51 protein-coding genes (1 of these 51 running past the window's edge) are annotated in these 57,470 nt (G+C 59.8%); 27 read left to right on the plus strand and 24 right to left on the minus strand.

Annotated features, from left to right (window positions below; genetic code table 11):
- Positions 1 to 20: 20 nt before the first annotated feature.
- Entirely contained in the window at positions 21 to 899 is an 879-nt protein-coding gene (locus NL64_RS03155) for an acyl-CoA dehydrogenase family protein (RefSeq protein WP_034146714.1), read from the minus strand.
- Positions 900 to 1,053: 154 nt separating this feature from the next.
- On the opposite strand from NL64_RS03155, the gene olsB reads away from it, so the two are divergent.
- Together olsB and NL64_RS03165 are read left to right on the plus strand one after the other, a co-directional pair.
- On the plus strand, positions 1,054 to 1,809 hold the full coding sequence (gene olsB, locus NL64_RS03160; RefSeq protein WP_034146715.1) for an L-ornithine N(alpha)-acyltransferase: 756 nt from the start codon (positions 1,054 to 1,056) through the stop codon (positions 1,807 to 1,809).
- Positions 1,809 to 2,600 (plus strand): lysophospholipid acyltransferase family protein, encoded by a 792-nt coding sequence (locus NL64_RS03165; protein WP_034146716.1) that lies wholly within the window; start codon positions 1,809 to 1,811, stop codon positions 2,598 to 2,600. The genes olsB and NL64_RS03165 overlap by 1 nt, the downstream gene beginning before the upstream one ends.
- 107 nt (positions 2,601 to 2,707) lie before the next feature.
- Here NL64_RS03165 and NL64_RS03170 read toward each other — a convergent pair whose 3' ends face one another.
- Complete coding sequence (locus NL64_RS03170) at positions 2,708 to 3,286, minus strand: ACP phosphodiesterase (RefSeq protein WP_034146717.1); 579 nt, start codon at positions 3,284 to 3,286, stop codon at positions 2,708 to 2,710.
- 155 nt (positions 3,287 to 3,441) lie between these two features.
- Between NL64_RS03170 and NL64_RS03175 the strand changes: the two genes are divergently transcribed.
- From NL64_RS03175 to NL64_RS03190, 4 genes are all read left to right on the plus strand, one after another.
- Positions 3,442 to 3,744 (plus strand): ArsR/SmtB family transcription factor, encoded by a 303-nt coding sequence (locus NL64_RS03175; RefSeq protein WP_034146718.1) that lies wholly within the window; start codon positions 3,442 to 3,444, stop codon positions 3,742 to 3,744.
- A 33-nt stretch (positions 3,745 to 3,777) separates the two neighbouring features.
- A complete protein-coding gene (locus NL64_RS03180) occupies positions 3,778 to 4,944 on the plus strand; it encodes an MFS transporter (RefSeq protein WP_034146719.1) in 1,167 nt (388 codons plus the stop codon).
- Between the two features lie 21 nt (positions 4,945 to 4,965).
- Positions 4,966 to 6,015: an alkene reductase gene (locus NL64_RS03185; protein WP_034146720.1), complete on the plus strand. Its 1,050-nt coding sequence runs from the start codon at positions 4,966 to 4,968 to the stop codon at positions 6,013 to 6,015.
- Positions 6,016 to 6,425: 410 nt separating this feature from the next.
- Positions 6,426 to 6,734, plus strand: coding sequence for a DUF3077 domain-containing protein (locus NL64_RS03190; RefSeq protein WP_034146721.1), 309 nt, complete (start codon positions 6,426 to 6,428; stop codon positions 6,732 to 6,734).
- Positions 6,735 to 7,014: 280 nt separating this feature from the next.
- Here NL64_RS03190 and emhR read toward each other — a convergent pair whose 3' ends face one another.
- Positions 7,015 to 7,662, minus strand: coding sequence for an efflux system transcriptional repressor EmhR (gene emhR / locus NL64_RS03195; protein ID WP_034146722.1), 648 nt, complete (start codon positions 7,660 to 7,662; stop codon positions 7,015 to 7,017).
- 267 nt (positions 7,663 to 7,929) lie between these two features.
- Here emhR and emhA point away from each other — a divergent pair, with 267 nt between their 5' ends.
- The 4 genes from emhA to NL64_RS03215 all read left to right on the plus strand — a co-directional run bounded on the left by emhA (position 7,930) and on the right by NL64_RS03215 (position 15,401).
- Positions 7,930 to 9,087, plus strand: a complete 1,158-nt coding sequence (gene emhA / locus NL64_RS03200; protein ID WP_034146723.1) for an efflux RND transporter periplasmic adaptor subunit EmhA — start codon at positions 7,930 to 7,932, stop codon at positions 9,085 to 9,087.
- Positions 9,088 to 9,090: 3 nt separating this feature from the next.
- Positions 9,091 to 12,252, plus strand: a complete 3,162-nt coding sequence (gene emhB / locus NL64_RS03205) for an efflux RND transporter permease subunit EmhB (RefSeq protein ID WP_034146724.1) — start codon at positions 9,091 to 9,093, stop codon at positions 12,250 to 12,252.
- On the plus strand, positions 12,252 to 13,712 hold the full coding sequence (gene emhC, locus NL64_RS03210) for an efflux RND transporter outer membrane subunit EmhC (RefSeq protein WP_034146725.1): 1,461 nt from the start codon (positions 12,252 to 12,254) through the stop codon (positions 13,710 to 13,712). Before emhB ends, emhC begins: the two co-directional genes overlap by 1 nt.
- 429 nt (positions 13,713 to 14,141) lie before the next feature.
- On the plus strand, positions 14,142 to 15,401 hold the full coding sequence (locus NL64_RS03215) for an OprD family porin (RefSeq protein ID WP_034146726.1): 1,260 nt from the start codon (positions 14,142 to 14,144) through the stop codon (positions 15,399 to 15,401).
- 209 nt (positions 15,402 to 15,610) lie between these two features.
- On the opposite strand, the gene pcaC is transcribed toward NL64_RS03215, so the two are convergent.
- The 9 genes from pcaC to pcaR form a co-directional block, all read right to left on the minus strand.
- Positions 15,611 to 16,003 carry a 4-carboxymuconolactone decarboxylase gene (gene pcaC, locus NL64_RS03220; RefSeq protein ID WP_034146727.1) on the minus strand — a complete coding sequence of 131 codons (393 nt, stop codon included), beginning with the start codon at positions 16,001 to 16,003 and terminating at the stop codon, positions 15,611 to 15,613.
- 10 nt (positions 16,004 to 16,013) lie between these two features.
- Positions 16,014 to 16,820, minus strand: coding sequence for a 3-oxoadipate enol-lactonase (gene pcaD / locus NL64_RS03225; RefSeq protein WP_034146728.1), 807 nt, complete (start codon positions 16,818 to 16,820; stop codon positions 16,014 to 16,016).
- 11 nt (positions 16,821 to 16,831) lie between these two features.
- On the minus strand, positions 16,832 to 18,196 hold the full coding sequence (locus tag NL64_RS03230) for a 3-carboxy-cis,cis-muconate cycloisomerase (protein ID WP_034146729.1): 1,365 nt from the start codon (positions 18,194 to 18,196) through the stop codon (positions 16,832 to 16,834).
- A 45-nt stretch (positions 18,197 to 18,241) separates the two neighbouring features.
- A complete protein-coding gene (locus tag NL64_RS03235) occupies positions 18,242 to 19,546 on the minus strand; it encodes an MFS family transporter (protein WP_034146730.1) in 1,305 nt (434 codons plus the stop codon).
- A gap of 178 nt (positions 19,547 to 19,724) precedes the next feature.
- The gene (pcaG, locus tag NL64_RS03240) at positions 19,725 to 20,291 is read right to left on the minus strand and encodes a protocatechuate 3,4-dioxygenase subunit alpha (protein WP_034146731.1); all 567 of its coding nucleotides are present in this window, start codon (positions 20,289 to 20,291) and stop codon (positions 19,725 to 19,727) included.
- 1 nt (position 20,292) lies between these two features.
- Complete coding sequence (pcaH, locus tag NL64_RS03245) at positions 20,293 to 20,997, minus strand: protocatechuate 3,4-dioxygenase subunit beta (protein WP_034146732.1); 705 nt, start codon at positions 20,995 to 20,997, stop codon at positions 20,293 to 20,295.
- Between the two features lie 38 nt (positions 20,998 to 21,035).
- Entirely contained in the window at positions 21,036 to 22,241 is a 1,206-nt protein-coding gene (gene pcaF, locus NL64_RS03250; RefSeq protein WP_172668638.1) for a 3-oxoadipyl-CoA thiolase, read from the minus strand.
- Positions 22,242 to 22,511: 270 nt separating this feature from the next.
- The gene (locus NL64_RS03255) at positions 22,512 to 23,858 is read right to left on the minus strand and encodes an MFS transporter (protein WP_034146734.1); all 1,347 of its coding nucleotides are present in this window, start codon (positions 23,856 to 23,858) and stop codon (positions 22,512 to 22,514) included.
- A 285-nt stretch (positions 23,859 to 24,143) separates the two neighbouring features.
- On the minus strand, positions 24,144 to 24,986 hold the full coding sequence (pcaR, locus tag NL64_RS03260; RefSeq protein WP_034146735.1) for a pca regulon transcriptional regulator PcaR: 843 nt from the start codon (positions 24,984 to 24,986) through the stop codon (positions 24,144 to 24,146).
- Between the two features lie 686 nt (positions 24,987 to 25,672).
- On the opposite strand from pcaR, the gene NL64_RS03265 reads away from it, so the two are divergent.
- Complete coding sequence (locus tag NL64_RS03265; protein WP_034146736.1) at positions 25,673 to 25,873, plus strand: hypothetical protein; 201 nt, start codon at positions 25,673 to 25,675, stop codon at positions 25,871 to 25,873.
- A 376-nt stretch (positions 25,874 to 26,249) separates the two neighbouring features.
- A complete protein-coding gene (locus tag NL64_RS03270; RefSeq protein ID WP_034146737.1) occupies positions 26,250 to 27,725 on the plus strand; it encodes an inorganic phosphate transporter in 1,476 nt (491 codons plus the stop codon).
- Between the two features lie 268 nt (positions 27,726 to 27,993).
- Here the strand turns inward: NL64_RS03270 and ccoM are convergent, their stop codons facing one another.
- The 3 genes from ccoM to NL64_RS03285 form a co-directional block, all read right to left on the minus strand.
- On the minus strand, positions 27,994 to 28,104 hold the full coding sequence (gene ccoM / locus NL64_RS30880; protein ID WP_034146738.1) for a cytochrome c oxidase subunit CcoM: 111 nt from the start codon (positions 28,102 to 28,104) through the stop codon (positions 27,994 to 27,996).
- Between the two features lie 143 nt (positions 28,105 to 28,247).
- A complete protein-coding gene (locus NL64_RS30325; protein WP_008016476.1) occupies positions 28,248 to 28,409 on the minus strand; it encodes a hypothetical protein in 162 nt (53 codons plus the stop codon).
- 100 nt (positions 28,410 to 28,509) lie between these two features.
- On the minus strand, positions 28,510 to 28,851 hold the full coding sequence (locus NL64_RS03285; protein WP_034146740.1) for a hypothetical protein: 342 nt from the start codon (positions 28,849 to 28,851) through the stop codon (positions 28,510 to 28,512).
- A gap of 230 nt (positions 28,852 to 29,081) precedes the next feature.
- Here NL64_RS03285 and rapA point away from each other — a divergent pair, with 230 nt between their 5' ends.
- Complete coding sequence (rapA, locus tag NL64_RS03290) at positions 29,082 to 31,928, plus strand: RNA polymerase-associated protein RapA (protein ID WP_034146741.1); 2,847 nt, start codon at positions 29,082 to 29,084, stop codon at positions 31,926 to 31,928.
- Between the two features lie 183 nt (positions 31,929 to 32,111).
- Here rapA and NL64_RS03295 read toward each other — a convergent pair whose 3' ends face one another.
- Positions 32,112 to 33,464 (minus strand): spinster family MFS transporter, encoded by a 1,353-nt coding sequence (locus tag NL64_RS03295; RefSeq protein WP_034146742.1) that lies wholly within the window; start codon positions 33,462 to 33,464, stop codon positions 32,112 to 32,114.
- 509 nt (positions 33,465 to 33,973) lie between these two features.
- Between NL64_RS03295 and NL64_RS03300 the strand changes: the two genes are divergently transcribed.
- Positions 33,974 to 35,962: a putative bifunctional diguanylate cyclase/phosphodiesterase gene (locus NL64_RS03300; protein ID WP_437176908.1), complete on the plus strand. Its 1,989-nt coding sequence runs from the start codon at positions 33,974 to 33,976 to the stop codon at positions 35,960 to 35,962.
- Here the strand turns inward: NL64_RS03300 and NL64_RS03305 are convergent.
- Complete coding sequence (locus NL64_RS03305) at positions 35,919 to 36,815, minus strand: NAD(P)-dependent oxidoreductase (RefSeq protein ID WP_034146744.1); 897 nt, start codon at positions 36,813 to 36,815, stop codon at positions 35,919 to 35,921. The genes NL64_RS03300 and NL64_RS03305 overlap by 44 nt on opposite strands.
- 198 nt (positions 36,816 to 37,013) lie before the next feature.
- On the opposite strand from NL64_RS03305, the gene NL64_RS03310 reads away from it, so the two are divergent.
- Positions 37,014 to 39,221, plus strand: a complete 2,208-nt coding sequence (locus NL64_RS03310; protein ID WP_034146745.1) for a hypothetical protein — start codon at positions 37,014 to 37,016, stop codon at positions 39,219 to 39,221.
- Between the two features lie 309 nt (positions 39,222 to 39,530).
- Here NL64_RS03310 and NL64_RS03315 read toward each other — a convergent pair whose 3' ends face one another.
- Positions 39,531 to 39,836: a DUF2288 domain-containing protein gene (locus NL64_RS03315; RefSeq protein ID WP_034146746.1), complete on the minus strand. Its 306-nt coding sequence runs from the start codon at positions 39,834 to 39,836 to the stop codon at positions 39,531 to 39,533.
- A gap of 349 nt (positions 39,837 to 40,185) precedes the next feature.
- Here NL64_RS03315 and NL64_RS03320 point away from each other — a divergent pair, with 349 nt between their 5' ends.
- From NL64_RS03320 to NL64_RS03340, 5 genes are all read left to right on the plus strand, one after another.
- On the plus strand, positions 40,186 to 41,313 hold the full coding sequence (locus NL64_RS03320; RefSeq protein ID WP_034146747.1) for a branched-chain amino acid ABC transporter substrate-binding protein: 1,128 nt from the start codon (positions 40,186 to 40,188) through the stop codon (positions 41,311 to 41,313).
- Between the two features lie 232 nt (positions 41,314 to 41,545).
- Positions 41,546 to 42,469, plus strand: coding sequence for a high-affinity branched-chain amino acid ABC transporter permease LivH (gene livH / locus NL64_RS03325; protein WP_034146748.1), 924 nt, complete (start codon positions 41,546 to 41,548; stop codon positions 42,467 to 42,469).
- Positions 42,466 to 43,722, plus strand: coding sequence for a high-affinity branched-chain amino acid ABC transporter permease LivM (locus NL64_RS03330; RefSeq protein ID WP_034146749.1), 1,257 nt, complete (start codon positions 42,466 to 42,468; stop codon positions 43,720 to 43,722). Before livH ends, NL64_RS03330 begins: the two co-directional genes overlap by 4 nt.
- On the plus strand, positions 43,719 to 44,486 hold the full coding sequence (livG, locus tag NL64_RS03335) for a high-affinity branched-chain amino acid ABC transporter ATP-binding protein LivG (protein ID WP_034146750.1): 768 nt from the start codon (positions 43,719 to 43,721) through the stop codon (positions 44,484 to 44,486). The genes NL64_RS03330 and livG overlap by 4 nt, the downstream gene beginning before the upstream one ends.
- Positions 44,487 to 45,188: an ABC transporter ATP-binding protein gene (locus tag NL64_RS03340; RefSeq protein ID WP_034146751.1), complete on the plus strand. Its 702-nt coding sequence runs from the start codon at positions 44,487 to 44,489 to the stop codon at positions 45,186 to 45,188.
- A gap of 205 nt (positions 45,189 to 45,393) precedes the next feature.
- Here NL64_RS03340 and NL64_RS03345 read toward each other — a convergent pair whose 3' ends face one another.
- Entirely contained in the window at positions 45,394 to 46,302 is a 909-nt protein-coding gene (locus NL64_RS03345; protein WP_034146752.1) for a LysR family transcriptional regulator, read from the minus strand.
- Positions 46,303 to 46,407: 105 nt separating this feature from the next.
- On the opposite strand from NL64_RS03345, the gene NL64_RS03350 reads away from it, so the two are divergent.
- The 3 genes from NL64_RS03350 (at position 46,408) to NL64_RS03360 (ending at position 49,532) form a co-directional block, all read left to right on the plus strand.
- Complete coding sequence (locus tag NL64_RS03350; RefSeq protein ID WP_034146753.1) at positions 46,408 to 47,007, plus strand: short chain dehydrogenase; 600 nt, start codon at positions 46,408 to 46,410, stop codon at positions 47,005 to 47,007.
- Positions 47,008 to 47,166: 159 nt separating this feature from the next.
- Positions 47,167 to 47,823 (plus strand): COG3650 family protein, encoded by a 657-nt coding sequence (locus tag NL64_RS03355; protein WP_034146754.1) that lies wholly within the window; start codon positions 47,167 to 47,169, stop codon positions 47,821 to 47,823.
- 95 nt (positions 47,824 to 47,918) lie between these two features.
- Positions 47,919 to 49,532, plus strand: a complete 1,614-nt coding sequence (locus NL64_RS03360) for an NAD(P)/FAD-dependent oxidoreductase (protein ID WP_034146755.1) — start codon at positions 47,919 to 47,921, stop codon at positions 49,530 to 49,532.
- A gap of 126 nt (positions 49,533 to 49,658) precedes the next feature.
- Here NL64_RS03360 and NL64_RS03365 read toward each other — a convergent pair whose 3' ends face one another.
- Positions 49,659 to 50,753 (minus strand): PLP-dependent cysteine synthase family protein, encoded by a 1,095-nt coding sequence (locus tag NL64_RS03365; RefSeq protein ID WP_034146756.1) that lies wholly within the window; start codon positions 50,751 to 50,753, stop codon positions 49,659 to 49,661.
- Positions 50,754 to 50,991: 238 nt separating this feature from the next.
- Between NL64_RS03365 and nhaA the strand changes: the two genes are divergently transcribed.
- The 3 genes from nhaA to NL64_RS03380 all read left to right on the plus strand — a co-directional run bounded on the left by nhaA (position 50,992) and on the right by NL64_RS03380 (position 53,772).
- Positions 50,992 to 52,179 carry a Na+/H+ antiporter NhaA gene (nhaA, locus tag NL64_RS03370; protein WP_034146757.1) on the plus strand — a complete coding sequence of 396 codons (1,188 nt, stop codon included), beginning with the start codon at positions 50,992 to 50,994 and terminating at the stop codon, positions 52,177 to 52,179.
- A 121-nt stretch (positions 52,180 to 52,300) separates the two neighbouring features.
- Positions 52,301 to 53,500 (plus strand): colicin E3/pyocin S6 family cytotoxin, encoded by a 1,200-nt coding sequence (locus NL64_RS03375; protein ID WP_034146758.1) that lies wholly within the window; start codon positions 52,301 to 52,303, stop codon positions 53,498 to 53,500.
- The gene (locus tag NL64_RS03380; RefSeq protein ID WP_317846742.1) at positions 53,497 to 53,772 is read left to right on the plus strand and encodes a pyocin S6 family toxin immunity protein; all 276 of its coding nucleotides are present in this window, start codon (positions 53,497 to 53,499) and stop codon (positions 53,770 to 53,772) included. Before NL64_RS03375 ends, NL64_RS03380 begins: the two co-directional genes overlap by 4 nt.
- Before the next feature lie 64 nt (positions 53,773 to 53,836).
- Here the strand turns inward: NL64_RS03380 and NL64_RS03385 are convergent, their stop codons facing one another.
- A complete protein-coding gene (locus tag NL64_RS03385) occupies positions 53,837 to 54,301 on the minus strand; it encodes a glycine zipper 2TM domain-containing protein (protein WP_034146759.1) in 465 nt (154 codons plus the stop codon).
- A 166-nt stretch (positions 54,302 to 54,467) separates the two neighbouring features.
- Here NL64_RS03385 and NL64_RS03390 point away from each other — a divergent pair, with 166 nt between their 5' ends.
- Complete coding sequence (locus NL64_RS03390; protein ID WP_034146760.1) at positions 54,468 to 54,704, plus strand: hypothetical protein; 237 nt, start codon at positions 54,468 to 54,470, stop codon at positions 54,702 to 54,704.
- A gap of 5 nt (positions 54,705 to 54,709) precedes the next feature.
- Here the strand turns inward: NL64_RS03390 and pdxH are convergent, their stop codons facing one another.
- The 3 genes from pdxH to NL64_RS03405 all read right to left on the minus strand — a co-directional run.
- Positions 54,710 to 55,357 (minus strand): pyridoxamine 5'-phosphate oxidase, encoded by a 648-nt coding sequence (gene pdxH, locus NL64_RS03395; protein ID WP_034146761.1) that lies wholly within the window; start codon positions 55,355 to 55,357, stop codon positions 54,710 to 54,712.
- Positions 55,358 to 55,382: 25 nt separating this feature from the next.
- Positions 55,383 to 56,474: an OmpA family protein gene (locus tag NL64_RS03400; protein WP_034146762.1), complete on the minus strand. Its 1,092-nt coding sequence runs from the start codon at positions 56,472 to 56,474 to the stop codon at positions 55,383 to 55,385.
- A 114-nt stretch (positions 56,475 to 56,588) separates the two neighbouring features.
- On the minus strand, positions 56,589 to 57,470 hold the 3' portion of the coding sequence (locus NL64_RS03405) for an EstA family serine hydrolase (RefSeq protein ID WP_034146763.1). The gene runs 264 nt beyond the window's last position; only the last 882 of its 1,146 coding nucleotides appear in the window; its start codon lies off the right edge, out of view; the stop codon is at positions 56,589 to 56,591.

A 57,470-nucleotide genomic window follows, 5' to 3' on the forward strand; every position in this document is an offset into this window, starting at 1 on the left:
CTTGCCAGCGATGAGGCCCGTCAGATCGCCGCCAATGCTTTGGCAAGACGTTTAGCTCGCGCCCCCGCCGCCAAATCCATCACCGCCTGATCCCGTTGCCACATCGCCGCCCACTCCAACGGGCCCTCGGCCAGCGCTTCGTTGATCTCACCCTTGAGCCCGTCGAACTGCGCAAACAACCCACCGAGCAACACATGCCCCGCCGGATTGTTCGGCGCCTGTCGGCTGACTTCCGCACAACCGGCCAGCAACGCCAGCAAGCGCAATTGCAGGTTTTGCGGCCAGTCGCTGTCCTGACCGACGCCATACAGCCACGCGGTCATGGCGCTCAACACATAGACATCTTCCAGAGTGCGGAACGGTTTGACGTACGCGTCCCAGCCATCTCCCGCCAGCAATTCGCACAGCGCGTTGTCCAGAAACAAGCGGCCATGGCTGATGTCCGGCATCAACGGGATCGCCGGGAGCTTTTCCACGCGCACACCCGGTTCACCGGGATAAACCACCGCCAGGCTCAGGCGCGGATCGTCGCCGGGAGTTTCACTGCGCGCCGCGATCAACAGCCAGTCAGCGGCATCGCCAGCGGTGACGAAATCCTTGCGCCCGCTCAAGCGCAAATCGTGCAGACGGGTCTGCATGTCCGCCACTCGCAGGCTGCGTTGTTCGGTCGCGCACAACGCGCCGAGGCTCAGCGGCGCGCTCGGCCACAGCATGCGCAACGCGGCCTGATAGCCCACCAGAAACGCCAGGCCCGGCGTCGCCATCATCCGCGCACCGGCCACCGCCAATTCAAACGGCGTGACCGTGCCCAATTGGTGCAACAACGTCGCGAAGCCTTCGCCCAGGTCCGGGTTGGCGGGCAGGCGCTCGCGGCGGTTCAACAGGTTTTGCCAGGGCATAAGAGGCTCCTTGTGGGCTGTCATATAAGCATCACCAAAGGTTCATGGCGATGACACCGGCGCTACATAGCCTGACTTTGCACAACAAGGCTGGATAAAGAAAGTCGATCCGCTGTAACCCAAGACGGGTGAGCAGCCCGCACGGAGAATCGCCATGACTCAGATCGCCCGTATCAGCGACACCGGCAATGAACGCCGCCTGCAAGCCGAACGCCTGGTGGGCGCCGAGGCCTTGCAGGAAGCCCAGGCCTTGCGCTTCAACGTGTTCAGCGGCGAGTTCAATGCCAAGCTGAAAGGCGCGGAACTGGGTCTGGACATGGACGACTATGACGTTCACTGCGCCCACATCGGCGTGCGTGACCTCAACACCGGGCGTCTGGTGGCGACCACGCGACTGCTCGACCACACCGCCGCCAGCAGCCTCGGCAAGTTTTACAGCGAAGAAGAATTCAGCCTGCATGGCCTGGTTCATCTGCAAGGCCCGATCCTGGAAATCGGCCGCACTTGCGTCGACCCGGCCTACCGCAACGGCGGCACCATCGCCGTGCTGTGGGGCGAACTGGCCGAGGTGCTGAACCAGGGCGGCTACAGCTATTTGATGGGTTGCGCGAGCATTCCGATGCAGGACGGCGGCATCCAGGCCCACGCGATCATGCAGCGTCTGCGCGAACGCTACCTGTGCACCGAACACCTGCGAGCCGAGCCGAAAAAGCCGCTGCCGACCCTGGATATCCCATCGAACGTGATCGCCGAAATGCCGCCGCTGCTCAAGGCCTACATGCGCCTGGGTGCGAAGATCTGCGGCGAGCCGTGCTGGGACGAAGATTTCCAGGTCGCCGACGTGTTCATCCTGCTCAAGCGCGATGAGCTTTGCCCGCGCTACGCCAAACACTTCAAGGCGGCGGTGTAATGGGTCGCCTGCGCGTGTACGCGCGAATCGCACGGGTATTGCTGGTGGTCGGGCTCGGCCTGAGCATGGCCACCGTGTTCGGTGTTTTCGAGCGCCTGGGGCTGGCCCATTCGATGGAACGTCGCCAGCGCTGGTCGCGTTTTTTCATGGCACGCTTGAGTAACGCCCTGCCCTTCGACGTGACGGTGCATGGTCAGTTGCCGAAAGCGCCGATGCTGTGGGTCAGCAACCATGTGTCATGGACTGATATTCCGCTGCTGGGAATGCTCACGCCTTTGTCGTTCCTGTCCAAGGCTGAAGTGCGCACCTGGCCGGTCGCGGGCTGGTTGGCGGCCAAGGCCGGCAGCCTGTTTATCCGTCGTGGTTCGGGTGACAGTCAGTTGATCCGCAAGCAAATGACCCGCCATCTGCAACAAGAACATCCCCTGCTGATGTTCCCGGAAGGCACCACCACCGATGGCCGTTCGTTGCGCACTTTTCATGGTCGTTTGCTGTCGGCAGCGATTGATTCCGAAGTGGCGCTGCAACCGGTGGCGATTCGGTATGTGCGCGATGGTCAGCCCGATTCGTTGGCACCGTTCGTTGGTGATGATGACTTGCTCTCGCACCTGATGCGCTTGTTTGCCAATGATCGCGGCGGCGTGGAGATTCACCTGCTCAAGCCGATCGCTTGCGAAGGCCGTGAACGCGCGGCACTGGCGTTCGAGGCGCAGCAGGCGGTGCAGAAGGCGTTGTTTGGGGCTGTGGTTGAACCTCAGCGAGCACCGATGCGCCCCGCTATCGCGGCCTGAACACTGACTCCCTGTGGGAGCTGGCTTGCCAGCGATAGCGGTGGATCAGCCAATGTAGATGTTGGATGATCCGGACTTATCGCTGGCAAGCCAGCTCCCACAGTGATCTATGTTGTTGGATGGTTCTGCGCAAAATCCTGAAGCTGCGGATAGAACAACCGGAAGTCCTCGCTCAACGGCTCATACAACACGCGCAACTCCTGCATCGCTGCCGCCAGTTCCTCAGGCTTGGTCAAGCGCCGCGAAATCCCCCGCAGCACCTGCTCCAGCACTTCGAACTCCCGATACGAACCCAACCAATCGTTAGCAACCATGTGCGGCGCGATCTTCGCCAGGCGCTCGGGCAACTGCCGTTCGCTGGACAACACCCGATACACATCCGATGTGAACAGCTCCAGCGGCCGATCCGCATACAGCGCCCAGTCCCGCGCCAGGCAATGGTCGAAAAACACGTCGAGGACGATCCCGGCGTAGCGCCGGCGCGTCAGGGAAAACCGCGACAGCGAGACATCCACCAACGGATGGCGGTCGGTGAACACGTCGATGCTGCGATGCAACTGGATAGCCGCTTCGATCTCCGGTTCGAACTGCCCTTGCAGCCGTCCCTTGACGAAATCGCCATACAGGCTGCCGAGCAATTGACCGGGGCGCTGGCCACCGAGGTGAAGATGTGCGAGATAGTTCATCCGCGCAGCTTAGCATTGCCGCCAACGTATCGTTATAACCCGATATACCGATTTGCTCAGTCATCAGAGCAAAATCATATTTGTATATCGCGAAATAACGATTTAAATTTCGCTTCATCGCGATATAGCGTTTTACTGATCACGAGCCCCCAATCATGAACCTTGAACTCGACGAAATAATAAAAGCCCTGGCACACCCGGTACGGCGAGAAATCCTGCACTGGCTCAAAAACCCGGACGTCGAATTTCCAGACCAGTCCCACAGCAACGAGCACGGCGTTTGTGCCGGGCAAATCGATCAACGTTGCGGTCTGTCGCAGTCCACGGTGTCCGCGCACCTGGCCACCCTGCAACGCGCCGGCCTGATCAGCAGCCGCAAAGTCGGCCAGTGGCACTTTTTCAAACGCAATGAGGAAACCATCCAGGAGTTCCTCAAAATCTTCAGTAAAGAGCTCTGACCCTTCACGTCAGCCAGCCAAAAGGAATTACCAATGCCCCTCTCGCTACTCATATTGGCCTTGAGCGCCTTCGCCATCGGCACCACCGAATTCGTCATCATGGGCTTGCTGCCCGATGTGGCGGCCGACCTCGGTGTGTCGATCCCCGGCGCTGGCTGGCTGGTGACCGGTTACGCCTTGGGCGTGGCCATCGGCGCGCCATTCATGGCACTGGCCACCGCCAGACTGCCGCGCAAGGCTGCGCTGATCGCGTTGATGGGCATTTTCATTATCGGCAACCTGCTCTGCGCCGTGGCCAGCGACTACAACGTGTTGATGTTTGCCCGCGTGGTCACAGCCCTGTGTCACGGCGCGTTCTTCGGTATCGGTTCAGTCGTAGCCGCCGGCCTGGTGCCGGCCAACAAACGCGCTTCGGCCGTGGCCCTGATGTTCACCGGCCTGACCCTGGCCAACGTCCTCGGCGTGCCACTGGGCACCGCACTTGGTCAACAAGCCGGCTGGCGCTCGACCTTCTGGGCGGTGACCGTGATCGGTGTGATCGCGCTGTTCGGCCTGATCCGCTTCCTGCCAGCCAAGCGTGATGAAGAGAAACTCGACATGCGCGCCGAACTGCGTGCCCTCAAAGGCGCCGGTATCTGGTTGTCCCTGAGCATGACCGCGCTGTTCGCCGCGTCGGTGTTCACCCTCTTTACCTACGTCGCGCCACTGCTGGGCGAAGTGACTGGCATCTCGCCCCGTGGCGTGACCTGGACCCTGATGCTCATCGGCCTGGGCCTGACCGTCGGCAACATCATCGGCGGCAAACTGGCTGACAAAGGCCTGGCCGCCACACTGATCGGCGTCTTCATCGCCATGGCGGTGGTCTCCACCGTGCTGACCTGGACCAGCGTCGCGCTGATCCCGACCGAAATCACCCTGTTCCTCTGGGCCACCGCGTGTTTCGCCGCCGTGCCTGCCCTGCAAGTCAACGTGGTGACCTACGGCAAGGCTGCACCGAACCTGGTCTCGACCCTGAACATCGGCGCGTTCAACGTCGGCAACGCACTCGGCGCTTGGGTCGGTGGCAGCGTGATTGCCCACGGCTTCGGCCTGACCAGCGTGCCCCTCGCGGCTGCCGCACTGGCCGTACTCGCCCTGGTGGTGACCCTGATTACTTTCCGTCAGAACGGCAATCCCGAACTGGCTCCTGCTACTAACTGATCTTCAAAAGAGAGCAATTAAATGACGACTATTTTCGATCCGATCAAACTGGGCGACCTGGAACTGTCCAACCGCATCATCATGGCGCCGCTGACCCGCTGCCGCGCTGACGAAGGCCGTGTGCCGAACGCGCTGATGGCCGAATACTACGTACAGCGCGCCTCCGCCGGCCTGATCCTCAGCGAAGCCACTTCGGTCACGCCGATGGGCGTGGGCTACCCGGACACCCCGGGTATCTGGTCCAACGATCAGGTGCGTGGCTGGTCCAACGTGACCAAGGCGATCCACGGCGCGGGTGGCAAGATCTTCCTGCAACTGTGGCACGTCGGCCGGGTTTCGCACTCGTTGTACTTGAATGGTGAAGCTCCGGTCGCACCGAGCGCCATCCAGCCGAAAGGTCACGTCAGCCTGGTTCGCCCGTTGTCTGACTACCCGACCCCGCGCGCCCTGGAAACCGCTGAAATCGCCGACATCGTCGACGCTTACCGCACCGGTGCCGAAAACGCCAAGGCCGCCGGTTTCGACGGCGTGGAAATCCACGGCGCCAACGGCTACCTGCTCGACCAGTTCCTGCAAAGCAGCACCAACCAGCGCACCGACCACTACGGCGGCTCTCTGGAAAACCGTGCGCGCCTGCTGCTGGAAGTGACCGACGCCGCCATCGAAGTCTGGGGCGCCGGTCGCGTCGGTGTGCACCTGGCACCGCGCGCCGACTCCCACGACATGGGTGACGACAACCTCGCCGAAACCTTCACCTACGTCGCTCGCGAACTGGGCAAGCGTGGCATCGCGTTCATCTGCTCGCGCGAAAAAGAAGGCACCGACAGCCTCGGCCCACAAATCAAGGAAGCCTTCGGCGGCCCGTACATCATCAACGAACGCTTCACCAAGGACAGCGCCAACGCCTGGCTGGCCGCTGGCAAGGCTGACGCGGTAGCCTTCGGCGTACCGTTCATTGCCAACCCGGATCTGCCGGCACGCTTGAAGGCTGATGCGCCGCTGAACGAGGCTCATCCGGAAACCTTCTACGGCAAAGGCCCGGTCGGCTACATCGACTACCCGACGCTGTAAGCGCTGCCTGTAGAAATGCAAAAGCCCCGACTCGAAAGAGCCGGGGCTTTTGCATTTCGTTTAATTGCGAAACCGCAATATCGGATGACGCCGTAGGACCTTGTAGGCAAACTCCGAATCTTGCGTTTGGGCACTTTGATGCCTTGTTGCGCTTTTGTTTGACGGGATAGTCTCCGGACGTCGCTGACCATTCAGCGATCGGGCTTGGAAACCCGTCGAGCAAATTGCAACAACGTGCCCAACATGAGCGCAGTCGTTTTACGGCTGCAATTCTGTGTCATGGCGGCTGTGCGTGGGACGTCTTCGGACGTGCCGGTTTTCCTTTGCTCCCGGTTTTCCAACCTGCGCACAGCTGCCACCCATTCGCTTGGAAACGAACGTGGCGGCTCCTCAAGCTTAGGAGTTACACCATGAGCAAAACCAATCCGCCCTCACCTTCAGAACTCAAAACCATCGGCTTCACCCCTTTCATCTTCTGCTCAGACCAGGCGCTGTTTCACGTCAGCCGCGGCGTGCCTCTCGCCGAAGCGTTAGCCCAAGCCTCCAACCTGCTGTTCCTCGCCAAGGAACTCACTCTCGACGCTGCCTACGCCAAAGACACCGACCGCCACGCCTGGGCCGCGCATTACCTGACGGCGATGAGCAAAGCGGTGATCGATGATGTGGCGAAGGAGCTGGATCGAGGGCCTGATCGTAAAGGCAAGCAAGCCAAGTCGTAGCGATAATTTTCTATCTGAATATCGCGGCTTGACACTGTAGGAGCTGCCGAAGGCTGCGATCTTTTGACTTTGTTTTTTGAAAGCAAGATCAAAAGATCGCAGCCTTCGGCAGCTCCTACAGGGGGCGCGTGATGTTCGGCGAAACACAAAATTCCTACAAATTACTGCGCAAACTCTCTGTCAACCCGGCGAGCGGGCGTATATAAAAGCACCCCTCTGCCGTAGAGCGCGTGAAGAACTGTTCATCCACGGCCACAACGGTTGACACACGCGGAACCGATTAAGCATCTTGTTTCACTTTTCGCAGGCTTGGACTCAAACGCAGCATGTCCAGCGCGATATCGACCCAACGCTCGGCCTCGGTGTGCAGCTGGAAGCTGTCCGGTGCGAGCAACCACTGGTACAGCAGGCCGTCGATCCAGGCATGAATGCTGATGGCGGCACGGGCGGTGTCGAGGTCTTCCGGCAGCTGCCCACGATTGACGGCATTACGCAGGGTCAGGCCGATGCGCGAGTTGCATTCGAGGCTGGCCGCACGACGCTGCTGACGCAGGTCGCACATTTCATCGGTGAATTCGCACTTATGGAACAGAATCTCGTTGATGCGCCGGGTCTTGGGGTCCAGCGCAACTTCATGAAACAAATGAATCAGCAGCCGGCGCATGCAGCCCAGTGGATCGAGCTCGTCTTCGCTCTCCGCGGCTTTGGCCAGTTCATCAAGGGGCTCTTGCAAGCTATCCAGCATGGCCTGCACCAAATCCGCCTTGTTGCTGAAATGCCAATAGATGGCCCCGCGCGTAACGCCGGCCAGGGTCGCGATGTCCGCCAGGGTCGTGCGCGCCACGCCCCTTTCAAAAAAGGCTTTTTCGGCCGCTTCGAGTATCTGGTTGCGGGTTTCTTGAGCTTCCTCTTTGGTGCGACGGACCATGGCAGTACAACCTCAATCAGGATGCCTCAGCGATGTCTGAACATCAGCTGAATAAAAGTGGGGCGAGCGCTCTTGGGTCTCGTCCCCGGGCCTACAATTCCAACCTTTCAACGGCGTCTGTAACGGCGCGGATACAGGGTCAAGGTCTTTACAAACAGCCGTGAATGTAAGTATATTCCTTAGCAAGCTACTTATCCACCCGGCATACATTTTTTAACCTTCCATGTTTTCTTGTGCGTGTTTTGCGCGCCTGACCCGAGGATTTTCATGCAACTCAAGCCAGCTGTTACCGCTCTGGTCGCCGCCGTCGCCCTGGCATCACTGCTCAGCGGATGTAAAAAGGAAGAGGCCGCTCCGGCCGCACCACCGCCTCAGGTCGGCGTCGTTACCCTGCAACCACAATCCTTCACCCTGACGTCCGAGCTGCCGGGGCGTACCAGTGCGTTCCGCATTGCCGAAGTTCGCCCGCAAGTGAACGGCATCATCCTCAAGCGTCTGTTCAAGGAAGGCGGCGATGTCAAAGCCGGCCAGCAGCTGTATCAGATCGACCCGTCGGTCTATGACGCTACGCTGAAAAGCGCCGAAGCCAACCTGCGTTCGACCAAGTCGATCTCCGACCGCTACCAGCAACTGGTCAACGAACAGGCTGTGAGCCGCCAGGAATACGACACCGCCGTGGCCAACCGCTTGCAATCGGAAGCCGCGCTGCAATCGGCCCAGATCAACGTGCGCTACACCAAGGTCTACGCGCCATTGACCGGTCGTATCGGTCGTTCTTCGGTGACCGAAGGGGCGCTGGTCAGCAACGGCCAGACTGAAGCGATGGCGGTGATCCAGCAACTGGACCCGATCTACGTCGACGTCACCCAATCCTCGGTCGAGCTACTGCAGCTGCGCCGCGAACTGGAAAGCGGTCGCCTGCAAAAGGCCGGCGACAACGCTGCGAAAGTCAAACTGACCCTCGAAGACGGCAGCCAGTACAAGCTGGAAGGCAAGCTGGAGTTCTCCGAAGTCTCGGTTGACCAGACCACTGGTTCCGTAACCTTGCGCGCCGTGTTCCCGAACCCTGATCACACTCTGTTGCCAGGCATGTTCGTACACGCCCAGTTGCAGGCCGGCGTGAACAGCGCCGCGATCCTCGCGCCGCAGCAAGGCGTGACCCGCGACCTCAAAGGCACGCCGACCGCACTGGTCGTCGGCCCGGACAACAAGGTCGAACTGCGTCAGCTCAAGGCCAACCGTACCGTCGGCAATCAATGGCTGATCGAAGACGGCCTGAAGGCCGGCGATCGCCTGATCACCGAAGGTCTGCAATTCGTCAAACCTGGCATCGAAGTCAAGCCAAGCGAGGCGACCAACGTAGCCGCAAAGAACCCGGCCCCCGCTCAGGCAGCTGATAAAGCGTCTGGCGGCAAAGGGGAGTAACTCATGTCAAAATTCTTCATCGACCGTCCGATTTTCGCCTGGGTAATTGCCCTGGTGATCATGCTGGTCGGGGCACTATCGATCCTCAAACTGCCGATCAACCAATACCCGAGCATTGCGCCTCCGGCGATCGCCATTTCCGTGACCTACCCGGGCGCTTCTGCGCAAACCGTGCAGGACACCGTGGTTCAGGTGATCGAGCAACAGCTCAACGGTATCGACAATCTGCGTTATGTGTCTTCGGAAAGTAACGCCGACGGCACCATGACCATCACCGCGACCTTTGAGCAAGGCACCAACTCCGATACCGCGCAGGTCCAGGTGCAGAACAAGCTGAACCTGGCCACCCCGCTGCTGCCGCAAGAAGTACAGCAGCAAGGTATCCGCGTGACCAAGGCAGTGAAGAACTTCCTGCTGGTAATCGGTGTGGTATCGCGCGACGGCAGCATGACCAAGGACGACCTGTCCAACTACATCGTGTCGAACATGCAGGACCCGATCTCGCGGACCGCCGGTGTCGGTGACTTCCAGGTGTTCGGTTCGCAGTACGCCATGCGTATCTGGCTCGACCCGGCCAAGTTGAACAACTTCAACCTGACCCCGATCGACGTCAAGACCGCCATCGCCGCACAGAACGTCCAGGTGTCGTCCGGCCAGCTCGGCGGCTTGCCTGCCCTGCCCGGCACGCAGCTGAACGCGACGATCATCGGCAAGACCCGTCTGCAGACCGCTGAGCAGTTCGAGAAGATCCTGCTCAAGGTCAACAAGGACGGCTCGCAAGTTCGCTTGAAAGATGTCGCCAGCGTCGGTCTGGGTGGCGAGAACTACAGCATCAACGCCCAGTTCAACGGTGCCCCGGCATCCGGTCTGGCGGTGAAACTGGCCACCGGCGCCAACGCGCTGGATACCGCCAAGGCGCTGCGTACCACCATCGACAGTCTCAAGCCGTTCTTCCCGCAAGGGATGGAAGTGGTGTTCCCGTACGACACCACGCCGGTGGTGACCGAGTCGATCAAAGGCGTGGTTCACACGCTGGTTGAAGCGGTCGGGCTGGTGTTCCTGGTGATGTTCCTGTTCCTGCAAAACTTCCGCGCCACCATCATCACCACGATGACCGTGCCGGTGGTATTGCTCGGTACGTTCGGGATCCTCGCGGCAGCCGGTTTCAGCATCAACACCCTGACCATGTTCGGTATGGTCCTAGCCATCGGTTTGCTGGTGGACGACGCCATCGTCGTGGTGGAAAACGTCGAACGGGTGATGAGCGAAGAAGGCCTGTCGCCCAAGGAAGCCACCAAGAAATCCATGGGGCAGATCCAGGGTGCATTGGTCGGTATCGCCCTGGTGCTGTCGGCGGTTCTGCTGCCGATGGCGTTCTTCAGCGGCTCCACCGGTGTGATCTACAAGCAGTTCTCGATCACCATCGTTTCGGCCATGGCCCTGTCGGTACTGGTTGCGCTGATCTTCACCCCGGCGCTGTGCGCCACCATGCTCAAGGCGATTCCGAAAGGCGAACACCACACGCCGAAACGCGGCTTCTTCGGCTGGTTCAACCGCACCTTCGACCGTGGCGTGAAAAACTACGAGCGTGGCGTGGGCAGCATGCTTACGCACAAAGCGCCGTATTTGCTGGCGTACCTCATCATTGTGGTCGGCATGATCTGGCTGTTCACCCGCATTCCAACCGCGTTCCTGCCGGAAGAAGACCAGGGCGTACTGTTCGCCCAGGTGCAGACACCAGCCGGCTCGACGTCCCAGCGCACCCAAGTGGTCGTGGACGAAATGCGTGAGTACCTGCTGCGTTCGGGCAAGGACGGCGGTGAAGGCGATGCGGTGAACTCGGTGTTTACCGTGACCGGCTTCAACTTCGCCGGCCGTGGCCAGAGCTCGGGTATGGCGTTCATCATGCTCAAGCCATGGGGCGATCGTAATGCCGACAACAGCGTATTCAAGGTCGCGGCCCGTGCCCAGCAGCACTTCTTCACCTTCCGCGACGCCATGGTGTTTGCCTTTGCGCCACCGGCGGTACTGGAGCTGGGTAACGCCACCGGTTTCGACGTGTTCCTTCAGGATCGCGCCGGTATCGGTCACGAGAAGTTGATGGAAGCGCGTAACCAGTTCCTCGGCATGGCCGCGCAGAGCAAGATTCTGACGCAGGTGCGCCCAAACGGCCTGAACGACGAACCGCAATACCAACTGGAAATCGACGACGAGAAGGCCAGTGCCCTGGGCATTACCATCGCCGACATCAACAACACCCTGTCGATCGCGCTGGGCAGTAGCTACGTCAACGACTTCATCGACCGCGGTCGCGTGAAGAAGGTGTACGTGCAAGGCCAGCCTGGCGCACGCATGAGCCCTGAAGACTTGCAGAAGTGGTACGTGCGCAACAGCGTCGGCACCATGGTTCCGTTCTCGGCCTTCGCCAAGGGTGAGTGGATTTACGGTTCGCCGAAACTGGCCCGATACAACGGCGTAGAAGCGATGGAAATCCTCGGCGCCCCGGCCCCGGGTTACTCCACCGGTGAAGCGATGGCCGAAGTCGAAGCCATTGCCAAGAAACTGCCGGCCGGTGTCGGTATTTCCTGGACCGGTCTGTCGTACGAAGAACGTCTGTCCGGTTCGCAAGCGCCAGCGCTGTACGCCCTGTCGCTGCTGATGGTGTTCCTGTGTCTGGCGGCGCTGTATGAGAGCTGGTCGATTCCGATCGCGGTGATGTTGGTGGTGCCGCTGGGGATCATCGGTGCGCTGATGGCCACCAGCCTGCGCGGCCTGTCCAACGACGTGTACTTCCAGGTGGGCTTGTTGACGACCATCGGTCTGGCGGCGAAAAACGCCATTCTGATCGTCGAGTTCGCCAAGGAACTGCACGAGCAAGGACGCAGCCTGCGCGATGCAGCCATCGAAGCCTGCCGCATGCGACTGCGACCGATCATCATGACCTCGCTCGCCTTCGTCCTCGGCGTGGTACCACTGGCTATCTCCACGGGCGCAGGCTCGGGTAGCCAGCATGCAATCGGTACCGGTGTGATTGGCGGTATGATCACGGCAACCGTTCTGGCGATCTTCTGGGTCCCGCTGTTCTTCGTCACTGTGTCGGCCATGGGTCAGCGTAAAAACGTCGACCAGGAAGACGCTACTGAAACTCCTAAAGAGGCTGGCTAATGAGCAAGTCGCTACTCTCCCTGGCAGTCGCCGCCTTCGTGCTCGGTGGCTGCTCGCTGATCCCTGACTATCAGCAGCCGCAAGCACCGGTGGCGGATCAATACCCGCAGGGCCCGGCGTATTCGCCGGCCCAGGCACCGGCGCAGGCCGCTGCCGAGCAGGGCTGGAAGCAATTTTTCCATGACCCGGCGCTGCAACAGCTGATCCAGATCTCCCTGGAAAACAACCGCGACCTGCGTGTCGCGGCCCTGAACATCGACGCCTTTGCGGCTCAGTACCGCATCCAGCGCGCCGACCTGTACCCGGCCATTTCCGCCAATGGCACCGGTAGCCGTCAGCGCCTGCCGGCCGACGCTTCGCAGACCGGCGAAGCGGGGATCAGCAGTTCCTATTCGGCCACCGTCGGCATCAGCGCCTATGAACTCGACCTGTTCGGTCGCGTTCGCAGCCTGAGCGAAGAAGCCCTGCAGAAATACTTCGCCACTGAAGAAGGTCGCCGCAGCACCCAGATCAGCCTGGTGGCCAGCGTGGCCAATGCCTACCTGACCTGGCAGGCCGACAAGGAACTGCTGAAGCTGACCCAGGACACCCTCGGTGCGTTCGAGGAGAGCTACAAGCTCACCGCCCGCAGCAACGAAGTGGGTGTGGCCTCGGCGCTGGACCTGGCGCAGTCGCGTACCTCGGTGGAAAACGCCCGTGCGCAACTGGCCAAGTACACCCGCCAGGTCGCTCAGGATGAAAACAGCCTGGTGCTGCTGCTCGGCACCGGCATTCCGGCCAACCTGCAAGCGGCCAAACCGCTGGCGGACGATTTGCTGGCCGAAGTGCCGCCCGGCCTGCCGTCTGATTTGCTGCAACGTCGTCCGGATATCCTCCAGGCCGAGTACAACCTCAAGGCTGCCAATGCCAACATCGGCGCGGCGCGTGCGGCGTTCTTCCCGAGCATCAGCCTGACCGCCAATGCCGGGACGCTGAGCCCTGATCTTTCAGGTCTGTTCAAGGGCGGCTCGGGCACCTGGCTGTTCCAGCCGCAGATCAACCTGCCGATCTTCAACGCTGGCAGCCTGCGCGCCAGCCTGGATTACTCGAAAATCCAGAAAGACATCGGCGTGGCGAACTACGAGAAGTCCATTCAAACGGCCTTCCAGGAAGTCGCCGACGGCCTGGCCGCGCGTCAGACCTACGTGCAGCAATTGCAGGCGCAATCTGACTTCGTCAGCGCGAACCAGGACTACTACCGTCTGGCCGAGCGTCGCTACCGTATTGGTGTCGACAGCAACCTGACCTTCCTCGACGCCCAGCGTCAGCTGTTCAGTGCGCAACAAGTGTTGATTACCGACCGTCTGGCGCAACTGGTCAGCCAGGTCAATCTGTACAAGGCACTGGGTGGTGGCTGGAATGAGCAGACGGCGAAGAACGAGCCGTTGAAAGAAGAAGCGCCGAAGATGAAGTATTTCTGATAGCGCTGTGAACACAAGAAGCCCACCGATTGGTGGGCTTTTTGTTGGCAGCGGGAAAAGTTGTGCTGACTTCATCGCTGGCAAGCCAGCTCCCACAGTGTGAGTGTCGTGCACAAATTTTGTGGACCACTGTGACCCTGTGGGAGCTGGCTTGCCAGCGATGAGGCATCCAGAACAGAACAAAAATTACTGCAAATCTTATGTTCGATAATCGCCCAGAACCTTCTTTTAACAATTGAACCATCCAGTACATTCCCCGCACCATCCGACCCACAAAACCAAAAGCAACAGGTTCGATGCCATGCCCCCGCGCCCTGCCCCGCCCGGCTGATCACGTTCGTTTTTTCCAGAAAATCCAATGATTTGTCTGCAATCCCCCGATTGCGGCACGCCCCGTTTCATCCCCAAGAATTAGAGAGACCCGAGCACATGACGCCTTCTCACGCGCAGTATTTCGTTCCCAGCCTGATCGCCGTAGCCCTGGCCACCGCCGCCCTGCCCGCCCACGCCGAGGAATCAGGCTTTGTCGAAGGCGCCAAGGTCAACCTGAACCTGCGCAACTTCTACATCAACCGCAACTTCACCAACCCGACCAAGACCCAGGGCAAGGCTGAAGAGTGGACGCAGAGTTTCATCCTCGATGCCAAGTCCGGTTTCACCCAGGGCGTCGTCGGGTTCGGCATGGATGTGCTGGGGCTGTACTCGGTGAAGCTTGATGGCGGCAAAGGCACCGGCGGTACGGCGCTGCTGCCGCTGGACAGTGATGGCCGCCCGGCAGACAACTTCGGTCGTACCAACGTGGCGTTCAAGGCCAAGCTGTCGCAGACCGAAGCGAAGGTGGGCGAATGGATGCCGGTGCTGCCGATCCTGCGTTCGGATGACGGTCGCTCGCTGCCACAAACCTTCCGTGGTGGTCAGATCACCTCGAAGGAAATCGATGGCCTGACGGTCTACGGCGGCCAGTTCCGCCAGAACAGCCCGCGCGACGACAGCAGCATGGATGACATGTCGATGACCGGCAAAGCGGCGTTCACCTCGGACCGTTTCAATTTCCAGGGCGGCGAGTACCTGTTCAACGAGAAACGCACCCAGATCGGTGTGTGGAATGCCGAACTCAAGGACATCTACAGCCAGCAATTCATCAACCTGACCCACAGCCAACCCATCGGCGCCTGGACCCTCGGCGCCAACCTCGGTTTCTTCTATGGCAAGGATGACGGCAGCGCCCGGGCCGGCGAGCTGGACAACAAAACCATGTATGGCCTGCTCTCAGCCAAGTACGGCGGCAACACCTTCTACGTCGGCCTGCAAAAACTCACCGGCGACAGCCCGTGGATGCGCGTTAACGGCACAAGCGGCGGCACCCTGGCCAACGACAGTTACAACTCCAGCTACGACAACGCTCGGGAAAAATCCTGGCAAGTGCGCCATGACTACAACTTCGTCGCCGTGGGTGTACCGGGTCTGACGCTGATGAACCGCTATATCAGTGGCGATAACGTGCACACCGGCACGATCACCGATGGCAAGGAATGGGGACGTGAAAGTGAACTGGCCTACACCGTACAGAGCGGTGCGCTGAAAGACCTGAACGTGAAATGGCGCAACTCGACCATGCGCCGCGATTACAGCAACAACGAGTTCGATGAGAACCGCTTGATCATCAGCTATCCGATCAGCCTGCTTTAAAAATCAAAAGATCGTCCGAACGCGGCCCGAGCCTGCGGCAGCGCCTACAGAAATCTTCGGTGATCGCACGACCTGCGTTCACACCGATCAAAATGTGGGAGCGAGCCTGCTCGCGATGGCAATCCTCCAGACACATCAATGTTGGATGTACTGACGCCATCGTGGGCAAGCCCGCGATGGCGTCAGTCCAGGCAACAAAAATCGCGGAATCACTCCCGCGATTCAACCCCCAACTCATCCCACACCGACTCGGCCAGGTGGAACGTTGCGTTGGCCGCCGGGATGCCGCAGTAGATCGCGCTCTGCATGATCACTTCCTTGATCTCGCCACGGCTCACGCCGTTATTGGCGGCGGCGCGCAGGTGCAGTTTCAGTTCGCCTTCGCGGTTCATGCCGATCAGCATGGCGATGGTGATCAGGCTGCGGGTGTGGCGCGGCAGGCCCGGGCGGGTCCAGATGTCACCCCAGGCGTGGCGGGTGATCATTTCCTGGAACTCCGAGTTGAACTCGGTCAGGGTGGTCAGGCTGCGATCGACATGAGCATCGCCCAGTACCGCGCGACGAACGTTCATGCCCTCGTCGTAACGTTGTTTCTCGTCCACAACAATCCCCTTAATGAGCCAACAAAAACGCCAGAACGCACTCGCTGAACGCTGCGCCAGCCTGGACGTTGGACAAGTGCGCGGCGTAGAACTCGGCGTACTCGGCGCCAGCTACGTGCTCCTGAATGAAGTGCCCACCGGATGGCGGCGTGACCGCGTCTTCAGTCCCGGCAATCACCAGCAACGGCACTTTGATCGACGACAACTGATCGCGGAAATCGGCATCACGCACCGCCGCGCAGTTGGCCGCGTAACCTTCAGGCGAAGTCGCCGCGAGCATGTCGGTAATCTGCTTGGCAGCCGCCGGGTTGACCTCGGAGAAATCCGGGGTAAACCAGCGCGCAATCGAAGCATCGCGCAATGCGACCATCGCTGCCGCACCATCACGCAGCACGGTTTCGATGCGCGGGTTCCACACCGACGGATCGCCGATTTTCGCTGCCGTGTTGCACACGATCAGTTTGTTCAAGCGCTCGCCGGCATTGATACCCAGCCACTGCCCGATCAAACCGCCCATGGACAAACCGCAGAAATGCGCGCGCTCGATGTGCAGCGCATCCAGCAGCGCCAGCACATCGCGGCCCAGTTGCTCGATGCTGTACGGCCCCGGTGTCACCAGCGACTTGCCGTGACCGCGCGTGTCAAAACGCAGCACGCGAAAATGCTTGGTGAACGCGGCAATTTGCGCGTCCCACATGTGCAGGTCGGTGCCCAGCGAGTTGGACAACACCAGCACCGGCGCATCGACCGGACCGTCGACTTGCGGCCCTTGAATTTGGTAGTGCAGTTCGCCATCGGCGAGTTGTACGAAAGCCACAGCAATCTCCTTCAGGCAGTCAACGCAGAATGTTCAGCCACCGCTCGCTCGACCCAGGTTTTGGCCTGGCCGAGGTAATGGGCGGGGTCCAGCAGATGATCGAGTTCAACCGCCGACAGCTCGGCGGTCACTTGCGGTTCGTCGCCGAGTACCGCGCGCAGATGCCGCTGTTCGGCCACGGCGCGTTTGCAGCATTGCTCCAACAGGTGATGCGCGGTATCGCGCCCGACCCGTTGCGCAAGGACGATGCTCACCGCTTCGGCGAGCACCAGGCCCTGGGTCAGATCGAGGTTGCGCGCCATGCGGTCAGCGTCCACTTCCAGCCCGTCCGTGACCAGCAGCGCTTGCTTGAGGCTGCCGGATACGAGGCAGCAAATCTCCGGCAGGGTTTCCCACTCGGCATGCCACAGACCGAGGCTGCGCTCGTGTTCCTGCGGCATGGCGCTGAACAGCGTCGAGAGCAGACCCGGCACCCGCGTCGCCGCGCCGATCAATACCGCCGCGCCGACTGGATTGCGTTTATGCGGCATGGTCGAAGAACCGCCCTTGCCCGGTGCCGAAGGTTCAAAGACTTCGGCGGCTTCGGTTTGCATCAACAAACTAATGTCGCGCCCGAGTTTGCCCAGGCTGCCGGCGATCAGACCGAGTACCGACCCGAACTCCACCAAGCGATCGCGCTGGGTGTGCCAGGGTTGATCGGGCAACGTCAGTTGCAGCTCTTCGGCCAGCGCCTGGGCAACCGGAATTGCCTGCTCGCCGAGGGCCGCGAGGGTTCCGGAAGCACCGCCGAATTGCAGCACCAGCAGACGCGGCTTGAGTTCTTGCAGGCGCTGGCGACTGCGGGTCACCGCGCCCAGCCAACCGGCGATTTTCATGCCGAGGGTGACCGGCGTCGCGTGCTGCAACCAGGTGCGCCCGGCCAGCGGCGTGGCCACATAACGTTGGGCCTGGTTAGCAAGGGTTTCGCCCAGCTGCGCCAGATCGCTGTCGATCAATTCCAGTGCGCGGCGCAGTTGCAGCACCAGACCGCTGTCCATCACGTCCTGACTGGTAGCGCCCAGATGCACATAGCGTTCGGCTGCTGCATCGCTCGCGGCGATCTGCTTGCCCAACGCCTTGACCAACGGGATCGCCGAATTACCCGCCGTGGCAATCGCTTCGCCGAGCGCGGCAAAGTCGTAATGCCCGGCCTGGCACGCCGCTTCGATGGGCGCCACCGCCGCGTGCGGAATCAGTCCGACCCGCGCTTCGGCCCGGGCCAGCGCCGCTTCAAAATCCAGCATGGCCTGAACCCGGCCCTGATCGCAGAACACTTCACGCATGTCGCGGGCAGTGAAATAGGCATCGAACAATTGATTGCCCGGTCGCTCGTTCATAAACAGTCCCTGGAGGCGCGGGCCACTCGGGCCCGCGGGTGTAGATCAAAGGTCGTGATGCAAATACTTGGCTTGCTTGGGCAGGCGCAGGCTGAACAGGAACGCGATCGCCATCATCACCGTCACGTACCAGTAGAAGGAGTTCTCCATGCCCACGGCTTTGAGGCTCAGGGCCACATATTCCGCCGAACCGCCAAAGATCGCATTCGCTACCGCATAAGCCAGGCCGACGCCCAGTGCGCGCACTTCTGGCGGGAACATTTCGGCTTTTACCAGGCCGCTGATCGAGGTGTAGAAACTGACGATGGCCAGCGCCACAGTAATCAATACAAAGGCCAGGAACGGACTGCTGACGCTTTTCAGGCTCAGCAGAATCGGCACGGTGCACAGCGTACCGAGGGCACCGAACCACAGCATCGAATTACGTCGGCCGATCTTGTCCGCGAGCATGCCGAAGATCGGCTGCATGCACATATAAAGGAACAGCGCGCCGGTCATGATGTAACTGGCGGTCTTGGCGTGCATGCCGGCGGTGTTCACCAGGTATTTCTGCATGTACGTGGTGAAGGTGTAGAAAATCAGCGAGCCACCGGCGGTGTAGCCGAGCACGGTGATGAACGCGGCCTTATGGTCGCGGAACAATGCACGGATGCTGCCGGCGTCCTTGTTTTCGCGCATTTCCTTGCTGGTGGTTTCTTTCAGCGAACGACGCAGGAACAGCGAAATCAACGCCGCCACCGCACCGACCACGAACGGAATCCGCCAGCCGTAAGCGCGCAGTTCATCCTCGCTGAGGAACTGTTGCAGGACCACCACCAGCGACACCGCCAGCAATTGCCCGCCAATCAGGGTCACGTACTGGAACGAGGCGAAGAAACCGCGCTGGCCCTTGAGGGCGACTTCGCTCATGTAGGTCGCGGTGGTGCCGTACTCGCCGCCCACCGACAGGCCCTGGAGCAAGCGGGCGAACAGCAGCATGATCGGCGCCCAGACCCCGATGTCCTTGTAGGTCGGCAGGCAGGCGATGAGCAACGAGCCGAAGCACATCATCAGAATCGAGATCAGCATCGAATTCTTGCGCCCGTGCTTGTCCGCGACACGGCCGAAGATCCAGCCGCCAATCGGTCGCATCAGGAACCCGGCGGCAAACACGCCTGCGGTGTTGACCAGCTGCACCGTGGGGTTGTCAGAGGGGAAAAAGGCCGGCGCAAAATAGATCGCACAGAAGGCGTAGACATAGAAGTCGAACCATTCGACCAGGTTGCCGGACGAAGCGCCGACAATCGCGAAGATCCGCTTGTTGCGCTCTTCGCCGGTGTAGAGAGGTTCTGTAGCTGTAGTTGTTGTCATTGGTTTTCACTCAATAGGGACAGTGAGAGTCTAGACATACTTTGCAACAGTCCCGTTCCGCAGATCCATAAGCCTGTAGGAGCCGGCTTGCTGGCGATAGCGGTGTGTCATTCAACATCGATGACACTGAACCACCGTGATCGCCAGCAAGCCGGCTCCTACAGGTTGCGGTGTTCGATCAATAATCGAAGAACACCGTCTCGGCATCAGTGCCCTGCAGAATCACATTCCACTGATAGACACCGCTCGCATCCTTCTTGGCCAGCAAGGTATCGCGACGCTCGGCCGGAACGCATTCCAGCAACGGGTCCGACACGTTGGCCGGTTCGCCATCGAAGTAAATCCGCGTCAGCAGGTGCTTGACCAAGCCACGGGCAAACACCAGCACCACCAGGTGCGGTGCCTGAGTTGTACCTTTCAGGCCTTCCACAGTACCCGGTTTGATCGTGGTGAAACGGAAACGCCCTTCGGCGTCCACCGGCACCCGGCCAAAACCTTCGAAGTTCGGGTCCAGAGGTTTTTCCTGGTCGTCTTCGGGGTGGTCGTACTTGCCGGCCGCGTTGGCCTGCCAGACTTCCAGCATCGCATCGTTAACAACGTCGCCATTGCCATCCACCACTTGCCCGGTGATCGCCACGCGCTCGCCCAGGGTTTGCTCGACGGTCAGGTCTTCGCGGTTCAGCCAGGTCAGGCCGATGTGGTAGTACGGCCCGACGGTGTGGGACGTGGTCGCAGTCAGCGTCATCTTATTTCTCCATCGGCGTGGCATCGCGGCCGCGCAAAACGATGTCCCAACGATAACCGAGGGCATAGGAAGGGATGGTTTTTTCCAGGTCGAAGCTGGCGATCAAACGCTCTTTGGCGCCGGTATCGGGCACGCAGTTGTAGATCGGGTCATACGCCAGCAGCGGGTCACCGGGGAAATACATCTGCGTGACCAGGCGCGTCAGGATGCTTGGCCCGAACAGCGAGAAATGGATATGCGCCGGGCGCCAGGCGTTGTGGTGGTTACCCCACGGATAGGCGCCAGGCTTGATGGTCTGGAACTGATACCAGCCATCGGCGTCGGTCACGGTGCGGCCAGTGCCGGTGAAGTTCGGGTCCAGCGGCGCGTCGTGCAGGTCGCGGGCATGGTTGTAGCGACCGGCGGCGTTGGCCTGCCAGATCTCCACCAGAATCCCCGGCACCGGCAGACCGTTCTCGTCCAGCACACGGCCGTGAACGATGATGCGTTCGCCCTGCGGTTCGCCTTCGTGCTGGGCGGTCAGGTCGTGGTCCTTCTCATTGATGCGCTCGGCGCCAATGGTCGGACCGGTGATTTCCGACAACGAATGCGGCAAGAACACCAACGGCTTGGACGGCGAGCGCAGGTTGGTGGATTGGTAGGTCGGGTGCAGGTACGGAGGCTGAGTGCCTTCCTGCGGGCGACGGTAACCAGGTTTGTCAGTCATGAAGCGTTCCTCAGTTTCTTATTAGTCGGCAGAGCGCGTCAGACGCGCTCGATCGCCAAGGCCAGACCTTGGCCGACACCGACGCACATGGTCGCCAGACCTTTCTTGCCACCGGTTTTTTCCAGCTGATGCAACGCGGTCAGTACCAGGCGTGCACCGCTCATGCCCAACGGGTGACCCAAGGCAATCGCGCCACCGTTCGGGTTGACCTGGGGGGCGTCGTCGGCAATCCCCAGCTCGCGCAGCACTGCCAAGCCTTGGCTGGCGAAGGCTTCATTGAGTTCGATCACGTCGAAATCGCTGACGGCCAGGCCGAGGCGTTCGGTCAGTTTACGCACCGCTGGCACCGGGCCAATGCCCATGACGCGCGGAGCGACACCGGCACTCGACATGCCCAGCACTTTGGCGCGAGCGGTCAGACCGTGTTTCTTTACGGCTTCAGCCGAAGCCAGGATCAACGCCGCCGCACCGTCGTTAACGCCGGAGGCGTTGCCCGCGGTGACGGTTTTGTCCGGGCCGTTGACCGGTTTCAGTTTGGTCAGGGCTTCGAGGGTGGTGTCGGCGCGAGGATGTTCATCCTGGCTGACGACGGTTTCACCCTTCTTGTGGGCAATGCGCACTTCGACGATTTCTTCGGCGAAAAATCCGGCGGCTTGCGCCACGGCCGTGCGCTGCTGACTGCGCAGTGCGAAAGCGTCCTGATCCTCGCGGGAAACTTCGTAATCGTCAGCCACGTTGTCGGCGGTCTGCGGCATCGCGTCGACGCCGTACTGGGCTTTCATTAACGGGTTGATGAAGCGCCAGCCGATGGTGGTGTCTTCGAGCTTCATGTTGCGCGAGAACGCGGCGTCAGCCTTGCCCATCACGAACGGCGCGCGGGACATCGACTCAACGCCACCGGCAATCGCCAGCTCCATTTCGCCACTGGCGATAGCGCGGAACGCGGTGCCGATGGCGTCCATGCCCGAAGCGCAGAGGCGGTTGAGGGTCACGCCAGGAATGGTTTCCGGCAAACCGGCCAGCAGCAGCGCCATGCGCGCCACGTTACGGTTGTCTTCGCCGGCCTGGTTGGCGCAGCCGAGGAACACCTCGTCCACGGCGTTCCAGTCGACCGACGGGTTACGCTCCATCAGCGCCTTGATCGGCACGGCGGCCAGGTCGTCAGCGCGTACCGTCGACAGGCCACCGCCGAAACGGCCGATGGGGGTACGAATTGCGTCGCAGATATAAACGTCACGCATCATGCTTCTCCGGGCTTCGAGATCACGCAGGGCGGGCTCCCGTTTGTTATTTCGACGTAGTAAAAAAGGCGCCGATGCGCAGCGCCGTAATGGTTAAAGATTAAGCTCCCGGCACAGGTCAAACAATTCGATAATCGACTGAGCGTTCGCTTATCGAACACATTGTTGTCTGGCTATCGTTTTGTCGCCTGCAAAAGATCGCAGCATGGGGCAGCTCCTACAGGTGTACACATTCCTCTGTAGGAGCTGCCGAAGGCTGCGATCTTTTCCTAATCAGGTCGCATCCGCGTGACTGACCAAACCCTTGATCAGCACCGCCGCCGTCGCCAATGCGGCCGGAATCACCAGTGCCGTCAGCACTTGCTCGAAATTCCAGCCCAGGCCCAGCAGAGTCGCGCCCATCCACGCACCGAGGATCGCGCCGAAGCGGCCAATCCCGAGCATCCATGACACACCAGTGGCGCGCCCTTGAGTCGGATAGAACCGTGCCGCCAGCGAAGGCATTGCCGATTGCGCACCGTTGACGCACATACCGGCCACCAGCACCAAAGTCGCCAGAATGGTGATGTTGCCCAAGCTCTGCCCTACCGCGTAGGCAAACACCCCGGCCAACAGGTAAAAAGTGCCGATGACCTTGTGCGGATTAAACCGGTCCATCGCCCAACCCACGCCCACCGCGCTCAATACGCCGCCGAACTGGAACAATGCACCGATAAACGCCGCTTGTTCCATGCTCGCGCCACTGTCACGCATCAGGGTCGGCAGCCAACTGGTCAGCAGGTAAACGATCACCAGGCCCATGAAGTAGGTCAGCCACAACAGCAAGGTGCCGACGCTGTAGGTACCGGAGAAGATCACCGCAAACACGTTGCGCGCCTTCACGGTTTTCTGTTCCGGCACGCTGAAGCTTGATGCCTGGGCCACCACCGTCGGATCGATTGGCGCCAGCGTCTTGCGTACTTTGTCGGTGCCGCGATTACGGACGACAAGGAAACGCGCCGACTCCGGCAGCCAGAACAGCAAAACCACGGTGAGGATCAACGGCAGAATCCCGCCGATCAGCAGCAGACTGTGCCAGCCGAAGGCCGGAATCAGTTTCGCTGAAATGAATCCGCCACCGGCCATGCCCAGGTTGAAGCCGCAGAACATGCTGGTCACCAGCAGGGACTTCTTGCGCTCCGGGGTGTATTCCGACAGCAGCGTCGTGGCGTTCGGCATACCGGCACCCAGCCCAAGTCCGGTCAGAAAGCGCAGGACCAACAACTGGTCGACGTTGGTGCTGTACGCGGAAGCCAGACTGAAGGCGCCGAACAGAAACACCGCCCCCACCAGTACGACTTTTCGCCCAAAGCGGTCAGCCAACGGACCGGAACCCAGTGCACCGAAGACCATGCCAATCAACGCTGCACTCATCACCGGGCCAAGACTGGCGCGATCGATGCCCCAATCCTGGGACAGCGCAGGTGCGATAAAACCCATGGCCGCCGTGTCGAGGCCATCGAGGAACACAATCAGGAAACACAGGATCACCACTCGCCACTGGTAGCGCGAAATGGGTTGGGCGTTGATGAAGGACTGCACGTCGAGGCAGTTTCCTACAGCAGACTGAGGCTGATTCATTTTTTATTCCACGCAAAAACGCAGTCGAACAGATGCCAGCCAGCGATCAGGCTGTCACAAGAAAGGGGATGTCGGGATCAGGCGATCCGGTTCCGGCAGAGATTCCGGGGAGAACAGCGACAGTCGGGGAATGTGCGCATGGGGGTGCCTCGTTTCATTATTATGGGGTCGTCGTCCGGTGCCGGATCGAAATCGACAGCGCCGGAAAACGCTGCCGCGACATTAATGAGCCAAGGGAAAGAGCGTCAATTCAGCAAACGCGACTCTGTGCGATTATCGAACACCTTAGGTAAACAACTGCGTACTGAGATCGCGACTGGCACTCAACAGACCGGGCAGGAAGCGCTGCTCCAGTTCATTGCGGCTGACCCGTCCGGCATGGGTACTGACGTTGAGGGCTGCCACCACCTGACCGGAAGCGTCGTACACCGGAACGGCAATCGAGCGTAGTCCTTGCTCCAGTTCCTGATCGACGATGCACCAGCCTTGTTGCCGTACTTCTTGCAGGCATTCGAGCAAGGCTTCGGGGGTATGAATGGTTCGACTGGTCTTGGCTTGCAGGTCAGCGTGATCGAGATATTCGTGCAATGAAGTGTCATCCAGGGCGGCAAGCAGAATCCTGCCCATCGATGTGCAATAGGCCGGCAGACGCCCGCCCACCGAAAGATCGACCGAAATCAGGCGCTGGGTGGTCGCCGAACGGGCGATGTACAGGATGTCATCCCCTTCCAGGGTGGCCATGTTGCAGGCTTCATGCAGTTGCTCGCTCATGCGGTCCAGATAGGGCTGGGCCGAAACCGCCAGCGGCGTCGAGGACACATAGGCGTGGCCGAGGGTCAGCACTTTGGGCAGCAACGAATACGTGCGGCCGTCCGTGGTGGCGTAACCGAGTTTGATCAGCGTGTGCAGGCAACGTCTTACAGCGGCGCGGGGAATTTCCGTACGATGGCTGATCTGGGCAATGGTCAGGTGCCGTTTGCGCTCCTGAAACGCTTGCACCACGGCCAGTCCACGAGCCAGGGAGGTCATGAAATTCGGATCGCCGGTCAACGCCTGGATCCGCTTGGCAGGTGATGCAACGATCGGCGGTGCGACCGAAGCGAAGGAGTTGCGCAATTGATCGTTCATATAAGGCCCTTTTCCCACACGGATCAGCGACTATTACAAGCGGCTACCGGTCCGGTACACAAGCCCGAGCCAGAGAGATCGGGCGATTATCGAACCATCGACCGATAATCGCAATTGGCGCTTTCTGCGATTCGTCCGATTCCAAGCGGATTGCGCTGCCTGCCTTATATGTATGTGCAGATTCCAATGCCGGAGTTAAAGAGATCGATAGTTATCCAAAGTTGTTCGACTTAAGAGCGTCAGAAAAGCATCGCGGCGATGTGACATCATCCCGCCAATTTAGTTAACGGCGAATAGTTACAGGTAAAAGACATTCACACATCAGGACCCACTTTTAACTCTTTGACGATAGTGTTCTGTCAATCGCTCGCTATAATGCAAATTAGTAGCCACCCGGTTCCTTACTTACCGAATGCGCTACAGGGTAGCGTGATGTTCCATCGTCGCTGCCTCCAGCAAGCGCCTGAGGCTGACTGCATTGGCATGTCACCGCGCTCGCTGAAACAGGATACTGATGCTGCGTCAGCTATTTATCTCTGGTGTCGTGGCCGCCCTGCAACATGGAAGTATCGATCGCGCTGCCGTCAACGAGGCCTTCACCGGTCACGTCCTTTCGACAAGCGTGTTCGATACATTGCATGCAGCGCGTTTCACCAGAATTTATCTCAACTCAATCAGGTAGCACTGTGACGAAAGACGAACTGCGCGTGGAACTTGAGCGCCAGGAACAACGTTACAAGGAAGTTTACGGCGGGGAAGTCACCACCTACGCCGCCCAGCCCGAACCGGAACGCAAACCCTGGCGTAAACGCGCCACTGTTCAGGATCAGGTCTTCAAGCAAGAACTGGAAAAAATGGAAAAGGAACTCAAAGCCGAAGAGCCATGACGGCCTCGGCTTGAATCCTCGAGGGGTCTGCGCTGACACCCGTTAAAAGCGGGATGCACAAATGTTGCCTTTTGCGCCCGCTACGAGCGGGCAGCGGCCGCCTTGCTCATCTGACAGGGTAAAAGGCTCATATCTGACCCTCCTCTCAGAAATTTCATACAAGCTTTCAAACCTCACCTTCAGGTGAGCGAAAGGCTTGCGGCATCGGCCTTTCCAAAGAAATTCAATGACTTGCAACCCCAGGGAAAACAGCGGGGCTGAGGGCATGGCTGCAAGATAATTCGTTGAAGAATGTTACCGATGAGCAGCAAGTGCATCGATTCACTGTCTTTTCTGGCATAATCGCGCCCCCTTATGACCGGGTCAGAAAACCTTCATGATCGATTTATTCAGCGGACTGGATGCTTGGGTGCTTGTGAGCCTCTTGCTCGCCCTGGCTTTTGTCCTCGCCTTCGAGTTCATCAATGGATTTCATGACACCGCTAACGCGGTAGCCACTGTTATCTACACCAAAGCGATGCCGCCTCATCTGGCGGTGTTCTTTTCCGGTGTGTTCAATTTCCTCGGCGTGTTGCTGGGCGGCGTTGGCGTGGCGTATGCCATCGTTCATCTGCTGCCAGTGGAGCTGCTGATCAATGTGAATACTGGCCATGGTCTGGCGATGGTGTTCTCGTTGCTCGCCGCCGCCATCACCTGGAACCTGGGCACCTGGTACTTCGGTATCCCTGCCTCCAGTTCCCATACGCTGATCGGCTCGATCCTCGGTGTGGGCCTGGCCAACGCCCTGATCAACGATATTCCGTTGGCCGATGGCGTGAACTGGCAGAAGGCGATCGATATCGCCATGTCGCTGGTGTTCTCGCCGATGGCAGGCTTCCTGATCGCCGCGCTGATTCTGATCGGTCTGAAATGGTGGCGTCCGCTGTCGAAGATGCACAAGACGCCGGAACAGCGCCGCAAGATCGATGACAAGAAACACCCGCCGTTCTGGAACCGCCTGGTGCTGGTGATCTCGGCCATGGCCGTGAGCTTCGTGCACGGTTCCAACGATGGCCAGAAAGGTATCGGCCTGATCATGCTGGTGCTGATCGGTATCGTGCCGGCACAGTTCGTACTTGATCTGAACAGCACCACCTACCAGATCGAACGTACCCGCGACGCGACCCTGCACCTGAACCAGTTCTACCAGCGCAACGCCGACACCCTCGGTGAGTTCCTGGCCCTGGGCAAAAGCGTGGAAGGCGATCTGCCGGAGAAATTCCGTTGCAACCCGCAACAGACCGAACCGACCATCACCGCCCTGCTCGGCACCCTCAAGGGTGTAGCCGACTACCACTCGCTGCCGTCGGATAGCCGCATCGAAGTCCGTCGCTACCTGCTCTGCCTGGACGACACGGCAAAGAAAGTCAGCAAGCTGCCAACCCTCGGGGCGCGTGAAAAAGCTGACCTGGACAAGCTACGCAAAGACTTGACCACCACGACCGAATACGCGCCGTTCTGGGTGATTCTGGCCGTTGCACTGGCGCTCGGCCTGGGCACCATGGTTGGCTGGAAACGCGTGGTACTGACCATCGGCGAGAAGATCGGCAAGCAAGGCATGACCTATTCCCAGGGCATGTCGGCACAGATCACCACCGCCAGCCTGATCGGCATGGCCAACATCTTCAGCCTGCCGGTATCCACCACCCACGTGCTGTCCTCGGGCGTGGCCGGTACGATGGTCGCCAACAAAAGCGGCCTGCAAGGCGGCACCGTCAAAACCATCCTGCTGGCCTGGGTCCTGACCCTGCCAGCGACGGTGGCACTGTCGGCCGGCCTGTTCTGGCTGGCTTCGAAGGCACTCGGCAGCTGACAGGCAGCCGAACGAAAAAGGCGCGCTCCGCAAGGACCGCGCCTTTTTTATTGCCAAATTTTCGCAACACCACAAATCACTGTGGGAGCGGGCTTGCCCGCGATGAGGCCATACCTTTCAACATCATTGCTGGATGATAGATCGCCATCGCGGGCAAGCCCGCTCCCACAGTGATTGGTGTACAGGGTCCAAATCGCAGGCAAAAAAAAAGGCAACCGAAGTTGCCCAAAATGCCTTGCGTGCTCATTACATCCAGAACGACCTGCGGTTATTTCCGCTTGTGCGAATCCTTCCAGATAAAAAATCCGAATCCTGCAAAAAATACAAACATGAGGCTGACAGTCAGCACTCCGGCGATCACCACGTTGTCGAAAAACATGACGCGTCTCCTGTACTTGCCCTGTTGCGATAGGGCTAAGTTAATCAAACGGGCAGGAGAAAATATTGACCGGGATCAATGTCGCCACAAACTGGGCGAAAGGAAGGGGAAGAACTGACCTGCATCAATAGATGCAGGTGGTTTCAACGTTTCTTGGGTTTGTTTTTCGGCTTTTTCTTGGCCTTGCCCAACGGCATGGCTTGCTCGAATGCCTGACGCACTTCATTCAGGCGCTTGTCATTGAGGTCATGGACACGCTTGGCGCGTTCGGCGTTGAGGTCGATCAGCTTGTCGTCTTGGCTCATGGCAGTCAGTGCATCGCTTGAATTGAGATTTCGCTGCCGCTTCATTCGGCAGGATTGTGCCAATAATGCGGTCTGACGACGGCGCTGACCAGTCGCCAGCTCAAATCTCGATATCGACCCACAAGCCCTGACGGGGCTGATCTTCCATCAGTGGCGCCACCGGAACGGTGTTGTCGGCATTCAGTTCATCACCGGGAATCGCCAGGTGCGCTTCGGGGTCATCATCGGCCTCACGACGGCGCCGCTCGCGCTCCTGCTGCTTGCGCTGTTCCTCGCGCAACAGCAAGGTGGCTTCTTCAGGATCGCGATTTTTCAGGTCGATGGTGCTGTCGCTGGAGCTCTCTTGCATCGGCACCACGGGCGCGATGTCAGGGCGCGGACGAATCGGATCGTGCTGTGACGTGATCGGCACGGCACTCAGTGGCAGCATCGGTGGCAGCATATTTATTGATCTCCTGTCAGCAAGCTGTCGGCTGCGGGGATGGCGACTTGAGCCATCGGTCGCAAACTGTGACCCAATCGGCACTGTGGAGTGCCCTTTCGCAAGAAAAACTGCATCCTGCTTCAACTTGCGGCTTGTAGCTTAAAGCTTGCCGCTGCTCCTATTCTTTTGGCCCTCAAGCCCTCATTCCGTTAAGATAGCCCGCTTTTTCAAGGTGGGAGTCAGGCAGCATGGCGCAGCAGTATCAACCGGGGCAACGCTGGATCAGTGACAGCGAAGCCGAGCTGGGTTTGGGCACCGTTCTGGCACAGGACGGCCGCTTGTTGACCGTGCTCTACCCGGCCACTGGCGAGACTCGCCAGTACGCGCTACGGAATGCGCCCCTGACCCGCGTGCGATTTTCGCCGGGTGACTCCATCACTCACTTCGAAGGCTGGAAACTGACCGTTCGCGAAGTCGACGATGTCGACGGCCTGCTGGTCTACCACGGCCTCAACGCGCAGAACGAAGTGGTCACTCTGCCGGAAACTCAACTGTCGAACTTCATCCAGTTCCGCCTGGCCAGCGACCGATTGTTCGCCGGGCAGATCGACCCGCTCGCCTGGTTCTCCCTGCGCTACAACACCCTCGAACACACCAGCCGCCAATTGCAGTCGTCGCTGTGGGGCCTGGGTGGCGTTCGTGCTCAACCGATCGCACACCAACTGCACATCGCCCGCGAAGTGGCCGACCGTATCGCGCCACGGGTTTTGTTGGCGGACGAAGTGGGTCTGGGTAAAACCATCGAAGCCGGTCTGGTGATCCATCGCCAACTGCTCTCGGGCCGCGCCAATCGCGTACTGATCCTGGTGCCGGAGAACCTGCAGCACCAATGGCTGGTGGAAATGCGCCGCCGTTTCAACCTGCAAGTCGCGCTATTCGACGAAGAACGCTTCATCGAAAGCGATGCCTCCAACCCGTTCGAAGACACTCAGCTCGCGCTGGTGGCACTGGAATGGCTGGTGGAAGACGAAAAAGCCCAGGACGCGCTCTTCGCCGCCGGCTGGGACATGCTGGTGGTCGACGAAGCGCACCACCTGGTGTGGCACGAAGATCAGGCCAGCCCTGAATACTCGCTGGTCGAGCAACTCGCCGAAACCATTCCTGGCGTGCTGCTGTTGACCGCAACGCCAGAGCAATTGGGCCAGGACAGCCACTTCGCTCGTCTGCGCCTGCTCGATCCGAACCGTTTCCATGACCTGCACGCCTTCCGCGCCGAGAGCGAAAACTATCGCCCGGTGGCCGAAGCCGTTCAGGAGTTGCTGGAGAAGGGTCGCCTGTCGCCAGAAGCACACAAGACTATCCATGGTTTCCTCGGCAACGAAGGCGAAGCCTTGCTGACCGCCGTCAACGATGGCGACACCGAAGCCAGCGCCCGTCTCGTGCGTGAGCTGCTGGACCGCCACGGCACCGGCCGCGTGCTGTTCCGCAACACCCGCGCCGCCGTGCAGGGTTTCCCGGAACGCAAACTGCACCCGTACCCGCTGCCGTGCCCCGACGAATACCTCGAACTGCCGCTGGGCGATCACGCTGAGCTGTACCCGGAAGTCAGCTTCCAGGCCCAGCCGGACGCCAACGAAGAAGAACGCTGGTGGAAATTCGACCCGCGTGTCGAGTGGTTGATCGACACCCTGAAGATGCTCAAGCACACCAAAGTGCTGGTGATCTGCGCCCACGCCGAAACCGCCATGGACCTGGAAGACGCCCTGCGCGTGCGTTCCGGCATTCCGGCCACGGTGTTCCACGAAGGCATGAACATCCTTGAGCGTGACCGCGCTGCCGCTTACTTCGCCGACGAAGAGTTTGGCGCGCAAGTGCTAATCTGCTCGGAAATCGGCAGTGAAGGTCGTAACTTCCAGTTCTCCCACCATCTGGTGCTGTTCGACCTGCCGTCCCACCCGGACCTGCTGGAACAACGTATCGGTCGTCTGGACCGGATCGGCCAGAAGCACATCATTGAGCTGCACGTGCCGTACCTTGAAACCAGCCCGCAAGAGCGCCTGTTCCAGTGGTACCACGAAGCGCTGAACGCGTTCCTCAACACTTGCCCGACCGGCAACGCCTTGCAACACCAGTTCGGCCCGCGCCTGCTGCCGTTGCTGGAAGAGGCCGACGATGGCGAGTGGCAAGCCCTGATCGACGAAGCCCGCACCGAGCGTGAGCGTCTGGAAGCCGAGTTGCACACCGGCCGTGACCGCTTGCTGGAACTCAACTCCGGTGGCGCCGGCGAAGGTGATGCGCTGGTCGAGGACATTCTTGAGCAAGACGATCAGTTCACCCTGCCGATTTATATGGAAACCCTGTTCGACGCATTCGGCATCGACAGCGAAGACCATTCGGAAAACGCCCTGATCCTCAAGCCGAGCGAGAAGATGCTCGACGCCAGCTTCCCGCTGGGCGACGACGAAGGCGTGACCATCACCTACGACCGCAACCAGGCGCTGTCTCGCGAAGACATGCAGTTCATTACCTGGGAACACCCGATGGTGCAGGGCGGTATGGACCTGGTGCTGTCCGGTTCCATGGGCAACACCGCCGTGGCGCTGATCAAGAACAAGGCGCTGAAACCCGGCACCGTGTTGCTCGAACTGCTCTACGTCAGCGAAGTGGTTGCTCCGCGCTCGCTGCAATTGGGCCGTTACTTGCCGCCGGCCGCGCTGCGTTGCCTGCTCGATCCAAACGGTAACGATCTGGCGGCCCGAGTGTCGTTCGAGACCTTGAACGATCAACTGGAAAGCGTGCCGCGCGCCAGCGCCAACAAGTTCATCCAGGCCCAGCGCGATCAGCTGACGCCGCGGATCAACGCCGGCGAAGAAAAAATCACCCCGCGTCATGCCGAACGTGTGGCTGAAGCACAACGTCGCCTGGCCGCTGATACCGACGAAGAACTGGCGCGCCTGACCGCGTTGCAAGCGGTCAACCCGACCGTACGCGACAGCGAACTGGTTGCCCTGCGTAAACAACGCGAACAAGGCCTGGCCATGCTCGACAAGGCTGCGCTGCGACTGGAAGCGATTCGGGTGTTGGTAGCGGGTTAAGCCCCCTGCCCTACCGGTAATAAACAAGGCCCGCAGCGATGCGGGCCTTTTTTTGGGGTGGGTCGCGCGCCCCCGTAGGAGCCGGCTTGCTGGCGATGGTCGTTAACGATGACGCGTATGGTCTGGTTAAACGCGCCGCATCCAATCGCCAGCAAGCCGGCTCCTACAGGTTTTGCGTGATTGCTACAAAGCCGCTGCCGTTGCAACCTCAGGCCCAACCACTGCCACCAACCCCTCCTTCATCCGCTTGGCATCCTGCACAAAACACCGCGAAGCCAGCACCAGAAACACCATGGTGAAAAACAGCGCCACCGGGATCAGGTACATCGCATCATGCAGGCCTACGGCCTTGAACGCTTCGGTCATCTGCTCGGCACCGGCCGAAAGCATGGCTGTGTGGGCAAAGTGGTCGGACAACGCACCGACCACCACTGGCCCCAACCCACCGCCCAACAGATACAAGCCAGCAAAGAACAAGGCCATGGCCGTGGCGCGCAAGCGCGGCTCGACCACGTCCTGAATCGCCGTGTAGACGCAGGTGTAAAAGTTATAGGCAAACAACCACCCCAGACTGAACACGGCCACGAATACGCCGATTTCGATGCGTCCCGAATGCAGCGCCCACGCTGTGCACACGGTAGAGATGATGAGGCTGAACGCGGCAAACAATAGACGTCCGTTGGCTACACGCTGGTGGATCTTGTCCGCCACCCAGCCGCCCAGTGTCAGGCCGAACAACCCGGTCACACCGACGATCACCCCGGTCGCCACCGCAGCCTCCTGCAACGGCATCAGGAAATAGCGTTGCAGCATGGGCACCAGAAACGAGTTGCAGGCATAGGTGGCGAAGTTGAAACACAACCCGGCCATCACCAGCCACAGAAACGTCGGCACCGCCAGCACCCGGCGGATCGGCCGGTCAATCTTCTCCTGCGACACCTGCACGCTTTCCGCCGCGCCGCGTTTCGGCTCCTTGATGAAAAACATGAAGATCGCCAGGATCAGCCCCGGCACGGCGGCAATAAAGAACGGCGCCCGCCAGCTGTCGAACGCCTTGACCATCGCACCGATGGTGAAGAATGCCAGCAACAACCCAAGCGGCAAGCCGAGCATGAAAATGCCCATGGCCCGCGCCCGACGGTGAGCCGGAAACAAGTCGCCAATCAGCGAGTTGGCGGCCGGTGCATAACTGGCTTCACCGATGCCCACGCCCATGCGCACGATCAGGAAACTCCAGAAACTACCCACCATCCCGTTGACCGCCGTCAGCCCGCTCCAGACCGCCAGGCCCCAACCCATCAGCTTGCTGCGCGAGCCGGTATCGGCCATGCGCCCCAGCGGCAGGCCGGCGATGGCGTAGACGAGGGTGAACGCCGTGCCGATGATCCCCAGCTGAAAGTCGCTGAGGTGCCATTCCATGCGGATCGGTTCGATGATGATGGCCGGGATGGTGCGGTCGAAAAAGTTGAACAGGTTGGCCAGGAACAGCAGGAACAGAATGCGCCAGGCATTCGCCGCTTGGGTCGAGTTCTGCATGGGTCCGTCTCTTTATTGTTATGGGGGGCTTCACTGCCACCGGGAACTTGCAATCTAGTCAGGCCGGCCTGAGCTGTCTGTAATTATTCGTAAAGCTGATACCGCACCATGGAAGCCGACGCGGCCCGTGTAACTGGTTATTTCCAATCGCTCTAAAGTCCATTCCAAAAAGAGTAGGGATCAATTAGCCATCACGGCTTGCGTTCAGCGCATGGCCTCTATACTCCAAGACATTCGCCAGCGCTCATTGCGCCGGCCAGACATATACGACGGGGCATGCGATGGAGTGGCTTGGTCTGCATTTCATTACCGAGCTGCCAGAGAGTGGGCAGGTCATACTCAATTGCTTACATGACCCTTTTCTGGTGTTACTGGCTTATCTCGTCGCTTGTGTTGGCAGCTTCGCCACACTGGATATGGCGGATCGGCTTGCGCATGCGGAGAAACCCGCTTCTCAGCGGCTCTGGCGGTGGGTCGGTGCCGGATGTCTCGCGGGCGGGATCTGGGCCATGCACTTCATCGGCATGCTGGCGTTCCAGGCGCCGATCACCGTCCACTACCAACTGCCCGTCACCCTTGTCTCTCTGCTGATCGCCTTGGTCACGGCGTGGTGGGCGATGCGCACCCTCAGCCTCCCGGCCCTGAATTTCGGGCACTGCGTCAAGGCTTCGATCTGGATCGGCCTGGGCATTGCCACCATGCATTACGTGGGCATGTCCGCCATGCGCTCGCAAGCGATCATCTATTATCAGCCGGCGTTGTTTGCCCTCTCCGTCGTGATCGCAATGTTTGCCAGCCTTGCGGCGCTGCTGCTGGCGAGCTATTTGCGCAAGGGCGCCGGGATGTTCCATCAATTGCTCAAGTACAGCGCCAGCCTGGTGCTCGGGGCAGGCATCGTCAGCATGCATTTCACCGGCATGGCCGCCTTCAACCTGGTATTGCCCCCCGGCAGCCTCATGACGCAACCGGGGGAAAACAATCACCTGCAACTGGGGCTGACGGTCGCGGTCATGACCCTGCTGATCATCGGCAGCAGCATCAGCGCCGCCCTGGCGGACAAGAAGCTGCAAAACAAGGAACGCGACCTGCAGCGGGTCAATTCGCTGCTGAGTCAACTGGACCAGGCGCGCCTGTCGCTGCAACAGGTTGCGCACTACGACGCCTTGACCAACCTGATCAACCGCCGCGGCTTCAACCAGATCTTCGCCGAGAAGCTCGCCGAGAAATCCCGCGAAGGTGGCATGCTCGCCGTGCTTTTCCTCGACATCGACCATTTCAAACGGATCAACGACAGCCTCGGCCATGACGCTGGCGATGAACTGCTCAAGGTGCTCGCCCACCACATCAAAGCGTCCATACGCAGCGACGAAGACGTGGTGGCGCGCTTCGGTGGCGATGAGTTCTGCCTTCTCATCAACCTGCAAGATCGCGAAGAGGCTCGCCAGCTGGCCCAGCGCATCATGCTGAGAATGAAGGCCCCGATTGAGCTGGCCGGCCGGCGCATGGTGATGACCACCAGCATTGGCATCAGCCTGTTTCCGCACGATGGCAGGACCTGCGAAGAGCTGCTGAAAAACGCCGATCTGGCGCTGTACCAGTCCAAGGGCAACGGCCGCAATGGCCTGAATTTCTTCAGTGCCAATCTCAAGGTACGGGCCACGCTGGAGTTGCAACTGGAAGAGGAACTGCGCCGCGCACTGCACGAAGACACCGGCCTGATGCTCTTTTACCAACCGATTTACGACTTGAAAACCGGCCAGGTCAACAAGCTTGAAGCATTGATTCGCTGGCAACACCCCGTGCATGGGTTCCTGACACCGGACCGCTTCATTGCCATCGCCGAAGCCAACGGCCTGATCGCCGAGCTGGACAACTGGGTGCTGCGAAAGGCCTGCGAAGACCTGGCCGAGTTGTCTCGTCAGGGCTGCGAGGAACTGAAGATTGCGGTGAATTGCTCGCCCCTGAACCTGGCCCGCGAAGAACTGGCCGATGAGATCGAACGGGCGCTGCGCAGCGCCGGCGTGGCCCCCCAGCGGCTGGAGCTGGAGGTGACCGAAAACGCCCTGATGGGCAACATCGCCGATACGTTGGTGCTGCTACGCCAGATTCGTGACCTTGGCGTCTCGCTGTCGATCGACGACTTCGGCACCGGCTATTCATCCCTGGCCTACCTCAAGCGCCTGCCGCTCAACACGCTGAAGATCGACCGCTCATTCATTCAGGAGATCCCCAAGTCCATCCAGGACATGGAAATCGTCCAGGCCATTATCGCCATGGCCCACACCCTGCATTTACAGGTGGTGACCGAGGGCGTCGAAACGTTTGAGCAGTACCAGTTTCTGGAACACCAGGGTTGCGATTTCGTCCAGGGTTACCTGCTCAGTCGGCCGGTGCCGCTGGTTGACTTGCATCCTGTCCTGAACGAAATCAACCAGCGCAAGCAGTCGTACACGGTCATGCCATTGAGTCTGGTTCACGGTACATCTGCACTAATGTAGAAGGGTCTTTTTCCAGGAATCCCTGGCTCCCGTGCAGTCGCATCAGTTGTGCGGCCAAGCCGCTGATCGGTGTTGCCGATCCTTGTTCGCGGGAAAACTTCACCGCTGTATCCAGATCCTTGAGCAAGGTTCGCACGTGCCACTTGACCGGTTCGAAACGGCTCTCGGCCATTTGCGGGGCGAGGATCTGCAAGGGTTTTGAATCGGCAAAACCTCCGGCCAGCGCCTCGGCGATCAGGCTTGCGTCGACTCCGGATCGCTCCGCCAGCGCCACCACTTCGGCAATCACCAGTGCATTGCAGGCGACGATCATCTGATTGCACGCCTTGGTCACCTGACCGGCGCCGACAGCGCCCATGTGGGTCACTCGCTGCCCAAGGCTCAACAAAACCGGTTTGACCCGCTCAAGATCCGTCGCAGTACCACCGACCATGATTGCCAGGCTGCCAGCCTCGGCGCCGACCACGCCGCCGGAAACCGGTGCATCCAGCCAGCCCATGCCTGATTTGCTGACAAGCTCTGCTGCCATTTCCCGCGTCGCAGTAGGCTCCAGGCTGGAAAAATCCACCAGCAACTGACCACTTTTCGCACCGCTGACAATGCCCGCCTTGCCGAAAACCACCTCACGAACCACCGCCGTGTCGGCCAGACACAACATCACCACATCGGCGTTCTGGCACAACTCGGCCGGTGTGGCGACCTGCCGTGCACCGGCATCCACCAGTGGCGCGCATTTGTCCGGGTTACGGTTCCACACCGTCAGCGGATAACCCGCCGCGAGCAAACGCCGGCACATTGGCAAGCCCATCAGCCCGATTCCGGCGAACCCCAACGAAGGTAGCGTTGACATCATTTGGCCTCCTTTTGATTAAAGATCGCTGAATAGTGGCCGATTCATCATGACTTAGGAAAGGATTCCCCCGAGCGACGTTCAGGCCAAAGTGCTGACGCTCGGGACAAATACGCGCTGCTAAAAGACGCGATTTCTCATTCCGTGACGGTTCGACGACTGCATGTCGGCCAACCAACCAGCCCAGGTACATGGCGAACAATGACTTCTAAAAATAACCCGGCGACTGCGGTACCCGACCTGACTTTGAGCCCTGCGGCCAACAGCCCTGCCCTGACACCGTCGAAGCCATTGCCCCCGTCACGCCCGCTGGCGACCCAGCAATACCTGTATTTCACCGAAACCAACACCGACCGCATCCTCGATAACCTCGACGGCCTGCGTGACATGGTATTTCCGCGCCCACCGCATCTGGACGGCGACAACGAGCAGCATAACGATCAGGAATTCCCGTCGGTGTGCCTGATCGGTCTCGGCCGCTGCGGTTCGAACATCGCACTGGATGTCGCGGAGCTGGTGTACAACGCCCGCAAGTTCTACCTCAACGAATTCAACAACGAAGATCGCCTGTCGCCGGACAAACGCTACGCCGAAAAGGGCTACAGCCCGGCGCAATGGATTCGCAACAACCTGCGTCTGGGGCAGAACAAGGCCACCAAACCGGTGTTTCTGGTCGAGCCACTGGTGATGCTCGGCGACCTGGACAAAGACATCGCCGGTCGCATCCGCTTCTCGCGCAAGGGCGAAAAGAGCGGCTTCCTGCGCGACTACAGCAAAATGAAAATCATGGACTTGTCGGAAGTCCACGCCGGTGGCGCCGGTAACGCGCCGATCCTCGGCCAGTACCTGGCGAAGATCATCCTGAACAAGGACACCCAGCGTTTCTCCAGCCCTGACTGGAAGATGATCCACTCGTACCTGATCGACAGCTGCGGCATCAAGGCCAACCAATCCCGCCTGTATTTCTCGATCTTCAGTGCCGGCGGCGGTACCGGTTCGGGCATGGCTTCCGAGTTCGGCCTGGCCCAGCAGCACTCGTACATGAACAAGACGTTCGACACCAAGCCGATGGACGAGCACGACAGCAAAAGCGGCCACTCCTTCGTTTTCGAGCCGATCTTCACCAGCGGCATCTGCGTGCTGCCGAACATTTCCGATCATCGCAGTGAAATGTCCGAAGCGCTGCACATCAACGCCGGTCGCCTGTTGTGCAAATACCTGTCGGAGGAGTGGGACTTCTCCTACAACTTCGCCAATGAAGACAGCAGCGAAGCCAGCGTCATGGGCCGTATCCGCCCATGGAACGCGATGATGCTGATCTCCAACGACATCATGCGTTACGCCGAAGAGAGCGATGACGGCAACATCCAGAACATTGATGTCAATGCGATGGAGAAGCACGCCAACCAATACATCTCGCAGCAGATCTTCAACATTCTGACAGCGCAAGCGGTCACGACTGACTACGACCAGAACTATTTCCGTCGTGCCGGCATCGACATCGGCGAAACCATTCGCCTGGATGCCAACGACCTGTTCATGAGTCTGGCCGGCCCGGTGGCGATTGCCTACGCTGAATCCGTCGTACCGGAAACCCCGCCGCCGAGCAGCGACAAGTTCAAGGTGTTCGAAAAAGAGCCGCAGCGCCTGAACATCGACGACCTGTTCTTCCGCTCCATCGACCTGCCGCACTTCAACAAAGTCACTCAGGCCATCGAAGGCATCAGCCTGCTGCCGATCGAATCCAAGCGCTATCGCGCATCGCTGGAGCAGTACAAGAATTCTGGCTATGACGCGGCAGCCCTGCACGACCTGCACTTCTTCAAGAACTGCTCGTCGGTGGTGTCGATCGTTTCGCTGCCGAAGGACTACAAACTGTCCTATATGGACCTGAACCGGTTGAAGACGCACCTCAACAACCTCTTCCCCAACACCACGCTCAAGCGTTATGCGCTGGTGATCGGCGCCTCGGCCAACCTGTCGCTGACCACCCTGATCGCCAAGAGCCCGTGCCTGTCCGACGATTTCCTGACGCTGATCGTAGCTTTCATCAAGCGTTGCTTCGCGCGCAGCCCGTACCGTTTCGACGAGACCCTGGACAACTCGATGCTGGACTTCATCATCAATGAAGAATTCGACGAAGACCGCATTGACGACTTGCTCAACGAATTCGAGAACCCGGCGAAGATTCTCGATACCAACTGGTACGCGATCAAACCGATGTACGAGAAGAAGTACCGCGAGCTGATCAACGACAAAGACAAGTTCGTCTCGATCAACGACATCCGCCTGTCCCGGGATTGCGTGAAGAAAGCGATCAAGTACCTGCGTGAGATCTACCGTCATCGCATCGGCAAGACCAAGGTTATTTCGCTGAATAACCATACGGGCAAGACTTTCTCGGTCTGATCCAGAACCGAGTTGCCCCAGTCGCTGGCAAGCCAGCTCCCACAGGTTCGTGGCGTACACATTATTCGTGAACGTTCCGGGGCATTGTGGGGCCTGGCTTGCCACCGATGAGGCTCTGAAATTCACTGAAGATTTCAGCCGATCCAACATCCAGAAACAATTGAGCAGCCCTCACGCAGCTCTCTCAACTGTTCCCGTTACGTTTACGTCACCGTGAGGCTGTGGCCTTTCTCTACGGCAACGTGCCATCACGCTACTCGGCTACACACTTTCCACCGACAAACCTGCGCACCAATTAGGTGCTACCAATCAAGCTTGCGCTCTTTCCTGGATCATAATCCACGGCGAAACCACCACCGCCCACAACTCTGGATCGCGTTCGAAGAGATCCAGCGCCCGCGTTTCAGAGAGCTTGGCGACTGTGTCGGCGGCCAGCCAGGCGGCCACTTTCTCGCTGTCATCCGTGGCTATGGCTTCAGCCGCAGCGATCAAATCCAGACCAGGATCGACCCACAATAGGGCACCCTTGGCAAAGAACGGCTCCAGCTCTTTCCAGGTAATAGATGCGGTTTCACCAAGCAGCTTGGCATAGAGGGTGCTAGGTTCTTGATTCATGGGTCCTGTCCGAAAAGAAATCGACGCAATGATAACGTTGGTGGTCTGGCAGAAAAACCCGGATGCAATTTGTATAACTGAACGAAAAGAGCAGGAAAGCCAAGGAATGCACGGAATCTGGCTATAAGCCCGTCAAAGCCCCGCCGCAATTCTGTCTTTTTCATTCAAAAACGCGACACCCCCAAGTTTTGCCCCCCGGCGCCAGCTTCCCAGGCTGACAATCGGCGCTCTACACTGTACCGGTACAGTTGCCGAGGGGCTTTTCCGGGGATGTCGTCGATATCTGACCCGGTTCTGCCGCCCTGAGGCGCCAGGACTATAAAAACTACAACAGTAAGAGTGGAGCACTATGACTAAGGCTACTAAGCAGATTTCCAAACTGTTTGCCGCTATGGTTCTGGCCGGGGTTGCCAGCCATTCGTTCGCAGCTGACACCATCAAGATCGGCATCGCCGGCCCTAAAACCGGTCCTGTAGCCCAATACGGCGACATGCAGTTCAGCGGCGCCAAAATGGCCATTGAACAGATCAACGCCAAAGGCGGCGTAGACGGCAAGAAGCTCGAAGCCGTTGAATACGATGACGCCTGTGATCCAAAACAAGCGGTAGCGGTCGCGAACAAAGTCGTCAACGACGGCGTCAAGTTCGTCGTTGGCCACCTGTGCTCCAGCTCCACCCAACCGGCTTCGGACATCTACGAAGACGAAGGCGTGATCATGATCACCCCGGCTGCCACCAGCCCGGACATCACCGCCCGTGGTTACAAAATGGTGTTCCGCACCATCGGTCTGGACAGCGCCCAGGGCCCTGCCGCCGGTAACTACATTGCCGACTTCGTAAAACCGAAAATCGTTGCTGTCCTGCACGACAAACAGCAATACGGTGAAGGCATCGCCACCGCCGTGAAACAGACTCTCGAGAAGAAAGGCGTCAAGGTTGCCGTGTTCGAAGGCATCAACGCCGGAGACAAAGACTTCTCGTCGATGATCTCCAAACTCAAGCAAGCCAACGTCGACTTCGTCTACTACGGCGGCTACCACCCGGAGCTGGGTCTGATCCTGCGTCAATCCCAGGAAAAAGGCCTGAAAGCCAAGTTCATGGGTCCGGAAGGCGTGGGTAACGACTCCATTTCGCAGATCGCCAAAGACGCTTCCGAAGGCCTGCTGGTGACCCTGCCGAAGTCCTTCGACCAGGATCCGGCCAACGTTGCCCTGGCTGATGCGTTCAAAGCCAAGAAAGAAGATCCAAGCGGTCCGTTCGTGTTCCCGGCTTACTCGGCTGTGACCGTGATCGCCGACGGCATCAAGGCTGCCAAGTCCGAAGACACTGCCAAAGTGGCTGCAGAAATCCACAAAGGCACCTTCAAGACCCCTACCGGCGACCTGAGCTTCGACGACAAGGGCGACCTGAAAGACTTCAAATTTGTGGTTTACGAGTGGCACTTCGGCAAACCAAAAACTGAAGCCAAGCCTCAGTAAGGCTTTGCCTGACTGACTGCCAATAAAGCCCACGGCGTGCCGTGGGCTTTGTTTTACGAACGTATTGGGCCGCGCTGGCGTGATCCGCTAGTCTCCCCACCTGAAAATCTCAAAACCGTCATCAGCGGTTCGCTGGCAAACCTCGAATTCGAAGTGGATGCAGATCCACGGGGCTCGAGCGGGAAAATGACTCCACCAGTGAAATGCGTATCAGGTTTTTAGGAGCGCTGTAATGCCTGACATCTATCACTTCTTCCAACAGCTGGTTAATGGTCTGACCATTGGCAGCACGTATGCCCTGATCGCCATCGGCTATACGATGGTTTACGGCATCATTGGAATGATCAACTTCGCCCACGGCGAGGTGTACATGATCGGCTCCTACGTGGCGTTCATCGCCATCGCCGGGCTGGCCATGCTGGGACTCGACAGTGTTCCATTGTTGATGACCGCCGCTTTCCTCGCGACCATCGTCGTGACCAGTGCCTACGGCTACAGCATCGAACGGATCGCCTACCGCCCCCTGCGCGGCAGCAACCGTCTGATTCCGCTGATCTCCGCCATCGGCATGTCGATCTTCCTGCAGAACACGGTTCTGCTGGCGCAAGACTCCAAGGACAAATCCATCCCCAACCTGATTCCGGGCAACATTGCATTCGGGCCAGGTGGCGCACAAGAAGTGCTGATTTCCTACATGCAAATCGTGGTGTTCGTGGTGACCCTGGTCGCCATGCTCGGTCTGACGCTGTTCATCTCCCGCTCTCGCCTGGGTCGCGCCTGCCGCGCCTGCGCCGAAGACATCAAGATGGCCAACCTGCTGGGTATCAACACCAACAACATCATCGCCCTGACCTTCGTCATCGGTGCCGCCCTGGCGGCCATCGCCGCTGTGCTGCTGAGCATGCAATACGGCGTTATCAACCCGAACGCCGGTTTCCTCGTCGGCCTCAAGGCCTTCACCGCAGCGGTACTGGGCGGTATCGGCAGTATTCCGGGCGCCATGCTTGGCGGTCTGGTGCTGGGCGTAGCTGAAGCCTTCGGTGCCGATATCTTCGGCGACCAGTACAAGGACGTCGTGGCTTTCGGTCTCTTGGTTTTGGTGTTGTTGTTCCGGCCAACCGGCCTGCTGGGCCGCCCGGAGGTTGAGAAAGTATGACTAGGAATCTTAAACAGGCGCTGTTCAGTGCCTTGCTGGTGTGGGCAGTTGCCTACCCGGTGCTCGGTCTGAAGCTGACCATCGTCGGCATCAACCTCGAAGTCCACGGCACCAGCACCGCCACGTTGATCACCATCGCCGTCTGCTCGGTACTGATGTTCCTGCGCGTGCTGTTCGACCAGCAAATCAGTTCAGCCTGGCGCTCGTCGCCAGGCATGCCGCTGATTCCGGCCAAGGCCAGTAATTTCCTGACCCTGCCGACTACTCAGCGCTGGTTCATCATTGCCCTGATCGCCGGTGCGCTGGTCTGGCCGTTCTTCGGTTCTCGCGGCGCGGTGGACATCGCGACGCTGGTGCTGATCTACGTGATGCTCGGCCTCGGCCTGAACATCGTGGTCGGCCTGGCCGGCCTGCTCGACCTCGGCTACGTCGGTTTCTACGCCGTCGGCGCCTACAGCTATGCGCTGCTGTCGCACTACTTCGGTCTGAGCTTCTGGATCTGCCTGCCGATCGCCGGCCTGATGGCAGCCACCTTCGGCTTCCTGCTCGGCTTCCCGGTGCTGCGTCTGCGCGGTGACTACCTGGCGATCGTGACCCTGGGCTTCGGTGAAATCATCCGTCTGTTCCTGCGCAACCTGACCGGCCTCACTGGCGGCCCGAACGGTATCAGCAACATCGAGAAGCCAACGTTCTTCGGCTTGACCTTCGAACGCAAGGCCGCGGAAGGGATGCAAACCTTCCACGAGTATTTCGGCCTGGAATACAACTCGATCAACAAGGTGATTTTCCTCTACCTGGTGGCATTGCTCCTGGCACTGGCGGCGCTGTTTGTGATCAACCGCCTGCTGCGCATGCCGTTGGGCCGGGCCTGGGAAGCCTTGCGTGAAGACGAGATCGCCTGCCGCGCCCTCGGCCTGAACCCGACCATCATCAAACTCTCGGCTTTCACCCTGGGTGCCAGCTTCGCCGGTTTCGCCGGTAGCTTCTTCGCCGCCCGACAAGGCCTGATCACTCCCGAGTCTTTCACCTTTATCGAATCGGCGATCATCCTCGCCATCGTCGTACTGGGTGGCATGGGCTCGCAACTGGGCGTGATCCTCGCGGCCGTGGTGATGATTCTGCTGCCGGAAATGATGCGTGAGTTCAGTGAGTACCGCATGTTGATGTTCGGTGCCTTGATGGTACTGATGATGATCTGGCGCCCTCAGGGTCTGCTGCCCATGCAACGTCCTCACATGGAGCTGCGCAAATGAGCCGCGAGATCCTTAAAGTAGAAAACCTGAGCATGCGCTTCGGCGGCTTGCTGGCGGTCAACGGCGTAGCCTTGAGCGTGAAAGAGAAGCAGGTTGTGGCGCTGATCGGCCCTAACGGCGCCGGCAAGACCACCGTGTTCAACTGCCTGACCGGTTTCTATAAGCCGAGTGGCGGTAGCATCCTGCTGGACGGCGAGCCGATCGAAGGCCTGCCGGGCCACAAGATCGCCCTCAAAGGCGTGGTGCGTACCTTCCAGAACGTGCGGTTGTTCAAAGACATGACCGCGGTCGAGAACCTCTTGATCGCCCAGCACCGCCACCTGAACACCAACTTCCTGGCCGGCCTGTTCAAGACTCCGGGCTTCCGCAAAAGCGAACGCGAGGCCATGGACTTCGCCGAGTACTGGCTGGAAAAGGTCAACCTGAAAGAGTTCGCCAACCGTCCGGCCGGCACCCTGGCCTACGGTCAGCAACGTCGCCTGGAAATCGCCCGTTGCATGATGACCCGCCCGCGGATCCTCATGCTCGACGAACCGGCCGCCGGCCTGAACCCGAAGGAAACCGAGGACCTGAAAGCGCTGATCAGCGTGTTGCGTGAAGAGCACAACGTTACTGTGTTGTTGATCGAACACGACATGAAACTGGTCATGAGCATTTCCGACCACATCGTCGTGATCAACCAGGGCACCCCTCTGGCCGACGGTACGCCGGAACAGATCCGCGACAATCCTGAAGTGATCAAAGCCTACCTGGGGGAAGCGTAAATGCTGCAGTTCGAAAACGTTTCCACCTTCTACGGCAAGATCCAGGCCCTGCACAGCGTCAACGTCGAAGTCCGCCAGGGCGAAATCGTGACGCTGATCGGCGCCAACGGTGCCGGCAAGTCCACGCTGCTGATGACCCTGTGCGGTTCGCCGCGCGCCCACAGCGGCAGCATCCGCTACATGGGTGAGGAGCTGGTTGGCCAGGACTCCTCGCAGATCATGCGAAAAAGCATCGCGGTGGTGCCGGAAGGTCGTCGGGTGTTTTCCCGTCTGACCGTGGAAGAGAACCTGTCCATGGGCGGATTCTTCACGGCGAAGGGCGATTACCAGGAACAAATGGACAAGGTCCTCGGACTTTTCCCACGCCTGAAAGAACGCTTCAGCCAACGCGGCGGCACCATGTCCGGCGGCGAACAGCAAATGCTCGCCATCGGCCGTGCGCTGATGAGCAAACCCAAGTTGCTGCTGCTCGACGAGCCGTCGCTGGGCCTGGCACCGATCATCATCCAGCAGATCTTCGACATCATCGAACAGCTGCGCAAGGACGGTGTGACGGTGTTCCTGGTGGAGCAGAACGCCAACCAGGCGCTGAAAATCGCTGACCGGGCCTACGTTCTCGAGAACGGTCGGGTAGTGATGCAAGGCACGGGTGAAGCCCTGCTGACCGACCCGAAAGTGCGCGAGGCGTACCTCGGCGGCTAAGCCTTTGCGGCAAACAAAAAACGGCCTTCGGGCCGTTTTTTTATGCATGCCAGAAACGGCAATGAAACCTCCCTTGTAGGAGCCGGCTTGCTGGCGATGGCGGTGTATCAGCCAACATCCTTTTGAATGTAACACCGTGATCGCCAGCAAGCCGGCTCCTACAAGGGTGTGTGATCGTTCCCACGCATACAGTGGGAGCTATCGCTCAGAGACGATCCAGCGCCTCCCCACTGCGCTTGAACCAGCCAATCAGATAATCCGCCAACACCTGCGTGCGCTTGGGCAAACCGCCCTGATACGGATGGACCAGGTACATCGGCATGCTCCGTGTCTGATAGTCACGCAGGAGCCAGCGCAAACGTCCGTCAGCCAATTCTGTCGGTAACAAATAGGACGGCAAGCGGGCAATGCCGGCGCCAGCCAATGCGGCTTTTTTCAGCAGGCTGTAATGGTTACTGGCAAACGGTCCCGAAACTCGCACCCGCAACAATTCGTGCTGCTGGTGATACAGCCATTCTTCGCGACCGCTGTAATGGCTGTTAAGCAGACAGCGATGTTCAGCCAACGCCTGTGGCGTCAACGGCTCACCGTACTGTTCGAGATAGGCCGGGCTGGCGCAGGTCATTTCGTGCCACGCCAGCAATGGCCGCGCAACCAGGCGTTCGTCATTGGCCACGTCGGAGCGAACCGCCAGGTCAAAACCGTCACGGGACAAATCGCGATAATTATTGCTGAGGTCCAGTTCGATCTGCACTTCGGGGTATTGGCTCGAAAACTCCAGCAACAAACCATCGAAGAAGGTTTCCCCCAGCGAAACCGGAACCGTCATACGCACCGGGCCAGCCATGTCATCCTTCAATCGCGCCAGCGCCTGACGCGCCCTTTCGACCTGAACGACCAGGGCCTGCGCCTGTGGCAACAAAGCAGCGCCCGCTGCCGTCAGGCTCAAACGCCGCGTGGTGCGTTGCAGAAGCACCACAGAAAACTGCGCTTCGAGCAGGCTGATGCGCTTGGACAATTGCCCCTTGCTGCAACCCAGTTGTTGCGCCGCCAGGGTAAAACTCCCCGCCTCCACCAACACCGCGAACGCCGCCAGATCATCCATTTCGCTCATGGATTGTTTCCATTTGAAAACCAAAGGTTGCCTATTAGCGCGCTTATCGACGGAAAAAACCACTCTAAACTGAAGCCACTTTCAACCCAATGGAGTAACGGCAGCATGAAAATTCTTTTGATTGGCGCAGGCGGCACCATCGGTTCGGCGGTCGACAAGGAGCTTTCCCAGCGCCACGAAATCATCCGCATCAGCCGCAACAGCGGTGATTTTCAGGTGGACATCAGCGACAGCGCCTCGATTCGCAAACTGTTCGAGCAGACCGGTAAATTCGATGCGCTGATCTGCGCCGCTGGCAACGTAACCTTCGCACCGTTGGCGGAAATGACTGACGAAAGTTTCACCCTGGGTCTGAAGGACAAACTGATGGGCCAGGTCAATCTGCTGCTGATCGGCCGCGAATTCGCCAACGATGGTGCATCGTTCACCTTCACCACCGGCGTGCTCAGCCACGACCCGATCCGCAGCGGCGCCTCGGCAGCGCTGGTCAATGGGGCGCTGGACAGCTTCGTCCGCGCTGCCGCCATCGAACTGCCACGCGGCCTGCGGGTGAATTCGATCAGCCCGAACGTGCTGGTCGAAGCCATGGGCAAATACGCGCCGTACTTCCGCGGCTTTAAACCGGTTCCTGCGGCGGATGTGGCATTGGCCTACGCCAAAAGTGTCGAAGGCTTGCAGACCGGCCAGACATTCCACGTCGGTTAAACCACCACTAACCCGTAGGAACCGGCTTGCTGGCGATGGCGCCCTCCAGATCGCTATCGCCAGCAAGCCGGCTCCTACGGGTTAATCGACAACCATCACTGGGGTTGTGATGAACGTTCAGGCTGAGTAACGTGGCGGCACTTGTCAGGAGACCCCAAGATGCGTGTTGCCCGTTCCCTAGTCCTCGTTGCCCTGCTTCCGCTGTTCGCCGCTTGCCAGTTGTTCGATGGCTCGCGTGAAAGTGCCTCCCATGTGGGCCAAACCCGCATGCAGGGCCAATTGAGCGCAGCCGACGGCAAGCTGTTGTTCCAGCCATGCGGCGACACGCGTCGTTATGTGGTCAACGACACCGGCGGCACCAGCGTCCTGCAACAGGCAGCCACTCTGGCCGATGCCCAAGGCAAGTTGTTTGCCGATGTGCGCGGGCGGATCGTTGGCGACGGCCAACTTGACCTGGAAACCCTCTACCGCGTCGAACGTTCGGGCACCGCATGTGACGATCCCAATTTCAAACTGCTGATCCTGCGCGCTGCCGGCCACGCCCCCGAGTGGAGCGTGAAAGTCAGCGGCAAAGGCATGGTTGTCGAACGCGCCGGCCAACCAGCATTGGCGCTGCCCTACGTTGAAGAACAGCTGGGCGATGGCCGTTTCAACCTCAGCACCGAAGCCAACAATCAACACATCGAACTGTGGGTCGCGCCGCAACGTTGCGTCGACAGCAGCACCGGCAGCATTGCGCACATGAGCGCCGAACTGCGCGTCAACGGTCAGGTCCAGCGTGGCTGCGGGTATTTCGGCGGTTCCCGCGACGACTGATCGTTTTTGCCTCACGGGACCGGCCTTTGCGGCTTATAATTGCCGGCTTCAAACGCCCTGGCGCAGTTGTGCGCCCCGCGAACCCGGATCCCGTCATGTTACGAATCACCGAACTCAAGCTGCCGATCGACCATCCCGATGAAGACCTTCGCCCTGCCATCGTGCAGCGCCTGGGCATTGCCAGCGATGACTTGCTCGACTTTACCTTGTTCAAGCGCAGCTACGATGCGCGCAAAAAGTCCTCCGAACTGTGCTTCATCTACACCATCGACCTCAACGTTCGCGATGAGGCGGCAGTGCTTCACAAGTTCGCCGATGACCGTAACGTCAACGTGGCACCGGATGTCAGCTACAAAATGGTCGGCCAGGCACCGACCGATCTGAGTGCACGCCCGATCGTCGTCGGTTTCGGCCCATGCGGGATTTTCGCCGGGCTGTTGCTGGCGCAAATGGGCTTCAAGCCGATCATCCTCGAACGCGGCACCGAAGTGCGCCAGCGCACCAAGGACACCTGGGGCCTGTGGCGTAAAAGCGTGCTCAACCCCGAGTCCAACGTGCAGTTCGGCGAGGGCGGCGCGGGGACATTCTCCGACGGCAAGCTCTACAGCCAGATCAAGGACCCGAAATTCATCGGTCGCAAAGTCCTCAATGAGTTCGTCAAGGCCGGCGCGCCGGAAGAAATCCTCTACGTCAGCAAACCACACATCGGTACGTTCCGTCTGACCGGCGTCGTGGAAAACATGCGTGAGCAGATTCGCGCCATGGGCGGCGAAGTGCGCTTCCAGCAACGGGTCACCGACGTGCTGATTGAAGACGGCCAATTGGTCGGCGTCGAACTCGATGGCGGCGAGCAGATCCACTCGAAACACGTGATCCTGGCCCTCGGCCACAGCGCCCGCGACACCTTCCGCATGCTCCACGGCCGTGGCGTTTACATGGAAGCCAAACCGTTCTCGGTGGGGTTTCGCATCGAGCACCCGCAGTCGCTGATCGACCGCGCGCGCCTGGGCAAGTACGCCGGCCACCCGAAACTCGGCGCCGCCGACTACAAACTGGTGCACCACGCCAAGAACGGCCGTTCGGTCTACAGCTTCTGCATGTGCCCGGGCGGCACGGTGGTCGCGGCGACGTCCGAGCCGAATCGCGTGGTCACCAACGGCATGAGCCAGTACTCGCGTAACGAGCGTAACGCCAACTCCGGAATCGTCGTCGGCATCACCCCGGAAGTCGATTATCCGGGCGGACCGCTGGCCGGTATCGAGTTGCAGGAACGCCTGGAATCCCACGCCTTTGTGCTGGGCGGCAGCAACTACGAAGCGCCGGCGCAACTGGTCGGCGACTTTATCGCTGGCAAGCCGTCAACCGAGTTGGGCAGTGTTGAACCGTCCTACAAGCCGGGCGTTGCCTTGGGTGACCTGGCGCTGGCCTTGCCGGCCTTCGCCATCGAAGCGATTCGCGAAGCCTTGCCGGCGTTCGAGAAGCAGATTCGCGGCTACTCGCTGCACGACGCGGTATTGACCGGGATCGAGACCCGCACCTCGTCACCGCTGCGGATTACCCGTAACGAATCGATGCAGAGCCTGAACGTGAAAGGCCTGTTCCCGGCGGGTGAAGGCGCGGGTTATGCGGGCGGGATCTTGTCGGCGGGTGTCGATGGGATTCGCATTGCGGAAGCCGTGGCCCGCGACATTCTCGGCCTGGAGGCTTAACGCCAACCCCTTGTAGGAGCGAGCCTGCTCGCGATCGCGGATTACCATTCAACAAAAATGTTGGCTGATCTACCGCTATCGCGAGCAGGCTCGCTCCTACAGGGGGCCATCATTGTTTGAAAGATCCTAGATATTGGCCCGCAGAACCGAGACCGGCAGCGGCTCGCCGCGCTCGACGGTCGCTGCTACCGCATCGATCAACCCACTCAACTCATACCCCTCAGCCTTGAGCCAAGCCTGATCGTAATACGTCGTGGCATAGCGCTCGCCGCCATCGCACAAGATCGCCACGATCGACCCCGCCTCCCCCGCTGACGCCATCTGTTGCGCCGCCATCAATGCGCCAATCAGGTTGGTCCCGCTCGATCCGCCCACATGTCGTCCCAAACGTTCGGCCAGGTAATGCATGGCCGCCAGCGACAATGCGTCCGGCACCTTGACCATCGCATCGATCACCTTGGGCAGGAACGACGCTTCCACCCGCGGTCGGCCAATACCTTCAATTCGCGAACCGTGATCCAGGCGAAGGCTGGCATCGCCGGTCTGGTAGTGGTCGAAAAACACCGAGCGCTCGGCATCGGCGCACAACACGCGAGTGCGGTGCTGGCGATAACGCACGTAACGTCCCAGCGTTGCCGTGGTGCCGCCGGTGCCGGGGCTTGAAATCAGCCAGCTCGGCTCCGGATGCTGCTCGAAACGCATCTGCTGGAATATCGATTCGGCGATGTTGTTGTTCGCCCGCCAGTCGGTGGCGCGCTCGGCGTAGGTGAACTGGTCGATGAAGTGCCCGTCGTGTTCCCGGGCCAGGCGCTCGGACTCGGCGTAGATCTGCGTCGGATCCTCCACCAGATGACTCTGTCCACCGTAGAAGGCTATCTGTGCGATTTTTTCCCTGGAGGTGGTCGCCGGCATCACCGCAATAAACGGCAAGCCCAGCATACGAGCGAAGTACGCCTCGGAAATCGCAGTCGAGCCGCTTGAAGCCTCGATCACCGGCGCGCAGGGCTTGAGCCAGCCGTTACACAACGCGTAAAGAAACAACGAGCGCGCCAACCGATGCTTGAGGCTGCCGGTGGGATGGCTCGACTCATCCTTGAAGTACAACTCGATGCCCGGAAAACCCGGGAGCGGCAATGGGATCAGGTGGGTGTCGGCGCTGCGCTGAAAGTCGGCTTCAATAATCCGGATGGCTTCGCGGGCCCACTGTCGGTTGTCGCTCATGGTGATTTTCTCGTTGGATCGGCCAGGAATCTGCCTCAATAATCAAGCTTAGGAAAAAACCTACATCCAGCACAGGTACAGCTGAGCTTCAATACGCTCGGCAACTGCTAGGCTCAGGTCCGTGCGGGACAATCACGTTGTAACGACATATAACAAAAAAGAATATAACTTTTGTTTTAACAACTAACGGTACGGGTTAGGGTGTCCCACCTTTTGAACTCATCGATGGAGAGCGACCTTGCCTCTGCGTAGCACTTTCACGCGTTTCTTTCAGTTGGAAGCTGCCAGCGGTCTGTTATTGATCGCCGCGGCTGTCCTCGCTTTGGTCATCAACAACTCCTCGCTGTCATGGCTCTACAACGGCTTGCTGGACACGCCGGTGGTGGCCCAGGTCGGCGCCCTGAAAATCGCCAAGCCGTTGCTGCTGTGGATCAACGACGGGCTGATGGCGCTGTTCTTCCTGCTGATTGGCCTGGAAGTGAAGCGCGAAGTCCTCGACGGCCAGCTGTCCAATCCGTCGCAGATCGTGCTGCCGGGTGCCGCCGCCATCGGCGGTATGGTGGTGCCGGCGCTGATCTACTGGTTCCTCAACCGTGACAACCCGGCAGCCCTGGGCGGCTGGGCGATTCCAACCGCCACCGACATCGCCTTCGCCCTAGGTGTCCTGGCGCTGCTGGGCAAACGCGTGCCAGTGTCGCTGAAGCTGTTCCTGATGACCCTGGCAATCATCGACGACCTCGGCGCAATTATCATCATTGCGATCTTCTACTCCGGTGCATTGTCGACGCTGTCCCTGGCATTGGCCGCAGCCTGCATCGCGGCGCTGATCGGGATGAACCGGCTTGGCGTGGTCAAGCTCGGGCCCTACATGATCATCGGTTTGATTCTCTGGGTCTGCGTGCTAAAAAGCGGCGTGCACGCCACGCTGGCCGGTGTAACACTGGCCTTTTGCATCCCGCTGCGCACGAAAAACGCCGAGCCTTCGCCACTGCTGACTCTCGAACATGCGCTGCACCCATGGGTCGCCTACGGCATCTTGCCGCTGTTCGCTTTCGCCAACGCCGGCCTGTCCCTGAGTGGCGTCACCGTCGAGAGTTTCACCCACGACGTACCGATGGGCATTGCGGTCGGCCTGCTGCTGGGCAAGACCGTTGGCGTGTTTGGCCTGACCTGGCTGGCGGTGAAAATCGGCATCGCCGCCCTGCCCCAAGGCGCCAACTGGGGTCAGATATTGGGCGTCGCGATTCTATGCGGCATTGGCTTCACCATGAGCCTGTTCGTCGGCTCCCTGGCGTTTGTGCCGGGCGCCAGCGACTACGCAGGGATGGACCGGATGGGGATTTTGACCGGTTCGATACTGGCGGCGTTGATCGGTTATGCGGTGACGGCGATGGCGAGTCGCAAGAACACCGCTTTGCCGTCCTGAGAAACAGAGACAATTCTTAGGGTCATTCAAGACCCGTCCTACAGCCACGCTCCGTCGCGTTCGTTAACGTCGCGCAGCCCCTTCCCGGGGCTGCCGATCGACGAATGCACAAGGACAATCAGTGGCTGGGCAAAAGGACATTCCACGGGTGCCAAACCCACCGTCAGGCGACGGACATCACATAACCTACCGCTTCTTGACGGATTCCGAACTGGCAGCTCGCGAGAGCAGGCAAAGCGCCTATGAGGCCATGCTCGCCAGGCAAGATGCCTTCGAACGTAAACGTCCGGTCATCCAGGCAGCACAAGAGCCCTTTCGGGCCGGCTGCGTCTTCGCCAAATCCTGCAACTTGCCAGACTCAATCATCGATTACTCCACCCCCTCGGGAATGGTGCCCACCGACAGCCTCGAGGATTACGGCGAAATCGCCTGGCTGGGTGCTCGCGACGTAGATGAAAGCGGTCTGCTGAATCTGAAAACGATCAGCGGCTCCACCCTTTCACTCGGCCTCGGTCAACTGGCACTTCGCGCGCCGGCTCTCGTCGCTCCGGTCGTTAGCGCAGGCGTTGCTCTCGGTACGGCTGGCGCCGCGACATTGACCGGGCTGGTCGCCGTATTCTGGACACCCAGCCTGGGCGACAGCGCCCTCTACACCGAAGACCAACTTCGCGCCCTCAAGCAGGCCCGCACGCGTATGCGGCTGCAAATCGAACAACAGGCTGACGGCAGCCTCAAGGGCTACGCCTTTTACACAGGCAAGAACCGTGATTGGGAAATGGTCGATGTGGTGCAGATTGCTTGGCGAGGCAGCCACTACGTCGCCGACCTAGGTGAAGGCATCGAACTGATCTGGACCCCGGCAGTAGACGCTTCCGACATCCTCGGCATCCCCAAACTGGAAGCCGCCCCGCAAGCCCCGCACATCTGGGTTTATCCGCCGACGAAACAGGCGGACGGCATCATCGTGAACCCGGTTTATCCGCCTGATTACAAGGATTTCATTCTTGTGTTTCCGGTGGGGTCGAGGGTGAAGCCGGTTTACATTGTAATGAGTCTGCCGGGGGATCATAAGTACTACGATGATCCTGAAACACTTCCAGCTTTCCCTGACGTTACCCGAGTGAAATCGAAATCTTCAGTCCAGGGTGGCGGTAAAAAACGAGCTCGCTGGGTTGACCGCAAAGGAAGGATATACGAGTGGGACTCCAAAAGCGGCGCAGTCGAAAAGTACGATAAATTAGGAGAACATCTAGGCGAATTCAATCATTTGACGGGGGAGCGAACAAAGGACGCTAAGCCGGGAAGAAGGACTCCAAAGTGACCCAAGAGATAAAAAACATGCGCTACCTTTCCATTACCGGTTTTTACCCAGATGAGAAGCAGAACGATGCATTGCAGTTCGAATTAGCTATCAAAGACTACAAGCTAAACCAGGCTCTGGCTCAATTGACCGAATCAAAGCCACTTGAAGACTTGGAGCCCGGTGAACTGGAACTTACTGAACAGCAGATCCGGCAGGTTGCAGATTTACTCAAAACGAATTTCCCAACTGGGCTGGAATACTTCATCGGGACGCGCTTTAGCGCCCAGTAATTATGCACAAACAAAAACCCCGACCAGTCACCTGATCGGGGTTTTCATTTACCCGTTTTCCCGCTTAGTGCGAAACGCGGCTCGTGCCGTCAACGGTAGCAATCCGCACACGCTCGCCAACACGGAACACTTCGTTCTCTTGAACCTGTTGCACGTAGGCGCGCATGCTGCCGTCGTCTTCGCGGACGGTGATTTCCACGCCCTGAGTACGGGTCAGGCCTTCTTCGGCCGCGGAACCGACGAGGCCGCCGGCGACTGCGCCGATGACCGCAGCAACGATACTGCCTTTACCGCCACCGATGGCGCTACCACCCACGCCACCAACCGCTGCACCGGCGAGGCCGCCGATCGGGGTTTTGGTGCCTTCGATTTTCACCGGACGCAGGGCTTCGATGGTGCCCATGCGAATCGTCTGCACCCGACGCGCTTCGTCACGGGAATAGGAGTCACCGGTCAAGCTCGATTGGCAGCCAGTGAGCAACATCGCCATCGTGGAAAAGGAAGCAACCAGCAGAACAGACTTACGCATAGCATCAACTCCAAAGGACAGGTAATCATTAAACTCCGCAGCTTGACGCCTGTCACGGCATCGCCCGGATAAAAATGGTTTCATTCAGTTCCAGTACAGGCGCTGCCGCAAGCTGACGGGCGAACGCGGCAATTTCAATGATCTGCGCTGCTGACACGGGATTTTCATGGATTACTTTATCATTGTCGTCACTACCGTTGCCGGACTGTACTTCCACTGGTGGCTATACGTGCGTATCAAACGCTGGATGGACCGCGATCTGGCGCTGGCCCTGGCCGGTCAGGATGAGCAGAAAAAAGCGTTCATGCTCGAACGATTGGCGAGCGCGCAGGCGCAGAAGATCAGGCGTCGAGACCTGCCGAAGTGGCTGGAGGCCGCTGCGGCAGGGTATCCCGATCGGTAGACTGCTTAGGGTGCCAGACGTTCAAGAATCCAGTCGGCGCCCTGCAAACGGTAATTGAGGCGGTCGTGCAGGCGGCTTAGACGGCCCTGCCAGAACTCGATGCGCTCCGGCAGCAGGCGATAACCACCCCAGTGTTCAGGGCAGTGGGGCTGGGTGTCGCTGAAACGTTGCTCGGTGTCCTTGAGCAGCGCCTCCAACTCTCCACGATCGGCAATCACCCGGCTCTGCGGCGAAGCCCAGGCACCGAGGCGGCTGCCCAGCGGGCGAACCTGATAGTAAGCGTCAGACTCTTGCGGCGTGACCTTGACCACCCGCCCCTCGATGCGCACCTGACGCTCCAGGGCAGGCCAGAAAAAGGTCATGGCCGCGAACGGGTTCGCGGCCAGGTGCTGGCCCTTGGCGCTGTCGTAATTGGTGAAGAACGTGAAGCCCTGTGCGTCCAGGCCCTTGAGCAGCAGAATGCGGCAATGCGGCCGGCCGTCCTGATCGACCGTGGCCAGGGTCATGGCATTGGCCTCGACTGGCGCCTGCTCGGTTTTCACCGCATCAGCGAACCACTGATGGAACAGCGCGAACGGCTCGGCCGGGGCTTGCGCCTCGGTCAGGCCATCACGGGTGTAGTCACGGCGCATATCAGCCAGGGCCTTGGTCATGGCGCATTCCTTTTGGGTTAACGAATCACTTCTTTGTGGTATCGGCGGCGACTTTCGTTGCGTCGGCTGTCGCTTTGGCCGGTGTAGTCTTTTTCGCTGGCGTCGCGGTTTTAGCCGGGGCTTTCTTGGCTGGAGCCTTGGCCGCTTTCTTGGCCGGGGCCTTTTTCGCCACCGGTGCAGCCGCTTTTTTAGCATCGGCCGGCGCTGGCGTCACTGGCTTGGCGACTGGCTTGATGTCCTGGGCCGCAACCATGCGCACCGGTGCCGGAGCCGGCATGTTGTACTTGCTCAGCAACGCGACCATGGTGTTTTGCGGGGTCACCAGCAGTTCCACGCGACGGTTCAAGGCACGACCTTCAACGCTGTCGTTGGCGGCACGCGGAGCTTCACCGCCCATGCCGCGCAGCATCAGGCGATCACGCTGCAGACCGCTGAGACGGAAGATCGCAGCCACGGCTTGCGCACGTTCCTGGCTCAGCTTGACGTTGGCCGGTGCGGCGCCCGAGGTATCGCTGTGACCAAGTACCAGCACGGCGGTTTTTGGATCGACTTCGAGGATTTTCGCGACGCGCGTGAACGGGCCGAGGGTCACGGGCAGCAACATGGCCGGGCGATCCGGGTTGAACGAGCCTTCGACCGGCGCGGTGACGACCAACACGTTTTCACGGCGTTCGAGTTGCAGGTTGCTGTCCTTGATCGCTGCACGCAGACGCGGCTCGTAGTCGTCGAGCCAGGCCTGGGTGACTTTCGGATCCGGCATCGGCACGGCTTTGGCGGTGCTCTGCTCTTTGCCGCCGAACGGCCACCACCAATTGCCACTTTCCTTTGCCTCAGCCTTGGCAACTTCGACCGGCTTGGCTTCAGGTTTTACCTCTGGCTTTTTGTCGAGCACTTCCTCGGCGCCGAACGGCCAGTACCAAGGGCTGGTGCTTTCAGCCTTGGCCACCGGGGCGGTCGCGGCAGGTTTCAAGGGTGCCGGAGCCGGCTCTTTGGCTGCGACTTTGTCGGAGGAACCGAACGGCCACCAACTGCCGCCGTCTGCATCATTTTTAGGAGTCTGCGCGCAACCGGTAATAGCGAAGCACAGTGCCAAAGCGAGGGTGGGTTTGGTTGACATTGGATATCCACAAAAATGAAGTAATAAAAAATCAGGCCGTATCGGCACGTATAAACAGACGCTTGGAAACTGAAAAGGCTTTCGGGTTCCAGCTCCGGAACCCTTGGGCGTGATTTACAGACAAGTGGCCAGTACCCGCACAAGCTTTTGTGCGCGCGGATCCATCAAGACGTACGGCCCCAGTGTATTTGTCACAAAACCGAAGGCCACATCGTGCTCCGGGTCAGCAAAACCGATGGAGCCGCCCGCGCCCGGATGACCGAACGCTCGCGGGCCCAAGCCGAATGTCGCGTTAGGCACATCCGGCTGATCGAGCATGCAACCCAGGCCGAAACGGGTCCGGGTCAGTAAAGTCTTGTCCTCGCCTACGCTGTGCTCGCGCGTCAATTCGTCGAGCATTTCGCCTTCCAGCAAACTACCGTCGAGCAAACCGGAGTAGAACCCGGCCAGGCTACGCGCATTGCCGTGGCCGTTGGCCGCCGGTTGCTGCATGCGCCGCCATTCGGGTTTGTTGGTGCTGGTCAGGACCGACGGCGGGTTGGTGAACGCACGTGTGGTCATGGCCGTTGGTTCGCGCATGGTCACTTGCAGCAGACGCTGGGCTGCGGCATCGCCGACGTTGCCCTTGCCACGGGCGATGTGCGCCACGCGGTGAAACTCTTCATCGGCCAGGCCGACGTGAAAATCCAGACCCAGTGGCTTGGCGACCCGCGCCACGATGGATTCGCCCGGCCCGCGACCGTCGACTCGGCGCAGCAACTCACCGACCAACCAGCCGTAGGTGATAGCCGCATACCCGTGGCCTTCACCCGGTGTCCACCACGGTGCTTCGGCGGCCAGGGCGTCGACCATGGTTTGCCAGTCGTAAAGCGCTTCGGGGGCCAGCAACTCGCGCAACGCCGGCAGACCGGCCTGATGGCAGAGCAGTTGGCGCAGGGTGACGGATTCTTTGCCAGCGGCGGCGAACTCGGGCCAGAAGCGGGCAACCGGGGCATC

This window comes from Pseudomonas fluorescens, from assembly GCF_000802965.1.
Taxonomy (GTDB): Bacteria; Pseudomonadota; Gammaproteobacteria; order Pseudomonadales; family Pseudomonadaceae; genus Aquipseudomonas; species Aquipseudomonas fluorescens_A.

Excerpts from the sequence above, each read along its gene's own strand:
- NL64_RS03215 (WP_034146726.1), top strand. The coding sequence starts at position 14,142 with ATGACGCCTTCTCACGCGCAGTATTTCGTTCCCAGCCTGATCGCCGTA.
- pcaR (WP_034146735.1), bottom strand. The coding sequence starts at position 24,986 with ATGAACGATCAATTGCGCAACTCCTTCGCTTCGGTCGCACCGCCGATC.
- NL64_RS03320 (WP_034146747.1), top strand. The coding sequence starts at position 40,186 with ATGACTAAGGCTACTAAGCAGATTTCCAAACTGTTTGCCGCTATGGTT.
- NL64_RS03315 (WP_034146746.1), bottom strand. The coding sequence starts at position 39,836 with ATGAATCAAGAACCTAGCACCCTCTATGCCAAGCTGCTTGGTGAAACC.
- NL64_RS30325 (WP_008016476.1), bottom strand. The coding sequence starts at position 28,409 with ATGAGCCAAGACGACAAGCTGATCGACCTCAACGCCGAACGCGCCAAG.
- NL64_RS03190 (WP_034146721.1), top strand. The coding sequence starts at position 6,426 with ATGAGCAAAACCAATCCGCCCTCACCTTCAGAACTCAAAACCATCGGC.
- NL64_RS03305 (WP_034146744.1), bottom strand. The coding sequence starts at position 36,815 with ATGATGTCAACGCTACCTTCGTTGGGGTTCGCCGGAATCGGGCTGATG.
- NL64_RS03255 (WP_034146734.1), bottom strand. The coding sequence starts at position 23,858 with ATGAATCAGCCTCAGTCTGCTGTAGGAAACTGCCTCGACGTGCAGTCC.
- rapA (WP_034146741.1), top strand. The coding sequence starts at position 29,082 with ATGGCGCAGCAGTATCAACCGGGGCAACGCTGGATCAGTGACAGCGAA.
- pdxH (WP_034146761.1), bottom strand. The coding sequence starts at position 55,357 with ATGACCAAGGCCCTGGCTGATATGCGCCGTGACTACACCCGTGATGGC.
- NL64_RS03230 (WP_034146729.1), bottom strand. The coding sequence starts at position 18,196 with ATGAACGAGCGACCGGGCAATCAATTGTTCGATGCCTATTTCACTGCC.
- NL64_RS03330 (WP_034146749.1), top strand. The coding sequence starts at position 42,466 with ATGACTAGGAATCTTAAACAGGCGCTGTTCAGTGCCTTGCTGGTGTGG.
- pcaF (WP_172668638.1), bottom strand. The coding sequence starts at position 22,241 with ATGATGCGTGACGTTTATATCTGCGACGCAATTCGTACCCCCATCGGC.
- emhB (WP_034146724.1), top strand. The coding sequence starts at position 9,091 with ATGTCAAAATTCTTCATCGACCGTCCGATTTTCGCCTGGGTAATTGCC.
- pcaG (WP_034146731.1), bottom strand. The coding sequence starts at position 20,291 with ATGACGCTGACTGCGACCACGTCCCACACCGTCGGGCCGTACTACCAC.
- ccoM (WP_034146738.1), bottom strand. The coding sequence starts at position 28,104 with ATGTTTTTCGACAACGTGGTGATCGCCGGAGTGCTGACTGTCAGCCTC.
- NL64_RS03300 (WP_437176908.1), top strand. The coding sequence starts at position 33,974 with ATGCACTTCATCGGCATGCTGGCGTTCCAGGCGCCGATCACCGTCCAC.
- NL64_RS03360 (WP_034146755.1), top strand. The coding sequence starts at position 47,919 with ATGTTACGAATCACCGAACTCAAGCTGCCGATCGACCATCCCGATGAA.
- pcaH (WP_034146732.1), bottom strand. The coding sequence starts at position 20,997 with ATGACTGACAAACCTGGTTACCGTCGCCCGCAGGAAGGCACTCAGCCT.
- NL64_RS03400 (WP_034146762.1), bottom strand. The coding sequence starts at position 56,474 with ATGTCAACCAAACCCACCCTCGCTTTGGCACTGTGCTTCGCTATTACC.
- NL64_RS03295 (WP_034146742.1), bottom strand. The coding sequence starts at position 33,464 with ATGCAGAACTCGACCCAAGCGGCGAATGCCTGGCGCATTCTGTTCCTG.
- livH (WP_034146748.1), top strand. The coding sequence starts at position 41,546 with ATGCCTGACATCTATCACTTCTTCCAACAGCTGGTTAATGGTCTGACC.
- NL64_RS03390 (WP_034146760.1), top strand. The coding sequence starts at position 54,468 with ATGGATTACTTTATCATTGTCGTCACTACCGTTGCCGGACTGTACTTC.
- NL64_RS03340 (WP_034146751.1), top strand. The coding sequence starts at position 44,487 with ATGCTGCAGTTCGAAAACGTTTCCACCTTCTACGGCAAGATCCAGGCC.
- livG (WP_034146750.1), top strand. The coding sequence starts at position 43,719 with ATGAGCCGCGAGATCCTTAAAGTAGAAAACCTGAGCATGCGCTTCGGC.
- emhC (WP_034146725.1), top strand. The coding sequence starts at position 12,252 with ATGAGCAAGTCGCTACTCTCCCTGGCAGTCGCCGCCTTCGTGCTCGGT.
- NL64_RS03270 (WP_034146737.1), top strand. The coding sequence starts at position 26,250 with ATGATCGATTTATTCAGCGGACTGGATGCTTGGGTGCTTGTGAGCCTC.
- NL64_RS03235 (WP_034146730.1), bottom strand. The coding sequence starts at position 19,546 with ATGACAACAACTACAGCTACAGAACCTCTCTACACCGGCGAAGAGCGC.
- NL64_RS03350 (WP_034146753.1), top strand. The coding sequence starts at position 46,408 with ATGAAAATTCTTTTGATTGGCGCAGGCGGCACCATCGGTTCGGCGGTC.
- NL64_RS03170 (WP_034146717.1), bottom strand. The coding sequence starts at position 3,286 with ATGAACTATCTCGCACATCTTCACCTCGGTGGCCAGCGCCCCGGTCAA.
- NL64_RS03155 (WP_034146714.1), bottom strand. The coding sequence starts at position 899 with ATGCCCTGGCAAAACCTGTTGAACCGCCGCGAGCGCCTGCCCGCCAAC.
- NL64_RS03165 (WP_034146716.1), top strand. The coding sequence starts at position 1,809 with ATGGGTCGCCTGCGCGTGTACGCGCGAATCGCACGGGTATTGCTGGTG.
- NL64_RS03285 (WP_034146740.1), bottom strand. The coding sequence starts at position 28,851 with ATGCTGCCACCGATGCTGCCACTGAGTGCCGTGCCGATCACGTCACAG.
- NL64_RS03180 (WP_034146719.1), top strand. The coding sequence starts at position 3,778 with ATGCCCCTCTCGCTACTCATATTGGCCTTGAGCGCCTTCGCCATCGGC.
- NL64_RS03310 (WP_034146745.1), top strand. The coding sequence starts at position 37,014 with ATGACTTCTAAAAATAACCCGGCGACTGCGGTACCCGACCTGACTTTG.
- NL64_RS03185 (WP_034146720.1), top strand. The coding sequence starts at position 4,966 with ATGACGACTATTTTCGATCCGATCAAACTGGGCGACCTGGAACTGTCC.
- NL64_RS03345 (WP_034146752.1), bottom strand. The coding sequence starts at position 46,302 with ATGAGCGAAATGGATGATCTGGCGGCGTTCGCGGTGTTGGTGGAGGCG.
- NL64_RS03365 (WP_034146756.1), bottom strand. The coding sequence starts at position 50,753 with ATGAGCGACAACCGACAGTGGGCCCGCGAAGCCATCCGGATTATTGAA.
- olsB (WP_034146715.1), top strand. The coding sequence starts at position 1,054 with ATGACTCAGATCGCCCGTATCAGCGACACCGGCAATGAACGCCGCCTG.
- emhA (WP_034146723.1), top strand. The coding sequence starts at position 7,930 with ATGCAACTCAAGCCAGCTGTTACCGCTCTGGTCGCCGCCGTCGCCCTG.
- NL64_RS03385 (WP_034146759.1), bottom strand. The coding sequence starts at position 54,301 with ATGCGTAAGTCTGTTCTGCTGGTTGCTTCCTTTTCCACGATGGCGATG.
- NL64_RS03355 (WP_034146754.1), top strand. The coding sequence starts at position 47,167 with ATGCGTGTTGCCCGTTCCCTAGTCCTCGTTGCCCTGCTTCCGCTGTTC.
- emhR (WP_034146722.1), bottom strand. The coding sequence starts at position 7,662 with ATGGTCCGTCGCACCAAAGAGGAAGCTCAAGAAACCCGCAACCAGATA.
- NL64_RS03175 (WP_034146718.1), top strand. The coding sequence starts at position 3,442 with ATGAACCTTGAACTCGACGAAATAATAAAAGCCCTGGCACACCCGGTA.